Below are 50,657 nucleotides of genomic sequence, written 5' to 3'. Positions count from 1 at the left end.
CGCCCCCCCCGGCTGGTTTGCTACGCTTACTGGGTGACCAGGCTAACCTTGTCCACCACGAACGAGGTCTGGGCCGACGAGTCTTCCGTCATCGCGAACGACAGCGTCACCGTCTGGCCTTTGTACGGCAGCAGGTTGAAGGTGCGGGTCTGGTAGCCGGTGGCCTTGTTCAGGTTGGAGTAGGTGGCCAGCGTGCCGAGCACCGCGCCGCTGCTGTTTTTCACCGTGACCGTCAGCTTGTCGTAGACGGTGCTGGTGGTGGTTTCAGCGGTGTCGATGTGCAGCGCGAAGTTCAGCGTGGCCGAGGTGGCTGCCGAAGGGATGGCCACCGCTTGCGTCAGCGTTTCGGTGGCGGTGGTGCCATTGCCGCCCAGCCAGGCGAAGCGGGTGCCCTCGAACGCGGTCTGGCCGCTGTAGGAGCCGATCACGCCGGTGCTGCCGCTCCAGCCGGTGGTGCTGGACTCGAAGCCGCCATTGGTCACGCGCTCGACGCCGCCCACCGTGGACACGGTCAGCGTGGCGTTGCTCGACGTTGCCGTCACGGCCGGCGACGACGAATCGGTCACGGTGGCCTTGAACACGGCGCCGTTGTCGGTGCTTTGCGCGGTAAACGAGTAGGTTGGCGAGGTGGCGCCCGAGATCAGCGCGTTGTTGCGGTACCACTTGTACACGTACGGCGCGGTGCCGCCGCTGGCGCTGACCGAGAACGAGGCGGTGGCGCCCGGTGCCACGGTGATGCTGCCCGGCTGGGTGCCGATGGCGACGCCGCCGCTGGCCACTTCATCCACGTCCAGGCCGACGTTGATGGCCGCGTAGGCGCGCTTGACGGCGGTGGCTTCCTTGCTGCCCACGCCGTACAATTCCTCGGCCGCCGCGATCATCTTGGTGCGCGCGTCGGCGTAGTTGGTGGATGAGGTGAACTTGGTGGTCAGCGCCTTGAACCAGATGCGGTAGGCCTTGTCGTTGCCGATGCCGGTCATGGCCAGCGGCTGCTTGTTCAGGTAGGAGCTGTAGTAGTCGCTGCTCGAGGTGGCGTTCGAGCCTTGCGACAGGAAGTAGAACATGCGGTTGTTCGGGCCGCTGCTGTAGTGCACGTTCAGGTTCTTCAGCGTGCTGCTCCACTGGTTCGGGCTGGAACCGTCCTTGCTCGGCTTGTACATCCAGCGCAGCGGCTGGCCGCTCTTCGAGATTTCCTTGCCCATCATCCAATCGTTGCCGGTGGCCGGGATCACGTTGCCGGTGCCGCCCGCGCGGGCATAGGCCTCGGTCATCTCGCCGGCGATGTCGGCGCCCGATTCATTCAGGCCGCCCGACTCGCCCGAGTAGGTCAGGTTGGAGGTGGCGTCGATCACGCCGTGGCCCATCTCGTGGCCGATCACGTCGATCGAACCGAGGTTGTTGAACGACGAGCCGCCGTCGCCGATGTACATGCATTTGCAGTTCGGGTCGAAGAAGGCGTTGTCGTAGTTGTTGTCGACGTGGACGGCGATGTAGGTGGAGGTGTTGTTGCCGTCCAGCGACTGCCAGCCCAGCGTGTTCTTCATGGTGTCGTAGGTGTTCATCAGACCCCACATCGCGTTCACGGCAGCGGTCTGGCCGTTGGCGTTGGTGGTGCTGCCGCCGCTGATGTACTGCTGGCCGTCGCCCCAGGTGTTGCTGCTGTTGGTGTAGACGGTGCCCGGGGTGGGGTTCGATTCCGGCGCGTGGTTGGCGTTGGTGATGGCCATGCCGCCGAAGGTGCCGCCCACGCCGCGCGACGGGTCTTTCATCTGGTAGGTGCTGCCCGACAGCGTGGTGTTGATCGGCACGGCGCCGTTGTACTGGCTGTTGCCGGTGCCGACCACCGTTTGCAGTGCTTCCCACTGGGCGATCACGGCGCCGGTCTTGGCGTTGACCACGGTGTCGTGGTACAGCACGCGCTTGCGGCTGTCGGCCATGCGGGTTTTCACCAGGTAGGCCAGCTCGTAACGGTCCACCACCTCTTCCAGGTCGGTCGCGTTCAGGGCCGATTCGGCCTTGTTCAGGGCCGAGGCCACGCGCACCGATTTCATCACCGGATAGATCAGCAGTTCGGCCTGCGGCGCCCAGCGGTGCACGCCGTTCGGCGCCACGCTCTTGACCACGGCGGCGACGGCGTCGGCGCTGCTCAGCGACGGCGTCAGTTCGGGCGCGCCGGTGCGGCTGCCGTTGGCGGCCACGCCGCGCGGCGCGTTCAGGCCTGCGCGGCGGTCGGACACGGACTCGCTGACGATGTTGTCGGTGGCGTCGGTGACGATCACGGATTCGGAACCGAACACGCGCAGGCCGTTATAGGTGTGCTGGGCGCGGGTGATCTTGGTGCCGGCCACGCCGGGGTGCTGGCCGCCGATGGCAAAGCCGTGCTGCATGCCGAGGCCGGCCGAGCTGGGACGCTTGGCCAGTTTGGCCGCCAGGCCGGCGCTCTCTTGTGGAGAGGCCTGGGCGACCGGCGCCGCCATCATTTGGGGACCGGCCGCGTGGGCCTGGGCGGCGAGCATCATCGGCAGGGCGGCGATGGCTGCGGCAAGCATGTTCTTACGTAGGTTCATCTTCTCTCCAAGGGTTTCGTTAGTGTTCTGGCAGTGCTTTTGGCGGGCCAGCGCAGCGACACTATTCCTTGCCGATGCGGCAAGTCAAAAAACTTGGGAAATGAGTCGTGAACGGGGAAACTGTTAAAAATGGGACAAACTTGCCTCCGGCCCATGTCGGGATTGCCTACAAAAACGCTAGCAATGGCGCACGATTGGTGGGTTTTATGCCGATACTGTGTGTTACACGCAACGGAATAGACGTAACACTCTATTTTCGTGACGTACGCGACACATTGCCCAATTCTTCAGCACGCTCGGGTTGCAATTTCTTAATGTTGCGATCTACACTAGAAGCACAAAGCGCAGGGCCAGACCCAACAAAAACGACGCGCACCGGGAACTACAGGGAACAGAGAACATGACCACACGCACAGCGCAACCCCAGCCCTCATAGGGCCACGCCGGGCCTCGCCGCCGCCCCCAGCACATCCGTACGCCGCCCGCCGCAACCCGGCTTCCGCGGTGCCATCGCGCGCCTTCGCCCACCCGTGGCCAGGTTCGCAGGGACAGCTTTTTTCTTTGTTTACTATGCTCTCTATATCTACCAAAGTTGAGCGGATCGTCATGGAATCGCCCTTCCTGACCGAGGGACTGGGGCGCGGACTGATCAACCTGTCGGAACTGGCGCGGCAGCTGCAGCCGCAGCTTGAAACGGACCTGTGGAAGCCGGTGGGACAGGCGGCCGTGGTGATGGCGCTGCGGCGCGTGGCCGAACGCCTGCCGCAGCACGAGGCGGCCGCGCACGGCGAGCTGTCGCTGGCGCGCAAGACCGGCGAGCTGACCACCCGCACTGACCTGACGATGTATACCTTCCGCTATTCGGAGAATACCTATGAATGCCACCGCCGGCTGCTGGCCGTGGCCGCGCCGCAGCAGGGCGCGTTCGTCTCGGTCACGCGCGGCATCCACGAGGTGATGGTGGTGTGCAGCCGCCCGCTCACCAGCGCGATCGACGAGGTGTTCGTCACCGAGCGCCAGCTGGCGCGGCTGGAGTGCCTGAACGCGGTGACCTTGCACCTGGACCCGGAGACGTTCAACATGCCGGGGATTTACCACGGCATCCTGAAGAAGCTGGCGTGGGACAAGATCAACCTGGTGAACATGATCTGCACCCACACCGAGCTGACGATATTGCTGGAGCAGCGCCAGACCGGCGCCGCCATTGCGGTGCTGTCGCGCCTGGTGGCGCAGTGATGGCGGCTCGCGGCGGCGCTTGGCGGGTGACGCACGGTGTGCTAACCCGCCCTACGCTACCAGCGGGGCCTGCCTAGGGCGGGCCAGGCGCAGCCGTAACCCGCCGCGACGGGCGCTCAGCCCGCCAGTTGTCCGCGCACGCGGGCGATGGCTTTGCGCACCTGGTTCGGCGCGGTGCCGCCCACGTGGTCGCGCGCGGCCACCGAGCCTTCCAGCGTCAGCACCTGGAAGATGTCCTGCTCGATCAGCGTGGAGAAGGCCTGCAGCTGCTCCAGCGACATTTCCGACAGGTCGATGCCCAGGTCCACGCAAGCGCGTACCGCGTGCGCCACGGCTTCGTGCGCGTCGCGGAACGGCAGGCCTTTCTTCACCAGGTAGTCGGCCAGGTCGGTGGCGGTGGCGTAACCCTGCAGGGCTGCCGCACGCATCGCTTCCGGCTTGACGGTGATGCCGCCGGCCATGTCGGCGAAGATGCGCAGCGTGTCCATCAGCGTGTCGACGGTGTCGAACAGCGGTTCCTTGTCTTCCTGGTTGTCCTTGTTGTAGGCCAGCGGCTGGCCTTTCATCAGGGTCAGCAGGCCCATCAGGTGGCCGTACACGCGGCCGGTCTTGCCGCGCGCCAGTTCCGGCACGTCCGGGTTTTTCTTCTGCGGCATGATGGACGAGCCGGTGCAGAACCGGTCGGCAATGTCGATGAAGCCCACGCGCGGGCTCATCCAGATGATCAGCTCTTCCGACATGCGCGACACGTGGGTCATGATCAGCGAAGCGGCGGCCGTGAATTCGATGGCGAAGTCGCGGTCCGACACGGCGTCCAGCGAGTTGTGGCACACGTCGTCGAAGCCCAGCGCCTTGGCCACTTGCAGGCGGTCGATCGGGAAGGTGGTGCCGGCCAGCGCGGCGGCGCCCAGCGGCAGGCGGTTCACGCGCTTGCGGCAGTCGGCCATGCGCTCGGCGTCGCGGCCGAACATCTCGACGTAGGCCAGCATGTGGTGGCCGAAGGTGATCGGCTGCGCCACTTGCATGTGGGTGAAGCCCGGCAGGATGGTGTCGGCGTGTTGTTCGGCCAGGTCGGTCAGCGCGCCGCGCAGCTGGTTCAGCAGGGCGGTCACGTCGTCGATGGCCGAGCGCACGTACAGGCGGATGTCCGTGGCCACCTGGTCGTTGCGCGAACGGCCGGTGTGCAGGCGCTTGCCGGCGTCGCCCACCAGCTCGGTCAGGCGTTTTTCAATGTTCAGGTGCACGTCTTCCAGGTCCAGCAGCCACTCGAACTTGCCCGCTTCGATTTCCTGGCTGATCTGCGCCATGCCGCGCTGGATGTCGGCCAGGTCGGCCGCCGTGATGATCTGCTGCGCGGCCAGCATGCCGGCGTGCGCCAGCGAGCCTTCGATGTCGGCCCTGGCCAGGCGGTTGTCAAAAAATACAGAAGCCGTGTAGCGTTTGACGAGGTCGGAAACCGGTTCGGAGAAGCGAGCGGACCAGGCTTCGCCCTTCTTGGAGAATTGATCAGTCATGATTTTTATAAGAGGGTGGGCGTGCGGATTAGCGACGATTATAAACAAGGTTGGCCTTCCTCACCGATTCCGGGGCGCCACGGGCGTGACAGCCGGGCTGAAATCGCCGATCATGGCACCATGAAGACACGCGTCGCGCACCCGGAGAACAGAGCATGAAACAGCCAGCCATAGCCAGCCTGTTGTACGTTTTGATGGCAGGTGCGCTGTGCGGCACGGCCACCGCCGGTGGCGTGCACGCCGCACCGGCCGCCCCGCTGGCCGCCACCGCAGCCGCCCCCGCCGGGCCTGCGGCCGGCGCCACGCCTGCCGCGCCAGCCTCCGGCGCCGCCGAGGGCGACGCAGGCCAGGCGCCTGCCATTGCGCCCGAATTGACCACGCTGGACGGCATCCTGTCCGCGCTGTACGGCACCATCTCCGGCGCGGCTGGCGCGCCGCGCGACTGGGAGCGCCTGCGCAGCCTGTTCACGCATGAAGGCCGCATGGCAGTGCATGGCCCGAACAAGACCGGCGACATGACCACCCGCGTGCTGACCATTTCCGACTACATTTCGCGGGTGACGCCGGTATTTGCCAAGGAAGGCTTCTACGAAACCGAACTGGCGCGCAGCACGGAGAGCTTCGGCCAGATCGCCCACGTGTTCAGCACCTATGAATCGCGCCGCTCGCCGGACGAGGCCACGCCCTTCCAGCGCGGCATGAACAGCATCCAGCTGGTGAACGACGGCCAGCGCTGGTGGATCCAGTCGCTGGTGTGGCAGGCGGAAAGCGAAAAAAACCCGCTGCCGGCGCGCTACCTGAAAGGCAAGCATTGAAAGGCAAGCATTGAACATCAGCACCGACAAGGCGGCACTCGACATACCGCTTATTCACCGTTTTCTGAGCGAGCGCTCCACCTGGGCGGTGGGCATGCCGCTGGCGCTGCTGGAGAAGGCCATTGCCAATTCGCTGTGCTTCGGCGGCTATCAGGAGGATGGCGGGCAGATTGCGTTTGCCCGCGTGATCACGGACGGCGCCACCTTCGCCAACCTGGTCGATGTGTTCGTGCTGCCGGAGCACCGTGGCCTGGGCCACAGCAAGCGCCTGGTGGCGGCCATCATGGCCCATCCCGAGCTGCAAGGGCTGCGCCGCTTCACGCTGGCCACCGGCGACGCGCACGGCCTGTACGCGCAGTTCGGGTTTGCGCCCCCGCAGCGTCCGCAGACCCTGATGGAGCGCTACTTCCCCGACCTTTACGTCAAATGAACTGCGTGAAATGAACTACTGCCACTGCATCAGCGCCGGCGGAATCAGCAGCAGCAGCGCCATCACCGCGTAGATCAGCTGCAGCGGTATCATCCACTTGGCCCAGGTAATCCAGGGAATGCGCGCCAGGGCCAGCACGCCCACGGTGATGCCCGAGGTGGGGATCATGGGCGTGGTCAGCTCGCCGAACTGGAAGGCCAGCACGGCCGTCTGGCGTGTGACGCCCACCAGGTCCGCCAGCGGCGCCATGATGGGCATGGTCAGCGAGGCCTGGCCGGTGCCGGAGTGGATGAAGAAGTTGATCACGGTCTGGATGGCGAACATCTTCTGCGCCGCGAACACCGGACTGGACGACTGCACCAGCGGCAGCAGGCCGTGCAGCATGGTGTCGATGATGTTGGCGTCGCGCGCCAGTATCATGGTGCCGCGCGCCAGGGCGATCACCAGCGCCGTGCCCACCAGGTCTTTCGCGCCCTGGATGAAGGCGCCCACCAGCTCGTCCGAATCGAGCCCGCCGATGATGCCGATCAGGATGCCCATGGTCATGAACAGCGCGGCGATCTGCTCGATGTACCAGTCGAACTTCACCACGCCCACCACCATGCCCAGCAGCGAGGCGGCGAAGATCCACAGCACCACCTTGTGCTTGAGCGTCATGCCCGCGAAGTCGTTCAGGTCAAGCTGGCTTTCCTGGCGCTTGACCTGGTCCAGCAAATACGTCGGGCTCAGTTCCGGGTTGCGCTTGATGCGCGCCGCGTACCACATCATGAAGCCGGCCGTGAGGGCGGTGGCGACCACCCAGCAGATCAGGCGGTAGCTCATGCCGGAAAACACCGGGATGCCGGCGATGCCCTGCGCGATGCCGACGTTGAACGGGTTCAGGAAGGCGGCCCCGAAGCCCACCTGCGAGCCAAGGAAGGGGATGGAGACGCCGGTGATGGTGTCGTAGCCCAGCGCGAGCGCCAGCGGCACGAAGATGAGGATGAAGGGGATCGCCTCCTCGTTCATGCCGAAGGTGGCGCCGCCCAGCGAGAACAGGGTGATGAACACCGGGATCAGCGCGGCCCGCACAAAGGGTGAATGCGTGTGCGCCTTGGCGATGGACTTGATCATGGCGTCGATCGCTTCGGTCCTGTGCAGCACCTGGAAGGTGCCGCCCACGATGAGGATGAAGCCGATGATCAGGCCCGCTTCGGCGAAGCCCTTGATGGGCGCCATCATCAGCGCCGCCAGGCCTTGCGGCTTGCTCTCGACGTAGTGGAAGGTATCCGGGTTGATCAGCTGCTTGCCGTTGACCAGGTGGGTGTCGTACTTGCCGCCGGGGATAAGCCAGGTCGCCAGCGCGATCAGCGCTAAAATGGCGAAGACCAGCACGTAGGTGTTCGGGATGCGGAGTTTCATAACGTCCTTGTATTTATTGGCTGAGCAGGTCGCCGGAGCGGAACGCCTCGGCCCCTGCGATTTTGCCGATGTTCCAGCCGCGCAGCACGTGGCGGTGGGCGGTGCGCGCAAACAGCACGCCGTCCACGCTGCAGCATACAGTGCTGGCGGCGCCGCCGACCGGATCGATCACGTCGGCCACCGCGTCGCCCGCCTTCAGTCTTTCGCCCATCTCGCGCTTATAGACCAGCACTCCGGCGTGCGGCGCCAGGATCGGTTCCACGCCCTCCAGCGGCGTGGCCGCGCACAGCGGCGCCGGCAGTTCGCCCACTTCCGCATCGAGCACGCCGGCCTGCGCCAGGAAGCGCACCAGCGCGTCCGCATCTTTTTGCGCCAGCTCGTAGCTCACGTCCATCTCGCCGCGCAGCTCCACCGTGGTGGACAGGCAGGCCGGCGGGATCGGATAGGCGTCGCCGAAATGCTCCTGCAAGTCCCACCACAGGCGGCTGCAGGCCTCGTCGAACGGCTCGCCGCCCGCCGCCAGTGCCAGCAGCACCGCGTGGGCGCCCATCAGGCGCGCCAGCGGGGCGATGCCTTCCGCCAGCGGCGTGCCGGCGTAGATGTGCAGCACGGCCTCGTTGTCGCAGTGCAGATCGAGCACGATGTCGGCGTCGATGGCCATTTCCAGCAGCAGTTTCTTGTGCGCCTCGCCATCCGATTTGGGCTGCCATGCGGCCACCGAGGCCAGCGCGTGTTCACGGATGGTGCGTACGTTGGCGTCCGCGTCCGGTCCCAGCTTGCCCGCCAGCGTGGTTTTCAGCTCGCCGGCCACGTGCTTGTAGGCGCGGTTGAAGTTCACGCCGGTGGTCAGGTCGAAGCGGCCGAAAGGGGCGCCGTGGATGGCTTGCGACAGGCCGATGGGGTTGGCCGCCGGCACCAGGATGATTTCGCCCTTGACCTTGCCCGCCGCGTCCAGCGCCTCCAGCTGCTTGCGCAGGAACTGCGCCACCAGCATGCCCGGCACTTCGTCCGCGTGCAGCGCGGCCTGGATATAGACCTTCTTGCCGCTGCCGGGCGCGCCGTAGCGGTAGCTGGTCAGTTCGAACTGGGCGCTGCTCTGGGGCGCCGAGATGGGGTGTTTTATGGTTCGCATGGAGGTGGCCTGATGGTGTGGTATCGAAGGATTATGCGCATTTGATGTATATTTGCAAGCAGTAGGCACCGTTCCGGGCGCCTCCCCCCGCAATTTCTCTGCAAAACGGACTGGATATGGGTGTACTCAAGACTTTGATTCATAGCGTAGGCCGCTTTTCCCTGCTTTGGTACGCCATAGTCGGCGCCCACACCCATGCGCATGCCGCCGAGCCGGCGCAGCCGAAAGGTTCGCTGGTCATCATCGGCGGCGGCCTGCGCGGCGACAATGCCGACATCTGGCAGCGCATCGTCCAGCTGGCGGGCGGCAAGGGCGCCCGCATCGCCGTTTTCCCTTCGGCCGCCGGAACCCCGGAACGCTCCGGCCAGGCCATCATCGGCTATCTGAAGCGCTATGGCGCCGACCCTTTCCTGGTGCCGATCGCCGTCAAGCTGGCCAATAGCGACTACCGCAAGGCGGCCGACGACATGACCCTGGCCGACCGCGTGCGGCGCGCCGACGGCGTGTATTTCGCCGGCGGCGACCAGGGCCGCATCACGCAAGCGCTGGTGCGCGCGGACGGCACCCGCACCGCGGCGCTGGACGCGATCTGGGACATCTACCGGCGCGGCGGCGTGATCGCCGGCACCAGCGCCGGCGCGGCCATCATGAGCAGCACCATGTTCTACGACGCGCGCCGCGTGCTGGCCACGCTGCAGGAGGGCGTGGCCGACGGCAAGGACATCGCGCCCGGCCTGGGCTTCATCGGCGACGACATCTTCGTCGACCAGCACCTGCTGATACGCGGCCGCTTCGCGCGCATGATCCCGGCCATGCTCAAGAAGGGCTACCAGCTCGGCCTGGGCATCGACGAGAACAGCGCCATGGTGGTCAACGCCAAGCGCGAGGTGGAGATCATCGGCTACCGCGGCGCCATGCTGCTGGACCTGTCGCGCGCCACCATGGATTCCGAATCGAGCGCCTTCAACGTCAGCAATATCCTGATCAGCTACCTGGACCGGGGCGACAAGTTCAACATCGCCACCCAGACCTTCACGCCGGCGCCGGACAAGGCCGACGGACGGCTGGACAACACGCGGCCGGTGCGGCGCGGCGCGGTCTACAGCAACGACATCCTGGGCAACAGCGCGGTGGTGGACCTGATGGAAAAGCTGATCGACAGCGACCAGCAGGACGCCATCGGCATCGCCAGCGGCGACCCGCGCGGCACGGCGCCGGAGATCGGCTTCGAGTTCCGCTTCTCCAAAACGCCCGAGAGCACCGGCTACCTGTCGTCGGTGGTGGAGGCGTACTCGATCCTGAACCTGCGGCTCGATATCCGTCCCATAGAAGTGCAACGTCCGCTGTACAAATACAAGAACTAATGCGGCGCGGGCTGTCTTAGAATACCGGGCACACAACCCCGGTACAAGGACCCGCCATGACCCTCACCACCAAGGCCCGCGCCGCATTGCTCGGCGCGGCGCTTGCCCTGTCTTTCCCCGCCTTCGCCGCACCCTACGCCGTGCCCGCCCCGGCAAAGGCTGCCGTTCCCGCCACCGTGCGCCTGGACTATCTGCACACCGGCAACGCCCTCAACGAGCAGTACTCGATCGACCGCGTGGTGATCGAGCCGCTGCCGTGGGCCGGCAAGCTGTCGCGCAGCCTGGACGACACCGACCGCGGCGTGAACCGGGTGGAAGTGGTGGACGCCAGGAGCGGCGACCTGCTGTACTCGCGCGGCTTCTCCACCATTTTCGGCGAATGGCGCAGCACCGAGGAAGCGCAGAAGATGAGCCGGGGCTTCCAGGAGTCGGTGCGCTTTCCCAAGCCGGACCGCCCGGTGAAGGTGCGCATCCTCAAGCGCGACGAGCGCAACGCCTTCTCGGTGGTGTGGAGCGTGGAGATCGACACCGACGCGCCGGACGTGGTGCGCAAGCAGGAGCCGGCGCCGGCCAAGCCGATCCCGATCCGCGTCAGCGGCCCCTCGCCGGACAAGGTGGACCTGCTGATCATGGGCGACGGCTACACCAAGGCCGACATGCCCAGGTTCGAGGCCACCGCGCGCCGCCTGGCGGACTACCTGTTCAGCGTGTCGCCGTTCAAGGAGCGCGCCAAGGACTTCAACGTGTGGGGCCTGGCCGTGCCGACCCAGGAGTCCGGCGTGTCGCGCCCGTCCACCGGCGTGCACCACGCCTCGCCGCTGGGCACCCGCTACGACATCTTCGGCAGCGAGCGCTATGTGCTGGCGCTGGACAACCGCGCGCTGCGCGACATCGCCCAGCATGCGCCGTACGAGTTCATCGAGATCCTGGTCAACAACGACACCTATGGCGGCGGCGGCATCTATGGGCAGTTCAGCACCGCCGCGGCCAACAGCGACTGGGCCAACTACCTGTTCGTGCACGAATTCGGCCACCATTTCGCCGGCCTGGCGGACGAGTACTACACCTCGCCGGTGGCCTACCAGTCCACCGGCGAGCGGGTGGAACCGTGGGAGCCCAACGCCACCGCGCTGCGCGACCCGTCCAAGCTGAAGTGGAAGCACCTGGCCAACGCCGCCACGCCGCTGCCCACGCCGTGGCCGAAAGCCGAGTACGAGGCGCACTCGCGCGAGTACCAGAAGACGCGCGCCGCACTGCGCAAGGCCAACCGTCCCGAGTCCGAAATGAGCGCGCTGTTCAAGGAAGACCTGGCGTGGACCAACAAGCTGTTCTCGGCCGCGCCGCACAAGCATGAAGTGGGCGCCTTCGAAGGCGCCAACTACGAAGCCACCGGCTACTACCGCCCGGCGCAGCAATGCCTGATGTTCGACCGCAGCGAGAAGTTCTGTGCCGTGTGCAGCGAGGCGGTGGGACAAACCATCGACCTGTATTCGCGCGATCCCGGTGAACCTCGTTAACGTTTGGTAACGTTTGATACGTGTACTTAGTGCGCCACCGTACAGATGGCAAAGGTAGCTCAGCATATTCTGGACCCGTGACAAGAAACAAGCACATCCCAGAAAACTACTGAAAGGTCCATACCATGAATAAGCTGATTGCTACCCTGATCGCAGGTCTGTTTGCCAGCGCCGCCATGGCGCAAACCCCGGCGCCAGCCGCCGACGTTGCCAAGGCCCAGGCCAAGGCCGAAAAATCGGTAGCCAAAGCCGAAGCCAAGGAAATGAAAAAGGACGCCGCTGCCGATGAAGACGTAGCGAAAGCCCAGGCCAAGGCCGACGAAAAAGTCGCCAAGGCCCATGCCAAGGCCGAAAAGACCCATATGAAGGGCGAAGAAAAGATCGCCAAGGCCGACCCTGAAGACAAGGTGAAAGCCGAAGCCAAGGCCGACAAGAAAATGGCCGACGCCAACATGAAGGTCGACAAGACCACCGCCAAGGCCGACGCCAAGGTAGCCAAGGAAAAGGCTGAAGCGATGGAAGACAAAGCCATTGCCGCCGCCAAGACCAACGAGGTGAAAGCGAAAGCCGCTGCCGACGTGAAAGCAGCCACCGTCAAGTAAGGGCTAGCGCGGCGGGGGGGCGGCGCGCGCGCCTGACCCGCCGTATCGCTCAGGAAGGGGCCGGAGACGGCCCCTTTTCTTATGCCGATTCCACCCGGTTGCGGCCCGATTGCTTGGCCTTGTACAAGGCGGCGTCGGCGCGCGACAGCATGGTTTCCACCGGCGTGCCGCTGTCCGCCGCGCAGTGCACGCCGATGCTCACCGTGGCGTTGAGCAGCTTGCCATCCCCTACGGCCACCGTGTGCCGCGCGAACGCGTCGCAGATGCGCTGGGCGATCAGGCGCGCGTCTTCTTCGCTGCAGCCGGGCAGCAGCACCGCGAATTCTTCCCCTCCCAGCCTGCCCAGCAGGTCGCCGCCGCGCAAACAGCCTTCGGCAATGCGCGCGAAATTGATCAGCACTGTGTCCCCGGCCGCATGGCCATGGCTGTCGTTGACCTTCTTGAAGAAATCGATGTCCATCATCAGGACGGCCAGCGGGCGCCGCATCAGTTGCGGCGTGGCCAGCAGCTCGCCGGTGCGCAGCATGAAGCCGCCCCGGTTCAGCACGTGCGTGAGCGGGTCGTGCGAGGCGGCGTATTTCAGGCGCTCGAGCAGCTCGTTGCGCGCCACCATCACGCTGGCCACCGTCAGCGGCGCCAGCGCCGTCAGCGTCACGCCCACCCGCAGCGACATGATGGCCTGCTGGGTGTCGAAGTTGGCGCCGATGACCAGCGTGCCGCTGGAGATGGCCAGCAGGGTCCACATGGAAAAGAACAGCGTGATGCCGGCCGTGGCGAACAGGCTGTAGGTCAGCGCGCACCACAGCATGGCGGGGATGGGGTAGGGGATCACGCCCGGTCCGCCCAGCTGGGTGCCCAGCCACAGGCTGCCGGCGAAGGCGGCCAGGGGCGCCACTTGCTCCAGGCGCCAGCTGGGCCAGTCGGCCCGCCGCCGGTGCGCCTTCATCCAGACGCGCAGGTCCGGGAAAGTCAGCATCACCGGCAAAATGGCGATGTAGTTCACCAGCTCGGTGGAGAACCAGAATGCGAAGCCGTAGGCGGGGCTGCCGCCGAACAGCACCGGGTGAATGAAAATGCCCGCCACGCCGGCCGCCGCTGCCGCGCTCACGACCACCAGCACGAAGCGCAGCATGGAGCGCGGGTGGCGCAGGCGCTGGTGGTCGGCGCTCATGCGCGCCAGCAGCGCGTAGCCGGTGAGCACGCCCATCAGGTTGGTGCAGGTGAGCATGGCGCTTTTGGGCCAGCCGTGCTGCATATAGAGGTCGGCCAGCATGTAGCCGGCGGCGGCGGCCAGCCAGTGCAGAAGATTGGGGGGATGCTGGCGCCGCAGCAGCAGGCCGACCAGCACCGCGTTGGTGGGCCAGAACGCGGCCAGCACGCCGGGCGGCGCGGTGTAGATGCCGAAGATGGAGCAGGCGAAGACCACTGCGCCGACCAGCAGCGCATCCTTGAAGTCAAAGCCGGAACGGCCGTTGCTCATGACATCCCTCCACCCGAATCAGCCCATTGTGAGCATGTCGATAGCCCAAGTCAATTGGGTGGAGGACCGGGATTGCCTTACTTCGGCGCCAGCGTGGACGCTTTGATACGCTGCACCAGCTCCTTGCCCTTGCGGGCCCGCTTGCCGAAGTGCGGCGCCAGCACGTTGCCGGACATTTCCAGCTCGCGCGGCTTGGCCGCCATGGTGCCGTGCACGATCACGCCTTTCTGTGTGATAGCCGCAGCCGACAGCAGCGTTTCCCTGGCGTCGAGCTCCATCAGGATCACGCCGCGGCCGCCGTTGGTCAGCGTCTTCATTTCGGCCATGCCGAACACCAGCAGGCGGCCCTTTTCGGACAGCGTGGCCACGGCGCTGGCGTCTTCCGCCACCACCGACGGCGGCAGCGGCAGGTCGCCTTCATCCAGCGTGATGAAGGCCTTGCCGCCCTTCAGGCGGCTGACCATTTCGCCAGCCTTGGCGATGAAGCCGAAGCCCGCGCTGGAGGACAGCAGCAGCTGGGTCGATGCCGGACCGGCGAAGTAGTGCTTGATGCGCACGCCGCCGGACAGGTCCACCAGCGTGGTGATCGGCACGCCGTCGCCGCGCGCGTTCGGCAGCGCGGCCACCGGCACCGAGTACACCTTGCCGTTGTCGCCGAAGCCGAGCAGGGTGTCCACCGAGCGGCACTCGAAGGCGTCGTGCAGCGCGTCGCCCACCTTGAAGGTGAACTGGGTCTTGTCGTGGCCGATGCCGGTGCGGGCGCGTATCCAGCCCTTTTCCGAGATGATGACGGTGACCGGTTCGTCCACCACTTTCTGTTCTGCCACGGCCCGCTGCGCTTCCTCGATCAGCGTGCGGCGCGCGTCGCCGTAGGCTTTCGAATCGCTTTCGATTTCCTTGATGATCAGGCGTTTCATCGCCGACGGATTTTCCAGCAGGTCCATCAGGCCCTGTTTTTCCTTGCGCAGCTCGGCCAGTTCCTGCTGGATCTTGATCGCTTCCAGGCGCGCCAGCTGGCGCAGGCGGATTTCCAGGATGTCCTCGGCCTGGCGGTCGGACAGCTTGAAGCGTTCGATCAGCGCCGCTTTCGGGTCGTCCGAATTGCGGATGATGTGGATCACTTCATCGATGTTCAGCAGGATGGTTTCGCGGCCTTCCAGGATGTGGATGCGGTCGTCCACTTTCTTCAGGCGGAACTGGGTGCGGCGGGTGACGGTCTCGAAACGGAAGCCGATCCACTCGCCGATGATGTCGCCGATGCCTTTCTGGCGCGGACGGCCGTCGCTGCCTATCATGACCAGGTTGATCGAGGCCGACGATTCGAGCGAGGTATGCGCCAGCAGCATCAGCATGAATTCGGTCTGGTCCTGGTTCTTCGATTTCGGCTCGAACACCAGGCGCACCGGCGCGGCGCGGCCCGATTCGTCGCGGATGGTGTCGAGCGAGCCGAGGATCAGCTGCTTGAGCGCCAGCTGGTCCGGCGACAGCGCCTTCTTGCCCATCTTGACCTTGGGGTTGGTCAGCTCTTCGATCTCCTCCAGCACCTTCTGCGAGGAAGTGCCCGGCGGCAGTTCGGTGACCACGGCCTGCCACTGGCCGCGCGCCAGTTCTTCGATTTTCCAGCGCGCGCGCACTTTCATCGAACCGCGGCCGGACGCGTACATGTCCTGGATCTGCGACGGCGGGGTGATGATCTGGCCGCCGCCCGGGAAGTCCGGGCCGGGGATGATGGCCATCAGTTCGGCGTGGCTGATCTTCGGATTGCGGATCATGGCCACGGCGGCCTGCGCCACCTCGGTCAGGTTGTGCGACGGGATTTCGGTGGCCAGGCCCACGGCAATGCCGGAGGCGCCGTTCAGCAGCACCATCGGCAGGCGCGCCGGCAGCAGGCTCGGTTCTTCGGACGAGCCGTCGTAGTTGGGCTGGAAATCGACCGTGTCCTGGTCGATTTCGTCGAGCAGCAGGCGCGAAATCGGCGTCAGCCGGGCTTCGGTGTACCGCATCGCCGCCGCACCGTCGCCGTCGCGCGAGCCGAAGTTGCCCTGGCCGTCGATCAGCGGGTAGCGCAGCGAGAAGTCCTGCGCCATGCGCACCAGCGCGTCGTACACCGACTGGTCGCCGTGCGGGTGCAATTTACCCAGCACGTCGCCCACCACGGTGGCGGACTTGCGCGGCTTGGCGGTGTGGCCCAGGCCCAGTTCATTCATCGAGTACAGGATGCGGCGCTGTACCGGCTTCTGGCCGTCGCATACGTCAGGCAGGGCGCGGCCCTTGACCACGGAGATCGCGTAGTCGAGGTAGGCGCGTTCGGCGAAGGTGGACAGCACCAGCGTTTCGCCGCCGTCGCCACCGTCGCCGTCATCGCCGTCGCCGCCATCATCGCCGCCGTCGCCGCCGTCGCCGCCGTCGCCGCCATTGCCTTCGGCTGCGGCCGCGGCGTCGTCCAGCGGCTGCAGTTCGTCCATGGTCTCAGCCACGGGATTGACGCCGGGGCCGGCTTTTTCTGCACCGGTAGCTGCTTCCTGCGCCGGTTCGTCAAAGAGATTTGCTTGATGAGTCATATCAGATAACGTGTGCTGTATTAAATGTCGGCTTCGACTTCGTTGCCGTGTTCCTCGATCCATGCGCGGCGGGCGGCGGCTTCGCCTTTACCCATCAGCATGTTGAAGCGCGCGGAGGAGCTGGTGTGGCCGGGGCGGCCCACTTTCACCGGCAGCAGGCGGCGCGTGTCCGGGTTCATGGTGGTTTCCCACAGCTGCTCGGCGTTCATCTCGCCCAGGCCCTTGAAGCGGGAGATCGACCAGCTGCCGTCCTTCAGGCCGTCCTTGCGCAGCTTGTCCTCGATGGCCACCAGCTCGCCGTCGTCCAGCGCATACAGCTTCTGGATCGGCTTCTTGCCGCGCGCCGGCGCGTCCACGCGGTACAGCGGCGGACGGGCGATGCAGATATGGCCCTTCTGGATCAGCGCCGGGAAGTGGCGGAAGAACAGCGTGAGCAGCAGCACCTGGATGTGGGAGCCGTCCACGTCCGCATCGGAGAGGATGCAGATTTTGCCGTAGCGCAGGCCGGACAGGTCGGGCGAGTCGCCGTTGGCGTGCGGATCGACGCCGATGGCCACCGAGATGTCGTGGATCTCGTTGTTGGCGAACAGGCGGTCCTTGTCGGTTTCCCAAGAGTTGAGCACCTTGCCGCGCAGCGGCAGGATGGCCTGGAATTCCTTGTCGCGGCCCATCTTGGCCGAGCCGCCCGCCGAATCGCCCTCGACCAGGAAGATCTCGGTGCGGGTCACGTCGGTCGATTCGCAGTCGGTCAGCTTGCCCGGCAAAACGGCCACGCCGGACGATTTTTTCTTTTCCACTTTCTGCAGCGAGCGCAGGCGCGACTGCGCCTGCTTGATCACCAGCTCGGCCAGTTTCTTGCCGTAGTCGATGTGCTGGTTCAGCCACAGCTCCAGCGGCGGCTTGGCAAAGGTGGACACCAGGCGCACCGCGTCGCGCGAGTTCAGGCGCTCCTTGATCTGGCCCTGGAACTGCGGGTCCAGCACTTTCGCCGACAGCACGAAGGAAACGCGCGCGAACACGTCTTCCGGCAGCAGCTTCACGCCTTTGGGCAGCAGCGAGTGCATCTCGGCGAAATTCTTCACCGCGCCGAACAGGCCGTCGCGCAGGCCCGATTCGTGGGTGCCGCCGTTCGGCGTGGGAATCAGGTTGACGTAGGATTCGCGCACCACGGCGCCCGATTCGGTCCAGGCCACCACCCAGGCCGCGCCTTCGCCCTCGGCAAAGCCTTCCGCGTCCGGGCCGGCGAACTGCGCGCCCTCGAACAGCGGGATCAGGGTTTCGCCGTCGGACGCCTGCGCCAGCGCCTCGGTCAGGTAGCCGCGCAGGCCTTCGTCGTATTTCCAGGTCTGCGAGTCGCCGGTCTTGGCATTGTTCAGCGTGACGGTCACGCCCGGCAGCAGCACGGCCTTGGAGCGCAGCAGGCGCTGCAGCTCAACCTGCGAGATCAGCGAGGAATCGAAGTACTTGGCGTCCGGCCAGGCGGTCACGCGCGTGCCGGACTTCTTGCCGTCCTTCGGCGCCGGCATGGAGCTCAGCGGTTCCACCACTTCGCCGTGCTCGAACACCAGGTGGTGGTAGCCGTTGCCCTTGTCGTCCTTGCGCCATACGGAGATCTCCAGGCGCTTGGACAGCGCGTTGGTGACCGATACGCCCACGCCGTGCAGGCCGCCCGAGAAGGCGTAGGCGCCGCCCGAGCCCTTGTCGAACTTGCCGCCCGCGTGCAGGCGGGTGAAGACGATTTCCACCGTCGGCACGTTCTCTTCCGGGTGCAGGCCGACCGGGATGCCCCGGCCGTCGTCTTCCACCGTGATGCTGCCGTCGGCATTCTGCGTGACGATGATATTTTTGCAATGGCCGCCCAATGCCTCGTCGGAGGCATTGTCGATCACCTCCTGGATGATGTGCAGCGGGTTCTCCGTGCGGGTGTACATGCCCGGACGCTGCTTGACGGGCTCCAGGCCCTTGAGGACGCGGATGGATGATTCGCTATAGTCGGAAACTGGTTTTTTAGTGGCCATACGTGATCAAGCTAGGTTGTGCGGTTCTTATTGGTGCGGCAGCTCATCTGCTCAGTGCGATGCAAAATGCTGTGATTATATACAGTTATTTCGCTCCGGAAGTGCTTTCTGCGCAACGCCGGCAGGCGCGCTTGCTTGCGCATTCTATCCGCAACCGGCGGCAACGGCGGGATTCACGGCGCTGGAAATGGCGGGCAGTTGTGGTTAAATGGGGAAAAGCGCTGTCAATATCACCACGGTTCACCACGTTTGACCTCGTTGAAGCACGCCGCGTCCATGAATGCAGACACCTTTCCGTTCGCAGTGCGCCTGATCGGCTTTGCCGGGGCGCAGGCCGATGCCCTGGCGGCGGCGCTCGGCCGCACGCCACCGGGCGGGCCGGCGTATTTTTGCGTGTCGGCCGACAGTTTGCAAGAGCCGGACCTGTTGCTGGTCAACGGCGCGGACCTGAAGGCGCTGGCCGCGCTGGCCACGCTCAGCCCGGGCGACGTGCGCCCGGCGCTGCTGCTGGGCACCGCGGCGCCCGCATTGGCGCCGGCCTATCCGTCGCTGCCGCTGCCATGCGACGACGACAGCCTGCACGCCGAGCTGGCGCGCCTGGTGGAACGCCGCGCCGACGCGCTGGCCAGGCTGGCCGGCACCGGCCGGCCGCCGCCGGCCGAGCGGCGCACCCGCGCGCGGCTGGACCTGGACCTGACCGATCCCTCCGACTACGCTGTCCAGCGCAGCCCGGCCGAAGACAGGCGCGGCGCCGTGCTGGTGGTGGACCGCAACGCGCGCTTCAGCCAGCACATCGGCAAACTGCTCAAGCCCTGGGATGTAGCGACCCTGTGGGCGTCGGACGAGCCGTCGGCGCTGGCCGCCTGCGCGGACGCGCCGCAGATGCTGGCGCCGGTGGCGGTGGTGCTGGTCAATACGTCGCTGGCCGGGATCGACCCCTACGCGCTGTGCGCCGCGCTGCGCGCGCAGGGCGGGGTGGCCGGCGGCGTGGCGGTGCGCGCCCCGGACGTCATCTTCACGGTGTCGCGCGGCTATCCCTATGACAGCGCGCGCGCCCGCGCCGCAGGCGCCGCCGGCCTGCTCGACAAACCCGTCTCCGACCCCACGCTGCGCGCGGTGCTCATGAAGCTGATGCGCCTGGCCTGATCTATACGCCGCGTATACGCCCGCCACACCTCTTTTTAGGCCGTTTTTACGGGCCGGCCGATAAGCTGCCGGACAGGCGGACCGGGCCAGACAGCACCAGCTGATCGCCCGCTTGCACTCGGCCCGCATCCGATCCGGGCTTGCGCGTGACGTCGGCTGCCCTGGCTTGCACCGTCGTCCACAAGGACAAGGCGGCCGATGGCATGCCCGGCTTGTACCGCGACGTGTTCGCCGCCTGACCAATCCACCCACCTGAGAAAGATTGCACCATGAAGAAATCGCTGCTTCCCGCCGCCATCGCGGCCGTACTTTCCGCTATGCTGGCCGTGCCGGCGCACGCCGGAGAACAGGCGCCGGACCGCGGCCTGGTCTACAATGCGGCCGCCACGTCGGACTATCGCTACCGGGGCATTTCCCAGACCCGGCTGCAGCCCGCGCTGCAAGGCGGCGCTGACTATGTGCATGCCCCGAGCGGCTTCTACGCCGGCGCCTGGGGCTCCAGCATCAAATGGACAGGCGACGCCGGCGGCGACGGCAGCGTGGAGCTGGACCTGTACGCAGGCAAGCGCGGCGTGCTGGGCGCGGGCGTGTCCTACGACGTCGGCGTGCTGACCTATGTTTATCCGTCCAACGGGCTGAAACGCGTGGCCGGCTTCGCCAACGCCGACACCACCGAAGTCTACGGCCAGCTGGGCTACGGTCCGGCCTATGTCAAGTATTCGCACGCGGTGACCAATCTGTTCGGCTTTGTCGACAGCAAGAACAGCGGCTACCTGGACGCAGGCGTCAATCTCGAGGCGGGCGGCGGCTACACCGTCAACCTGCACGCCGGCCACCAGAAGGTGAAAAATGCCGGCCAGGCCGACTACACCGACTGGAAAATCGGCGCCACCAAGGACTTCGGCGTGGTCACCGGCGCGCTGGCCGTGGTCGGCACCAACGCCGGAAAAGCCGCCTACGCCTCGCCCGCCAATGGCAAGTTCCTGGGCAAGACCGCGCTGGTGCTGACCGTCAGCAAAGTGTTCTAGGCTGCACGCGACTCAGTCGCCCAGCGAAGCCGCCAGCGTCAGGCCAATGGCGAGATAGCGCTCGGCGCCGCGGCGTCCGGCGCGGTCGCCGTAGCCGATGTCGATATCGGCCCGGCCGGGGACCAGGCTGTAGCGCGCGCCCAGCTGCACATAGCTGCCGGCGCGCTGCCGTCCGTAGGCCTCCAGCGTGAGGGCGGCGCGTTCGCCGGCCGCCAGCTCCAGCCCCAGCGCCCAGCTGCGCTGCACGCCTGGGCTGGGCTGGTCCTGCCGGCCGCGCTGGCGCAGCCAGCCCAGGTTCGCGTGCAGCATGGCGCGCTGGCCCGCCAGTTCCACACTGAGCGGCAAGTTCAGCGACAGGTCGCCGCGCCCGCCAGATCCGGCGCGGAACTGGTCGGCCAGCACCAGGCCCAGTCCCCAGCCATCGTCCTGCGGGGCGCGCAGCATCGTTTTCGCCTGCAGCAGCGCCAGTGACATGGCGGCGCTATCCTGCAGGTCGCGCGTGCGTCCGGCGCCCGCCGCCAACTCCCATCCACCACCGAAGTTACACGCCGGGACCGCCCAGTACTCGTCCTGCGCGCGGCTGTGTTGCGTCCACGTCTCCAGCTGGCATTGGCGCGGATCGAGGATGGCGGCGTCGTCCGCTGCCATGGGACGGCCGGCCTGCGCGGCTGGCGCGCACAGGGACAAGAGCAGGGCGTTGCGCCAAGCGGATCGGATTTTTTGCATGGGGACTCCTGGAACGGCGTCAGCATAGGGCGGCGCGGCGGCGATGTCCGTCATCACAGGCAATTTTTACGGCTTGTTTACACCCGCCCCGCCAGTCTTTACACCGATTTTAGACCCCTGCCGATAAGCTGGAAACATCAAAACAAGACCTGCGAGGGCTTCAAATGGATGTGGTGTTTATCGGCGCAATAGTCGTCCTTCTGGCCGCGAGCTGCGGCTTGGCCGCCGGCTGCGGCGTGCTGGGAGAGCGGAAATGACTGGCTTCTATGTACTCGGTGCGGCGGCGGCGGCGGGCCTGCTGGTCTATCTGGTGGCAGCCTTGCTGAAAGCGGAGGACCTGTGATGACGATGCAATCCTCGATGGAGTCCTTCATGCTGCTGGCGGCCTTCCTTGGCGTGCTGCTGGCACTGGCCTGGCCGCTTGGCATTCTGCTGGCCCGCGTCGGCGATGGCGCAGGGGGCGCGCTGCCCGGCTTCGGCTGGCTGCTGCGCGTTGAGCAGCTGCTGTACCGCGCGGCCGGGGTGCCGCTCAAGGCGGAACAGCGCGGCATGGGCTGGGAAAGCTATGCCATCGCCCTGCTGATCTTTAACGGCCTGGGCGCGCTGGTGGTGTACGGCCTGCAGCGGGTGCAAGCCTGGCTGCCGCTCAATCCGCAAGGGCTGGGCAATGTCAGCCCGGATTCGTCCTTCAACACCGCTGTCAGCTTCGTGGCCAACACCAATTGGCAAGGCTACAGCGGCGAACAGACCATGAGCTACCTGGTGCAGATGCTGGCGCTGACCTGCCAGAACTTCTTCTCGGCCGCCACCGGCATGGCCGTGGCCTATGCGCTGATACGCGGCTTCAGCGCGCGCTCGGCCAGGTCGATCGGCAATTTCTGGGTCGACGCCACGCGCTCCACGCTGTACGTGCTGCTGCCGCTGTCGCTGCTGCTGGCCGTGTTCCTGATGGGCCAGGGAGTGATCCAGAATTTCTCGGCCTACAAGCAAGTGGCGCTGCTGGACCAGGTCAGCTACAGCGTGCCGACAACCGGCGCCGACGGCCAGCCCGTGCCGGACGCGCTGGGCCAGCCGGCCATCGAGGCCGTGACGGCCGCCACCCAAACCATCGCCATGGGCCCGGTCGCCTCGCAGGAAGCGATCAAGATGCTGGGCACCAATGGCGGGGGCTTCTTCAACGCCAACTCGGCCCACCCGTACGAGAACCCGACGGCGCTCACCAATTTCATGCAGATGCTGGCCATCTTCATCATCCCGGCCGGCTTGTGCTTCGCCTTCGGCCGCATGGTGGGCGACCGCCGCCAGGGCTGGGCCGTGCTGGGCGCGATGACCGTGCTGTTCGTCGCCTGCGCGTCGGTGGTGCTGGTGGCCGAGCAGCAGGCACATCCCGCGCTGCAGGCATTGGGTGTGGACCAGGGCATGAGCGCGCTGCAGTCGGGCGGCAATATGGAAGGCAAGGAAACCCGCTTCGGCATCAGCGCCTCGGCCCTGTTCGCGGCCGTGACCACGGCCGCCTCCTGCGGCGCGGTGAACGCCATGCATGACTCGTTCACGCCGATCGGCGGCATGGTGCCCATGCTGCTGATGCAGTTCGGCGAAGTGATTTTTGGCGGCGTGGGCTCCGGCCTGTACGGCATGCTGGTGTTCGCCATCATGGCGGTGTTCATCGCCGGCCTGATGATAGGCCGTACGCCGGAATACCTGGGCAAGAAGATCCAGGCCTATGAAATGAAGATGGCCTCGATCGCCATCCTGGTCACGCCCCTCCTGGTGCTGGGCGGCACCGCCGTCGCCGTGATGACGGACGCCGGCAAGGCCGGCATCGCCAATCCCGGCGCGCACGGCTTCTCGGAAATCCTGTACGCATTCACTTCTGCCGCCAACAACAACGGCAGCGCGTTTGCCGGCCTGTCCGCCAATACGCCGTTCTACAACACCATGCTGGCCATCGCCATGTGGTTCGGCCGCTTCGCCGTGATCGTACCCATCCTGGCCATCGCCGGTTCGCTGGCCGGCAAGCAGCGCCTGGAGGCGAACGCCGGCACCATGCCGACCCACGGCGCCATGTTCATCGGCCTGCTGGTGGGCGTGGTGGCGCTGGTCGGTGTGCTGAACTACGTGCCTGCGCTGGCGCTCGGCCCGGTGGTCGAACACCTGCAGCTATTTAACAAATAAGGAGCACTGCATGTCGCAAGCTAATCCATCCGCCAAGGACATGACGCAGCACGCAGCGGCGCCGGCCCGGCGCCTGAAAATGTTCGATTCCGAATTGCTGCTGCCGGCCATCGCCGATTCGTTGCGCAAGCTGAGCCCGCGCACCCAGTTGCGCAGCCCGGTCATGTTCGTGGTCTACTTCGGCAGCATCATCACCACGCTGCTGTATCTGCAGGCGCTGTTCGGCCAGGGCGAGACCGCTCCTGGCTTTATCCTGGCCACCACCGTGTGGCTGTGGTTTACCGTGCTGTTCGCGAATTTCGCCGAAGCCATGGCCGAGGGCCGCAGCAAGGCGCAGGCGGCTTCGCTGCGCAGCCTGAAAAAGAGCGTGACGGCCAAGAAGCTGGCTTCGCCGCGCCACGGCACCACCTGGCTGCCTTGCGACGGACCGGACCTGCGCAAGGGTAACTTCATCCTGGTCGAGGCGGGCGACGTGATCCCGATCGACGGCGAGGTGATCGAAGGCGTGGCTTCGGTGGACGAAAGCGCCATCACCGGCGAATCGGCGCCCGTGATCCGCGAATCGGGCGGCGACTTCTCGGCCGTCACCGGCGGCACCCGCGTGCTGTCGGACTGGCTGGTGGTGAAGGTCAGCGCCAATCCGGGCGAAACCTTTTTGGACCGCATGATCTCCATGGTGGAAGGCGCCAAACGCCAGAAGACCCCGAACGAGATCGCCCTGACCATCCTGCTGGTGGCGCTGACCATCGTATTCCTGGTGGTGACGGTCACGCTGCTGCCGTTCTCGCTGTTCTCGGTTGCCGCCGCCGGCAGCGGCACGCCGATCACCATCACGGTGCTGATCGCGCTGCTGGTGTGCCTGATCCCGACCACCATCGGCGGCCTGCTGTCGGCCATCGGCGTGGCCGGCATGAGCCGCATGATGCAGGCCAACGTGATCGCCACCTCCGGCCGCGCGGTGGAGGCGGCGGGCGACGTGGACGTGCTGATGCTGGACAAAACCGGCACCATCACGCTGGGCAACCGCCAGGCGTCGGCCTTCGTGCCGGCGCCCGGCGTGAGCGAGCAGCAGCTGGCCGACGTGGCGCAACTGGCTTCGCTGGCCGATGAAACGCCGGAAGGCCGCAGCATCGTGGTGCTGGCCAAGCAGAAGTTCAACATCCGCGAACGCGACATGGCGTCGCTGCAGGCGGTGTTCGTGCCCTTCACCGCGCAGACCCGCATGAGCGGCGTGGATTTGCCGGGCCGGGACGTGCGCAAGGGCGCGGCCGATTCGGTGAAGAGATACGTCGAGTCGCTGGGCCTGCCATACCCGGACGAGGTGGCGCGCGCGGTGGAGGACGTGTCGCGCAGGGGCAGCACGCCGCTGGTGGTGGCCGACGGCGGCCGCGTAATGGGCGTGGTGGAACTGAAGGACATCGTCAAGGGCGGCATCAAGGAGCGCTTCGCCGCACTGCGCCGCATGGGCATCAAGACGGTGATGATCACCGGCGATAACAGGCTGACCGCCGCCGCCATAGCAGCGGAAGCGGGCGTGGACGACTTCCTGGCCGAAGCCACGCCGGAGGACAAGCTCAAGCTGATCCGCAGCTACCAGTCCGAAGGCCGCCTGGTGGCCATGACCGGCGACGGCACCAACGACGCTCCCGCGCTGGCCCAGGCCGACGTGGCGGTGGCCATGAATTCGGGCACCCAGGCTGCCAAGGAGGCCGGCAACATGGTGGACCTGGATTCCAATCCCACCAAGCTGCTGGAGATTGTTGAAATCGGCAAGCAGATGCTGATGACGCGCGGCTCGCTGACCACCTTCTCGATTTCGAACGACATCGCCAAGTACTTTGCCATCATTCCGGCGGCCTTTGTCGGCACCTTCCCGCAGCTCAAAGCGCTCGACATCATGCATCTGGCCAGCCCCTCCTCGGCCATCATGTCGGCGGTGATCTTCAATGCCCTCATCATCGTTGCGCTGATCCCGCTGGCACTGAAGGGCGTGCAGTACCGCGCCATCGGCGCCACCGCGCTGCTGCGCCGCAACCTGCTGGTGTACGGCCTGGGCGGCATCATCCTGCCTTTCATCGGCATCAAGCTGGTCGACATGCTGCTGGCCGCGTTCAACCTCGTTTAAACAGGAACCATCATGACATCCCATCTTCGTCCCGCGCTGGTGGTCTTCGGCACTCTGACCCTGATTTGCGGCGTGCTGTATCCGCTGGCCGTCACCGGCATCGGCGCCGCCGCCTTCCCGTCGCAGGCGGCGGGCAGCATCGTTGAAGTGAACGGCAAGGCGGTCGGCTCGGAACTGATCGGCCAGTCCTTCACCTCGCCCAAGTACTTCTGGGGCCGCCCGTCGGCCACCGCGCCCATGGCCAACAATGCCGCCGGTTCGGGCGGCGCCAACCAGGGGCCGCTGAACCCGGCCCTGCTGGAAGCGGTGAAAAGCCGCATCGAGGCGCTCAAGGCAGCCGATCCCGGCAACACGGCGCCGGTGCCGGTGGACCTGGTGACCGCTTCGGCCAGCGGGCTCGATCCCGAGATCAGCCTGGCCGCCGCCCAGTACCAGGTGCACCGCATTGCCGCCGCGCGCGGCCTCGACGCCCAGCAGGTGCGTGTGCTGATCGAGCGCCAGATGCGCGGCCGCGTGTTCGGCTTCTTCGGCGAGCCGCGCGTGAACGTGCTGGCGCTGAATCTGGCGCTGGACGGCAAATCCGCGCATACTCGCTGAATCGTTTTGCAGAGTAGAGATCCATGTTTCCAAGCGAGGGCCAACGGCCCGATCCCGACGCGCTGCTGGCGCAGGTCCAGGCGCAGGAGCGCAAGGCTGCGCACGGCCGGCTGCGCATCTATTTCGGCGCCTCGGCTGGCGTCGGCAAGACCTACGCCATGCTGTCGGCAGCGCGCAAGCTGCAGGCGGCAGGCCAGGAGGTGCTGGTGGGCGTGGTGGAAACCCACGGCCGCAATGAGACCGCGATCCTGCTGGACGGGCTGGACGTGTTGCCGCTCAAGGAGGTGGCCTATCGTGGCAAGGTGCTCAAGGAGTTCGACATCGACGCCGCGCTGGCGCGCCGGCCGGCGCTGATCCTGATGGACGAGCTGGCGCACTCCAACGTGCCCGGCTCGCGCCACCCCAAGCGCTGGCAGGACGTCGAGGAGCTGCTCGATGCCGGCATCGACGTGCTCACCACCGTCAACGTGCAGCACCTCGACAGCCTGAACGACGTGGTGGGCGGCATTACCGGCATCCGCGTCAACGAAACCGTGCCGGACACCGTGTTCGACGCGGCCGACGAGGTGGTGCTGGTCGATATCCCTGCCGACGAATTGCTGGCGCGCCTGAAAAGCGGCCGCGTGTACCAGCGGCCGCAGGCCGAGCGCGCGTCAAAGAATTTTTTTCGCAAGGGAAACCTGATTGCGCTGCGCGAGCTGGCGCTGCGCCGCACCGCCGACCGCGTGGAGGACGACGTGCGCGCCTACCGCGTCGAACAATCCATCGGCACGATCTGGAAGACCGGCGCTTCGCTGTTGTGCTGCGTGGGCCCGCGTCCGGGCTGCGAGCACGTGGTACGCAGCGCCGCCCGGCTGGCCGGCCAGCTCGGCACCGAGTGGCACGCGGTGTACATCGAAACACCGGCCTTGCAACGCCTGCCGGAGGCGGAGCGCGAGCGCATCCTGAGGACGCTCAAGCTGGCCCAGGAGCTGGGTGCAGTCACGGCCGTGCTGGCCGGCGGCGACATTGCCGCGACGGCGGTCGAGTATGCGCGCAGCCACAATCTGTCCAGGATCGCGCTGGGACGCGGCCATCCAGGCTGGCCTTGGCGCGCGGCCCACATCAAGCGCATGGCCGGCCTGGCGCCGGATGTGGACCTGATCGAGATCGGCGCCGCCAGCCGCGACAGCGTGCCAGCGGCGGGCGCCGGCGCGGCCTCAGCCCCCGGCTCCGCAGACGGCGACGACGCGCCCGGCGCCGCCGGCAAGCGGCGCGGGCTGGCTTACCTGGGCGCGGCGGCCGCCAGTATCGCCACCGCGCTGGCCACCGCGCCACTATTGCCGCATGTGGACCTGGCCAATATCGCCATGCTGTTCCTGCTGGTGGTGGTGCTGGTGGCGGTGCGCCTGGGGCGCGGCCCGTCCGTGCTGGCCACCTGCGTCAGCGTGCTGTGCTTCGACTTCTTTTTCGTGTCGCCCCGCTTCAGTTTCGCCGTGTCGGATTTCCAGTACGTGATCACCTTCGGCGTGATGCTGGCGGTGGGCCTGATCACCGGCCACCTGACGGCCGGGCTGCGTTTCCAGGCGCGTGTCGCCTCGCACCGGGAGGCGCGCTCGCGCGCCCTGTACGAGTTCGCGCGCGAGCTGTCCGGCGTGCTTCAGACCGAGCAGATTTTCGACAGTACCCGCAGCGCGGTGCGGGCCGCATTCCGCGCCAGGGCCACGCTGCTGCTGCCGGACGACGACGGCCGCCTGCAGCCGGCCGCGCCGCAGCCAAGCGGTGCGGCCGGCGCCGTCAACCTGTCGGTGCTGGACCTCGGCATCGCCCAGTGGGCTTACGACCGTGCCGAAAGCGCCGGCCTGGGTACGGACACACTGCCGGCCAGCCGCATCTTCTACTTGCCGCTGGTGGCGCCGATGCGCACGCGCGGCGTGCTGGCCATCGAGCCGGAAAACCGGCGCTGGATGCTGATCCCCGAACAGCGGCAGCAGCTCGATACCTTCGCCGCCCTGGCCGCCATCGCGCTCGAACGCGTGCACTACATCGAGGTGGCGCAGGCCGCGCTGGTCAGCATGGAATCGGAACGGCTGCGCAACTCGCTGCTGGCTGCCCTTTCGCATGACTTGCGCACGCCGCTCACGTCGCTGGTCGGGCTGTCCGAATCGCTGGCCGCTTCGAAGCCGCCGCTGGCGCCGCAGCAGCTGGACCTGGCGCAGTCGCTGCACGCCGAATCGCTGCGCATGAGTACCCTGGTCGCCAACCTGCTGGACATGGCGCGCATCCAGAGCGGCGAGGTGAAGTTCAACCTGGAGTGGCAGGCGCTGGAGGAAGTGGTGGGCAGCGCCTTGCGCGCCAGCGCACCGCAGCTCAGGCGGCACGCCGTCAGCACCGGGCTGCCGCACGGCCTGCCGCTGCTGCGCTACGACGCGGTGCTGATGGAACGCGTGCTGTGCAACCTGCTGGAGAACGCCGCCAAGTACACGCCGCCCGGCTCGCAGATCGTCGTCAGCGCCGCGCTGCACGGCGCCTGGATGAATGTGATGGTGTACGATGACGGACCCGGCCTTCCGGCGGGCCGCGAGGAAGCCGTGTTCGAGAAATTCACGCGCGGCGAACGCGAGTCGGCCAAGCCGGGCGTGGGCCTGGGACTGGCGATCTGCCGCGCCATCGTGGAAGCGCACGGCGGCGCCATCCATGCCGCCCCGTCGCCGCTGGGCGGCGCCGCCTTCGTCATCGCGCTGCCGCTCGGCATGCCGCCTGCACCGCCTGAAGAATTGATGGAATGATGAATACCCGACCGATGGAAAAACCGGGCGAAACGCCGCCCGTCGCCCTGCTGGTGGAAGACGAACCGCAAATCCGCCGCTTCGTGCGCGCCGCGCTGGAAGAGGAGGGCTGGCACGTGCACGAATGTCCGACCATGCAGCGCGGCCTGATTGATGCGGGCACCCGCAAGCCGGACCTGGTGGTGCTCGATCTGGGCCTGCCGGACGGCGACGGCGTGGCCTTCCTGAACGATTTGCGCAAGTGGTCCACGGTGCCGGTGATCGTGCTGTCGGCGCGGGTCAACGAGGCCGACAAGATCAAGGCGCTGGACGCCGGCGCCGACGACTACCTGACCAAACCCTTCGGCGTGGGCGAGCTGCTGGCCCGGGTGCGCGCCACCCTGCGCCGCCAGCGGCAGCCGCAAGCCGACACGGCGGGCATCGTGCGCTTCGGCGAAGTGGCGGTGGATTTGCAGAACCGCCGCGTCACCAAGGGCGGCCAGGGCGTGCACCTGACGCCCACCGAATACCGGCTGCTGGCGGTGCTGGTGGGGAATGCCGGCCGCGTGATGAGCAATCCGCAGCTGCTGCGCGCCGTATGGGGGCCGTCGCAAAGCGAAAACGGCCACTACCTGCGCATCTATATGGGCCACCTGCGCCACAAGCTGGAGGACGATCCTGCCCAGCCGAAATACCTGCTGACCGAAACGGCGGTCGGCTACCGGCTGCAGCTGCCCGGCTAGAAACAAATTGTAATTCTTCTCATGCGCGTCAAAACAGCGGCCTAAGATTAGCCATCGATTGCGCGAGGAGAGCATGATGGGTTACATACTGCACGGCACCGACTGGGACGACAACATCGACGGCACCGCCGGCGACGACGACCTGTACGGCTACGCCGGCTACGACTCCCTGTTCGGCGGCCGGGGCGACGATTACCTGAACGGCGGCGCCGGCCTCGACGAGGCCTTCTACAACGGCTACCGCGACGAATATTCGGTGCTGGCCGACGGCGGACAGTTCTGGGTCAACGACGAGGTCGGCGATGAGGGCCTGGACCTGCTGATGAATGTGGAGCGCCTGAACTTCAAGGACGGGGCGGTGGCGCTGGACATCGACGGCAACGGCGGCGAGGCCTACCGGCTGTACCAGGCCGCTTTCAACCGCGAACCGGACGAAGTGGGGCTGGGCTTCTGGATGGCGCATATGGACCAGGGCTACAGCCTGCGCGCCATCGCGCAGAACTTCGTCACCTCGAACGAGTTCCGCGACACCTACGGCGCCAATGCCAGCAACGCCGAAATCGTGCTGCGCTTCTACTTCAACGTGCTGCACCGCGCGCCCGACCAGGAGGGCTTGAATTTCTGGGTGACCGCGCTGAACACCGGCCAGGCCACCGTGGCCGACGTGCTGACCGGCTTCAGCGAGAGCGCGGAAAACTACGCCCAGCTGATCGGCAAGATGCAGGACGGTATCGACTACCAGCCCTGGGGCTAGGCGCTTCGTCGCGCGCTATTTGCTCAGCATGCGCATGGCCCGCTCCAGCCCTTCGATGGTGAGCGGGAACATGCGGTTGTTCATCAGCTGGCGGATGACGGCGATCGACTGGCGGTACTGCCACAGTCCTTCCGGTTCCGGATTGAGCCAGATGAATTTGGGGAAGGCGTGCGTGAAGCGGCCCAGCCATTCGGCGCCGGCCTCCTCGTTGTTGTATTCGACCGAACCGCCCGGCTGCAGGATTTCGTAGGGGCTCATGGTGGCGTCGCCGACGAAGATCACCTTGGTGTCCGGCGTATATTTGCGCAGCACGTCCCAGGTGGGAAAGCGTTCGGCGTTGCGGCGGCGGTTGTTCTTCCACAGGTAGTCGTACACGCAGTTGTGGAAGTAGAAGAATTCCATGTTCTTGAACTCGGTCTTGGCGGCCGAGAACAGCTCTTCCGTGCGTTCGATGTGGTCGTCCATGGTGCCGCCCACGTCGAGCAGCATCAGCACCTTGATGTTGTTCTTGCGCTCGGGCTGCATCTTGATGTCGAGGAAGCCGGCGTTGTTGGCGGTGGCGCGGATGGTCTGGTCCAGCGCCAGTTCGTCCTCGTGGCCTTCGCGGGCGAACTTGCGCAGGCGGCGCAGGGCCACCTTGATGTTGCGCGTGCCCAGCTCCCGTTCTGAGTCGTAGTCCTTGTAGGCGCGCGCTTCCCACACTTTGACGGCGGTGCGGTTGCCGCCCTTGCCGCCGATGCGCACCCCTTCCGGGTTGGTGCCGCCGTTGCCGAACGGCGAGGTGCCGCCAGTGCCTATCCACTTGCTGCCGCCCTCGTGGCGTTCCTTCTGCTCTTTGAGCAGCTCGTTCAGGCGGTCCATCAGCTTGTCGTAGCCGAATTTTTCCAGCGCGGCCTTCTGCTCCTCGCTCAGCTCGCGCTCCATGCGCTTGATCAGCCAGTCGAGCGGAATCGCGCTGTTGGTTTCAAAGGCGCCGTTGATGCCCTTGAAGTATTGCGCGAAGGCGCGGTCGAACTTGTCGTAGTGGGCTTCGTCCTTCACCAGGGTCAGGCGCGACAGATAGTAGAAATCGTCCATCGAGGCGTCGATGACGTTCTTCTGCATCGCTTCCAGCAAGGTCAAAAACTCCTTGATGGAGACGGGGATCTTCGCGTCTTTCAGCGTGAAGAAAAAATCGATCAGCATGTCACTCTCTATCCAGCTTGTAGCGCAGGTGCGCCTTGATTTCCGGCCATTCGCCGCGCACGATGCTGTACATGACGGTGTCGCGCACGGTGCCGTCGCGGCGCAGCGCGTGGTGACGCAGCACGCCGTCCTTTTTCGCGCCCAGGCGCTCGATGGCGGCCTGCGAGGCGTGGTTGAAGTTATCGGTGCGGAAGCCGACCACGGCGCAGCCCAGCGTTTCGAAGGCGTGTGTCAGCAGCATCAGCTTGCAGCTGGTGTTGACGTAGCTGCGCTGGCGGCTGCGGGCATACCAGGTGTAGCCGATTTCGGCGCGGTCCAGCGCCGGCACGATGTCGTGGTAGCTGGTGGTGCCCACCACTTCCCCGGTCACGCTGTCGACGACGGCGAAGGCGAAGCGGCCCGGGCGCATTTCCAGCGCCGTGGCGATGTAGCCGTCCACCTGGTCCGGCGCCGGCACGGAGGTGATGCGCAGCTTCCACAGCTCGCCGTCGTGGGCGGCCGCCAGCAGGCCGGCGGCGTGCTGCGGGCCGAGCGGCTCCAGGCGCACGCCGTTCAGTTCCAGCGTGACGGAGGCGAAATTGGCCAGGGCGCTGTTCATCAGCGGTTGGTCCGGTTCATGAACACCAGGCGCTCGAACAGGTGCACGTCCTGCTCGTTCTTCAGCAGCGCGCCGTGCAGCGGCGGCACCACGGCCTTGGCGTCCTTGCTGCGCAGCGCTTCGGGCGGGATGTCCTCGGCCAGCAGCAGCTTGAGCCAGTCCAGGAACTCGGAAGTGGACGGCTTTTTCTTCAGGCCGGGCACGTCGCGCACTTCATAGAAGGTCTGCAGCGCGGTGGCCAGCAATTCCTGCTTCAAGGTCGGGTAGTGCACCTTGACGATTTGCTCCATCGTGTCCTTGTCCGGGAACTTGATGTAGTGGAAGAAGCAGCGGCGCAGGAAGGCGTCCGGCAGTTCCTTTTCGTTGTTGGAAGTGATGATGACCAGCGGGCGGTGCTTGGCCTGCACCATTTCGCGCGTCTCGTAGACGTAGAATTCCATGCGGTCCAGCTCGCGCAGCAGGTCGTTCGGGAACTCGATGTCGGCCTTGTCGATCTCGTCGATCAGCAGCACCACCGGTTCCGGCGCGGTGAACGCCTGCCACAGCACGCCCTTGACGATGTAGTTGTGGATGTCGCGCACGCGCTCGTCGCCCAGCTGCGAATCGCGCAGGCGCGACACGGCGTCGTATTCGTACAGGCCCTGCTGGGCCTTGGTGGTGGACTTGATGTGCCACTGCATCAGCGGCATGTCCAGCGCGGCGGCCACTTCCTCGGCCAGCATGGTCTTGCCGGTGCCCGGTTCGCCCTTGATGAGCAGCGGGCGCTGCAGCGTCAGGGCCGCGTTCACGGCCAGTTTCAGGTCGTTGGTGGCGACGTAGTTGTCGGAACCCTGGAAGCGTTGGCCTTGGCCCTTGTTTGCTTGCATAGAATGGCATCTCTTAGTGGAAAATGAATCCCCTGAGTATATGCCAGAACGCTATACCACACTGCGGGCGGATGATGTGGACTCGCAACTTGTTATTGGGTTAGAATCGTTGGCTGGTAGTGTAAAAGTCAACTTTTGCGACTACTGTTTCACGCAGTATCAATCACATTACTGACGCTAACCTAGCCATCCACCATGAAAAAAATCTACGCAGTTCTCGTGCTTGCAGGCATCGCCAACGTTGCCGCAGCAGCGGACATCGTTGGAAACGCCAAGGCGGCTCCAGCCAAGATCGAAATGTGTATCGGTTGCCACGGCATCCCCGGCTACAAAGCCACCTTCCCGGAAGTGTTTCAGGTGCCCATGATTGGTGGCCAATCGGCTAAATACATCGAGAACGCGTTGCAAGGCTACAAGAAGGGCGAGCGCAAGCACCCTTCGATGAAGGGCATCGCCGTCAGCCTGTCGGACCAGGATATCGCCGACATCGCTGCCTTCTATTCGCAGCAGACCGCTAAAACCGCGCAGAAATGAGGCCTTACGACATGAAAAAACTGATCATCGCCCTGTTCTGCGCTTCCGCTTCCTTCGCCGCCACCGCCGGCGGCAACATCAACGCCGGCAAGGCACTGGCAGAGAAGTACAGCTGCGCCGCCTGCCACGGCAAGGACTACAATTCGCCGATCGACCCGTCGTATCCGAAGCTGGCCGGCCAGCACAAGGATTACCTGCAGCACGCGCTGACCGCCTACAAGCGCGGCGACGCGCCGAACGGCCGCAGCAACGCCATCATGACCGGCCAGGTCAAGCCGCTGAGCAACCAGGACATCAAAGACCTGGCGGCGTACCTGCACAGCCTGCCAGGCAATATGGTGACGCACCGCTGATTCCGCGCTGCAGCATCAATCGGCCAAAGCCACGCAGCGCGTGGCTTTTTTTATTCCGCCTGCACCGTGAGCCGCTTGATGGCGGCGTTCTTGCCGTAGGTGGCGGAGGCCAGCAGCGGGGCGGGGCAGCGCACGCGGTACAGATAGCTGCGCTCCTCGCCGTCGGTGCTGCGGCGCAGCAGTTCCAGTTGCAGCGGGGCCGGGCAGGGGCGCAGCAGCGCCGCTTCCGCCGTGCCCGCGCCAGCGCCCCTGCGCGCCAGGGCGGCGGCCACTTCCCTGGTCACTTCCGGCTCGGCATCCTCGATGGGCGCAGCGGCGGCCGCGGCCGCTGTGCGCTGCGCCTGGGCGGCCGGCATGGCGCAGCCGGCGGCCAGCGCGCAGGTCAATGTCAGGGATAGCACTCGTCGCATGGGCTTCGCTCCTTGTAAAGTTGGCCCATCTTAGCCCGAGTTCGGGCGCCCTCCAAATTGTCTCAAATTGAACAAAGCGCGGCGTTCTGTCTAAAAAGGCCTGCTTTTACAACGGCGCAAAACGCGTGGCTATACTCGGCTGGCAGCCATATGCACCAGCATATGCCCCCTTATTTGCACACCACCGAACTGATAGGAGTCGTTGCCGCATGCGCCACTTTGCCCGTCCCATCCTCGCATCCCTGATCGTCCTCGCCTACGCCGGCGCCGCCCACGCGGACAGCCGCTCGGTGGACAACCTGACCTTGTTCTCCAACACCAAGGCCGGCTCGGCCGAGGACGCGCTGCGCCAGAACGCGGCCCGCTTCGGCCTGCCCGCTTCGCTCAAGAACCTGGAACTGGTGAAAGTGCAAGAGTCGCTGACCGGCAAGCACTACCACTACCAGCAAATGCTGCGCGGCCTGCCGGTGGACCGGGCCGTCATCATCGTGTCGATCGGCAAGGGCGGCCAGTTGCAGAAGATCTTCAACGAAACCCGCCACATCTCGGACGAGGTGGACGCCAAGGCCGTCAACCAGCTGTACAACCAGTCGCACATCTCGGAAGAGCAGGCGCTGGACAAGGGCTGGAACAACATGAAGGTGCAGCACCCGCTGGTGGACGTGCCGCGCACCGAGCTGGTGTGGGTGCCGAGCAAGGACGGCGTGCAGCTGGCGCGCAAGGTCAGCATCGAAGCGCAGATGCCGACCGGCGGTTTCGTGCAGTACCTGAACGCGCACGACGGCAGCGTCATCGATTCCTACTCCACCTCCATCCCGCGCAAGGGCGAGCGCTCGCTGGCGGCGCGCGCCACAGTGGGCGGTCCGGTGCTGGACCGCCGCAGCGCCATGAAGGCGGCCAGCGACACCCAGGCGGCCCGCACTTCGCTGCGCGCTTCGGCGCCGGTCGCCGCGCTGGCGCCGTCCGGCATCAACGGTTCCGGCTACGCCTTCGATCCCGATCCGCGCACCGCGCTGGCCACCGAGGCGCTGACCGACACGTCGGCCGCGTCCGCCTTCGACGCCGGCTACTCGAACAAATCGCTGCGCGACCTGACCGTGGTGGGCAGCAACTACACGCTGACCGGCCCCTACGTGAACATCAAGAACATCGAAGCGCCCAACACCGCGCCGTCGACCACCATCAACGGCGTGTGGACGGCCAAGCGCGGCAGCAACGCCTTTGACGACACCAACGTCTATTTCCATCTGGACCAGAACCAGCGCTACATCCAGTCGCTGGGCTTCACCGGCACCAAGTCCATCATCAACCGTCCGTTCGACGTCGACACGGACGGCCTGAACGGCGACGACAACTCGCACTACAGCTATAGCGGCAGCACCGACTACCTGGCCTTCGGCCACGGCTGCGTGAACGACAGCGAGGACGCGGACGTGATCCTGCACGAGTACGGCCACGGCATCCACCGCAACATCAACTCCGGCTGGAGCGGCGGCGACACCGGCGCCATGGGCGAAGGCTTCGGCGACTACTGGGCCGCGTCCTACTCGTACAGCACTCCCAACGGCAAGACCTTCCACCCGGAATGGGCCTTCAGCTGGGACGGCCACGGCGCCTGCTGGGCCGGCCGCATGCTGAACCGCACCGATGCCAAGTACAACAGCAGCAAGACTTACGGCGCGCACCAGTCGGTGACCGAAGGCGGCGTCTCGTTCTCGTCCGACGAACTGTGGTCGGCGCCGCTGTACCAGTCCATGGTGGCGCTGATCGCGGCCGGCAAGCCGCGCGGCAATATCGACCAGATCATCCTGGAAGCGCACTTCGGCCTGGGCAGCAACATCAAGATGCCGGCCATGGCCACGGCCATCGTCAACGCGGCCAAGACGCTGTACCCGGCCGACCTGACTTATGCCAACACCTTCCAGGCCAAGTTCGAGGCGCAGAACATCCTGTCGTCCACGCCGAGCGGCCCGAGCGTGGCCGAAACCGAGAGCAACAACACCACCGCCACCGCGCAAGTGATCGCCACGGCCGGCACCACGGTGAACGGCACCATCAGCGCCAACTCGGATGTGGATTACTACAAGGTGACCTTGCCAGCAGGCAAGACGCTGACGCTGACCCTGACCCCGAACGCCGCCTCGGATTACGATCTGGAACTGTACAACAGCGCCGGCACCAAGCTGACCTCCAGCACCAAGGGCACCGGCCAGGTGGACACCGTGACCAGCACGGCGTCCGGCGTGCTGTACGCCAAGGTGATCCGCTACAGCGGCGGCACCGGTTCGACCAACGGCAAGTACACGCTGTCGGCCGGCTGGTAATGTTGGGGTAGCAAAGAAACAACCCGCCGCGGCGGGTTGTTTCGCGTCAGCGCGCCGCGCGGCGCTGCACCGCTTCGATGTAGGCCAGCCCGTCCAGCGGCTGGCCGCTGCGCTGGGCGTTCCAGATCATCTCGCCCAGGCATTCCATGATCTGGTGCTGGGCCTCGTGCGCCGAGTCCAGTTTCAGGGTCAGCGCCGTGGCGGCCGCGCGGATGCCGGGTGGCTGGTCGATCGAGATCTGCTCGTCGATCGACAAGTGCATGGACAGGTGCAGGAAGGGATTGGTCTGGCCGGTATCGACGGAGTAGTCGCGCGCCAGGGCCGCTTCCACGTCGCTCAGGATGTCTTCGTATTCGGGATGGTGGCGGATCCAGTCGCCCGCCATGGTTTCCAGCGGCGTCAGGATGTCGTTGGCGCGCTGCTTCTGGAACACGGCGCAGAAGAAGCGCCGCACGTCGTCGGAGGAGGGATTAAACATGGGCGGTATTGTACCCCGGCATAAAAAAACGGACGCGCGAGCGTCCGTTTTTGCCTAGTCCTGGCCCGGCAGCACGATGCGGGGCGTGTCGGCCGCGCAATCGCAGGGATCGCCGCCCACCAGCTCCGGCGCGCCCACCGCGGCCGCCGCGTTGGCGGCGTTGGCCGCCACGGCAGCGCTGGCGATGCTTGCCTTGCTGGCATTGCTGCCAACATTGCCAGCGTTGCCATTATTTCCGCTATTGCCGCCGCCATTCCTGGGAGCATGCGGCTGGCGCAGGTAGCGCGACGTGTGGTGGCGGTTACCGTTGCCGTTGCCATGCGCCGGCCACGTCAGGAAACGCGACAATTCCTGCAGCGCGCGCTGGTAGACGTCGCGCTTGAACTCGATCACCACATCCAGCGGCACCCAGTACTCATGCCAGCGCCACGCGTCGAACTCGGGATGGTCGGTCAGGCGCAGGTTCACGTCGTTGTCGCGCGCACACATGCGCAGCAGGAACCAGATCTGCTTCTGGCCACGGTAATGGCCGCGAATTTCGCGCTTGATGAAGTGGTCGGGCACCTCGTAGCGCAGCCAGTCGCGGGTGCGGCCGACAATCTTGACGTGTTCCGCCCGTAAGCCTATTTCTTCCTCCAGCTCCCTGTACATTGCCTGTTCAGGCGTTTCGCCGTACTTGATCCCGCCTTGCGGGAACTGCCATGAGTGCTCGCGCACCCGCTTGCCCCACCACACCTCGTTATGGGCGTTCAGCAGGATGATGCCGACGTTGGGCCGAAACCCTTCACGGTCGAGCATGTTGCACCTCAAACTTTCTGCTTGCAGTACGTCCTTCTTATATTTTTGCCCACAAACCTGCGCGCCAGCCCGGTTTTCGGGGTACGAAAACCGTCGGCGGGCCATCTAATGAACGCATTTGTATAAAGTATGGACGCATCAGCCAGCTAATCCTTTAAAATTAGGTTGATTATAACTCTCTCTTTTTAAAAAGAATTCACCGTATGCGTGCCTCCCGATTTTTTATTTCAACTCTCAAAGAAGCGCCTGCCGACGCCGAGATCGTCAGCCACAAATTGATGATGCGCGCAGGCATGATCAAGCGCCTGGGCTCCGGTATCTACACCTATATGCCGATGGGCCTGAAGGTGATCCGCAAGGTCGAAGCCATCGTGCGCGAAGAGATGAACAATGCCGCCGCCATTGAGCTGCTGATGCCGCTGGTGCAGCCGGCCGAGCTGTGGCAGGAGACGGGCCGCTGGGACAAGATGGGCGCCGAACTGATGCGCGTGAAGGACCGTCACGGCCGCGAGTTCGCCATCCAGCCGACTTCCGAGGAAGTGATCACCGATGTTGTTCGCTCGGAAATTAAATCCTACAAGCAGCTTCCGTTGAATTTTTACCACATCCAGACCAAGTTCCGCGACGAGCGCCGTCCGCGTTTCGGCCTGATGCGCGGCCGCGAGTTCACCATGAAGGATGCCTATTCCTTCGACCGCGACCTGGCCGGCATGCAGCAGTCGTACCAGGTCATGTTCGACGCCTACACCCGCATCTTCACCCGCTTCGGTCTGAAGTTCCGCGCGGTGGCGGCCGACAACGGCGCCATCGGCGGCACCGGTTCGCATGAATTCCACGTGATTGCCTCCACCGGCGAGGACGCGCTGGTGTACTGCCCGACCTCGGACTACGCGGCCAATATGGAAGCGGCCGAGGCGCTGGCGGCCGGCACCCGCCCGGCGCCCGGCGCCGAGCTGGTGAAAACCGCCACGCCGAAGGCAGCCAAGTGCGAAGACGTGGCCAAGCTGCTGGGCACCGAGCTGAGCAAAACGCTGAAGACGCTGGCGCTGACGGTCGAGCAGGAAGGCAAGGACGGCAAGGCCGGCAGCAAGCAGTACTTCATGCTGCTGCTGCGCGGCGACCATGAGCTGAACGAAATCAAGGTGGCCAAGGTGCCTGGCCTGGCCGGCCACCGCTTCTCCACCGAAGCGGAAATCCTGGAAGTGTACGGCTGCGTGCCGGGCTACCTGGGCCCGATCGGCACCAAGGCGCCGGTCACCGTGGTGGCCGACCGCAGCGTGGCCAACATGGCCGACTTCATCACCGGCGCCAACGAGGAAGACTTCCACTACACCGGCGCCAACTGGGGCCGCGACGTGGCCGAGCCCGCCATCGTGGCCGACTTGCGCAACGTGGTCGAGGGCGATCCTTCGCCGGACGGCAAGGGCGTGCTGGCGGTCGAGCGCGGCATCGAAGTGGGCCACGTGTTCCAGCTGGGCACGGCGTACTCGGAATCGATGAAAGCCACCTTCCTGGACGAGAACGGCAAGGCCGCGCCGCTGCAGATGGGCTGCTACGGCATCGGCGTGACCCGCATCCTGGGCGCCGCCATCGAGCAGAACTTCGACGACAAGGGCATCATCTGGCCGACCTCGCTGGCCCCGTTCGAGCTGGTGCTGTGCCCGATGGGCTATGACCGCAGCGAACTGGTCAAGGAAGAGACCGACAAGCTGTACGCCGCCGCCCAGGCAGCCGGCATCGACGTCATCGTGGACGACCGCGGCCTGCGCCCGGGCGCCATGTTCGCCGACTGGGAACTGATCGGCGTGCCGCACCGCGTGGTGATCGGCGAGCGCGGCCTGAAGGAAGGCAACCTGGAATACCAGGGCCGCCGCGACGCCGAAGCGACCGCCGTGCCGCTGGCCGAGGTGGTGGAATTCATCAAAGGCAAAGTGCAGCAGTGAGCACCATCAGCCAACAGCGCAAGGGCGCGGAACGGCGCCGGTTCTGGGCCCGCCCGCTGCGCTGGTGGCACGTGCTGGCGTTCTCGACCGGCGTGCTGAGCGCGCCGTTCGGCTTTGCCGGCAACCAGCAGGAAGAAGCGCTGGCCGACTCGGTGCGGCTGGCGCTGTCGAACGCCATCCTGGACGCCCGTCCGCCCAAGCCCTCTTTTTCCAACGCGGCCGACCGCCAGCGCTATGAACTGTGGCTGGCGCAGATGTCGGCGCGCCTGAAGCGCAAGCTGCCCGACGAACAGCTGCGCACCGAGTTCCTGGAAACGGCGTGGTACGAGGCGCGCCGCGCCGGGCTGGAGCCGGGGCTGGTGCTGGGGCTGATCCAGGTGGAGTCGGCCTACCGCAAATACGCGGTGTCGGTGGTGGGCGCGCGCGGCTACATGCAGGTGATGCCGTTCTGGACCAATGTGATCGGCGACCGCGACCGCCGCAAGCTGTTCAACATGCAGACCAATCTGCGCTACGGCTGCGCCATCCTGCGCATGTACATCGACATGGAGCGCGGCAACCTGTTCCTGGCGCTGGGCCGCTACAACGGTTCGCGCGGCCGGCCCGACTATCCGAACGCCGTGCTGGCGGCCTGGAACAACTGGAAAGTCACTCCGCCTATCTGATTCTCCACAGCACCGTTTTCAGATAAGATGGCTGCCTTTGCAACTTGAAGGTGGGCCATGGAAAATCGGATTCAGCGTGCGGCGGCAGGGCTTGCCATTACCGCGATTGCAGTTTCACTGTCCGGCTGCGCCGGCACCGGCACCGGCTCGCGGCAGCCAGGCCCGCAGGCCGAGGCGCCCGTGCCGCCCGCCATGCCGGCTGCATCCACGGCGCTCAAGCACATCATCTTCCTGGTCGGCGACGGCATGGGCTTCAACACGCTCACGGCCGCGCGCAACTACGCGGTGGGCGAGTCGGGCGACCTGGCCATCGACACGCTGCCCGAGTCGGCTTACGTAAAGACCTATTCCAGCGATATGCAGGTGACCGACACGGCCGCCGCCATGTCGGCCTACATGACGGGCGTGAAGACCAACAACGGCCAACTGGCCGTGACCGGTTGCGCGCCGGCCGGCGGCGCCGCGCCGCGCGCGCCAGCCACGCTGCTGGAGCTGGCGCGCAAGCGCGGCTGGGCGGCCGGCGTGGTCAACGCGGCCAGCGTCACCGATCCGCTGACGGCGGCCGGTTACGCGCACACCTGCCAGGCCGCGCGCAGCGAGGACATCGCCGCCGCGCTGGTGCCGGGCGGCGCAGGCTACAACGAACAGCTGGTGGGCGGCCTGGACCTGGTGCTGGGCGGCGGCGCCCAGCACTTCCACAAGCGTGCCGACGGCCGCGACCTGCTGGCCGAACTGCGCGGCCAGGGCTACACGCAAGTGGCCGACTCGGCCGCGCTGGCGGCGCTCGCAGCGTCGGCGCCCGCCGCATCGCCCGCGCCTGCGATCGCCGGCCAGCGCGTGATCGGCCTGTTCAATGGCGCGCTGCACGCGCCGTCCGCCACCGCTTCCGCCGCCGTGCCGGCGAACGGCAAGGAGCCTTCGCTGCCGGCCATGACCTCGGCCGCAATCGACCTGCTGGCCAAGAGCGGCAAGGGTTTCTTCCTGGTGGTGGGCAACGGCCAGATCGGCCAGGCGCAGCGCGCATCGACCGCGCGCCGCGCGCTCGATGAAACCGTGGCGCTGGACGCCGCGCTGAAAACGGCCATCGACAAGATGCAGGCCATCGACCCCGGCCTGAAGCGCACCCTGATCGTCATGACCGCCAGCAGCGACAGCACCTTGATCCTGAACGGCTATTCGATCCGCACCGGCAAGACCACCGCCACCGAACCGGGTGTGCTGGGCCTGGTGCGCAAGTACACGGACGGCAAATACTACAAGGACCTGGACGACGTGCCCTACACCATCATCGGCTACGGCAACGGCGTGAACCGGGTCAAGGGCAGCCGCGCCGGCGGCTCGCTGCTGAGCGACGCCATCGTGACGGAGCCGAACTACCGCCAGGAAGCGACGGTGCGCATGGCGCCGGGCGCCACCACCAATGGCGGCACCGACGTCTACCTGGGCGCCATCGGCGCGCGCGCGGCCGACTTCCGCGGCACGATCGAGAACACCCAGGTGCACACGCTGATCAAGAACGCAGCCGGCTGGTAAAGGATAACAACAATATGAAACGCAATCTGATCATCTCCGCGCTGCTGGCCGCCGCTGCCGCATCCGCCCACGTGCACGCCGGCGAAGCGAAGAACGTCATCTTCTTCCTCGGCGACGGCATGGGCCCGACCGCCATCACCGCCGCGCGCATCTACCAGTACAAGGAAGAAGGCCTGCTCAAGTTCGAGCGCCTGGAGCGCGTGGCGCGCATCAAGACCTATTCGCAGGACGCGCAAACCACCGACAGCGCGCCCTCCATGGGCTCCTACATGACCGGCGTGAAGATCCAGAACGAAGTGATCTCCATGTCGTCCGACACCAAGGCCATGGCGCCGAAGAAGGACGCGCACGGCAATCCCACCATCGACACCTGCGCCGCCGGCAACGGCCGGGCCGCTGTGACGATACTGGAACTGGCCAAGGCGCACGGCAAGGCCGTGGGCGCGGTCACCACCACCGAAGCGACGCACGCCACGCCGGCCTCCACCTACGCGCACAGCTGCCACCGCAGCAGCGGCTACGCCATCGCGGTGCAGGCGGTGCCGGGCGGCGCGGGCTACAATCCGGCGCTGGGCGACGGGCTGGACGTGCTGATGGGCGGCGGCCGCCACCACTTCACGCCCTACAGCGCCGACAACACCAAGGGCCGCGCCGATGGCCGCGACCTGCTGGCCGAACTGGCCGCGCGCGGCTACGCGGTGGCCACCGACCGCACCCAGATGGAAGCGGCCAAGCCGGGCCGGAAGTTCATCGGCCTGTATGCCAAGGAGGACCACCTGGCCTATGAGCTCGAGCGCGGCGCGCGCAATCCGAAAGGCGAGGCGGCCACGCAGCCGTCGCTGTCGGAGATGACCTCCAAGGCCATCACGCTGCTGTCGGCCAAGCCGGAAGGCTTCTTCCTGATGGTCGAAGGCGGCAAGATCGACCACGGCCTGCACGATTCGAACGCCAAGCACGCGCTGGTGGACCTGGTGGCGTTCGACGACGCCATCCAGACCGCGATCGACCGCATGCAGCTGCTCGATCCGGGCTTGCGCAACACGCTGATCGTCATCACGGCGGACCACGACCACACGCTGGCCTTCAACGGCACCGCGCGGCGCGGCAACCCCATCCTGGACATCGTGCGCAACGCGGACGGCACGCCGGCGCGGGATGCCGACGGCCGCACCTACACCGCGCTGGCCTTCGGCAATGGTCCGAACCGGCCCAACGAGCGCGCCGACGTGGCCAGCGAGACCGCGCTGGGCGACCACTACCACCAGGAGACGGGCATCCGTATCAAGGGTGAAACGCACGGCGGCGGCGACGTCAAGCTGTACGCCACCGGCGCCGGCGCGCAGGCGTTCAAGGGCACCATGGAGAACACCAGGGTGTTCGATCTGATGAAGGCCGCGTTCGGCTTCAAATAGGACGGGGCAAAAGCGGGAGGCGAAAAAAAAGGCCCCGGCCGCGCGTGCGACGGGGGCTTTAGTGTGCGCTGCGCACGCGCAGGCTCTTATTTCAAGTGATCGGAGATCAGCTTGGTCATTTCGAACATGGACACTTGGGCTTTGCCGCCGAAGACGGCTTTGAGCTTGTCGTCTGCATTGATCATGCGGCGGTTGGCCGCGTCTTGCAGATTCAGCTTCTTGATGTAGTCCCACACTTTCTTGGTGACTTCGGTGCGCGGCAGCGGGGAGGCGCCTACCACGGCGGCCAGCGAAGCCGATGGGGTCAGTTCCTTCATGAAGGCGGCGTTGGGCTTGCGAGGTGCTGCGGCTTTCTTGGCGGCGGCAGGTTTGGCGGCGGCGGTTTTAGCCGGAGCTGCTTTTTTGGCCGCAGGCTTTGCTGCTGCTGCTTTCTTTGCTGGTGCTGCTGGGGTTTTCTTGGCTGTTGCCATATTCGAGCCTCCTTAACGAACACAGGGAAAAGTTGCGCAATTCAATCGCACGGCTAATATTGGTGGGGATTTGCCGACTATGCAAGTGTTTTTCGTGTTTTTTCTCGGAAACGCCACGCAAGGGCAAAGGAAGCGCAAAGGGGCCAGGGTTAATTAAATAACCCTGGCCCCTTTTTGCCGCGATGCACCGGATTAGCGCAGGCCCGGCATCATGCCCTTCATCGAGCGCATCATCTTCATCATGCCGCCGCCCGAGAGCTTTTTCATCATGGTCTGCATCTGCTCGAACTGGTTCAGCATGCGGTTGACTTCCTGCACCTGCACGCCGGCGCCGGCGGCGATGCGGCGCTTGCGGGTGGCTTTGATCAGCTCCGGCTTGGCGCGTTCGGCCGGCGTCATCGAGTCGATGATGCCCACCATGCGGCGCACCTGCTTGTCGGCCTGGTCCATGTTGGCGCCGCCGGCGGCCTGCTGGAACTGGGCCGGCAGCTTGTCGACCAGGCTGGCCATGCCGCCCATTTTCTTCATCTGGCCCAGCTGCGCCTTGAAGTCGTTCATGTCGAACTTGCCGCCCGACTTGACCTTGGCGGCCAGGTCGGCGGCCGCTTTCGCGTCCACCCCTTTGCGCGCCTCTTCCACCAGCGCCATGATGTCGCCCATGCCCAGCACGCGGCTGGCCATGCGGGCCGCGTCGAACGGTTCCAGGCCGTCCAGCTTTTCGGACACGCCGGCGAACTTGATCGGCTTGCCCGTCACGTGGCGCACCGACAGCGCGGCGCCGCCGCGCGAGTCGCCGTCCAGCTTCGTCAGCACGATGCCGGTCAGCGGCAGCGCGTCGTTGAAGGCCTTGGCGGTGTTGATGGCGTCCTGGCCCAGCATGGCGTCGACCACGAACAGGGTTTCGATCGGTTTCACCGCCGCGTGCACGGCGGCGATTTCCTTCATCATCTCCTCGTCGATGCCGAGGCGGCCGGCGGTGTCGATGATCAGCACGTCGTGGTAGTGCTTCCTGGCCCAGTCCAGCGCGGCCAGCGCGATGTCGACCGGCTTGTCCTGCGCGGTGGAGGGGAAGAAGTCGGCGCCGACCTGGCCGGTCACCGATTGCAGCTGGGCGATCGCGGCGGGACGGTACACGTCGGCCGAGACGGTCAGCACTTTCTTCTTCTTTTCTTCCTTCAGGTACTTGGCCAGCTTGCCGACGGTGGTGGTTTTACCCACACCCTGCAGGCCGGCCATCAGGATGATGGCCGGCGGCTGCTGCGCGAACGACAGCTGCGACGCTTCCGGACCGAGGTCGGCGCCCATCAGGGCGGCCAGCTCGCGCTGCACCACGCCCACCAGGGCCTGGCCCGGCGTGAGCGAGGACAGCACCTCTTCGCCGAGGGCTTTTTCCTTGACCTTGGCGATGAACTCGCGCACGGCCGGCAGGGCGACGTCGGCCTCGAGCAGCGCCATGCGCACTTCGCGCAGCATCTCGGCGGTGTTGGCTTCGGTCAGGCGCGCCTCGCCGCGCATGGTCTTGACGACCTTGGCAAGGCGCTGGGTCAGATTGTCTAGCATGGTCAACCTACTAATTAATATGCATGGTCCGGCGGCAGGCCGGAAAGGCGCCCATTTTACCTTATCCGGGCGCCGCTTCAGCGCGGCGGCAGCACCAGGCGCACAATGGCCGAGCCCGACGCCACGGCGAAACTGTTGGGACCGGTCGGCACGATGCTGCGGATCAGCGACAAATGGCCGGGCAACGCGCCCAGTTCGGTGCCCAGCTGCAGTTGCAGCGCGGGCGTGCCGGCCACCAGGGTCTGGCTGCCGTCGGGCGCCACGCGGAAGATGCCGCCGGCCTGCAGGTCGGTCCGGTAGCGGTTGCCGTCCGGCGCCGCGCCCAGGCCGGCGGGCAGGGCGGCCACGGTGCTGACCACGCCCTGCGGCGTGACCATGCGCACATTGGTGCCGGAGTTGTTCTTGAGCACGCGGTCTTCGAGGTAGACGTTGCCGGCGCTGTCGATGCCGGCCAGCACCGGAAGGCCGAAGCGCGCGGCGATCCCCGTGCCGTCGCGCTGCAGCGGCAGCGCGGTATTGCTGCCCGGGACGCCGGCGATCAGGGTGAAGCTGTTGCCGGCCTCGACGCGGTAGAGACCGCCGCCTTCGGCGCCGTCCAGCGGCGCCACCGTCACCAGCAGCTGGCTGGCCGGATTGACCGCCATGCCTGTCACGCGCACGCTGAGTTCGGCCGAGGCGTAGGTGCTGACCGCACCGGACGGCGTGGTCTTGCGGATCACCGCGGTGCGCGGCGCGCCGTCGGCCTGCTCCACCGAGTAGATGTTGCCGTTCGCGTCGGCCGCCAGCAGGCCGGGGTGCACGTAGCGCGCGGCCGCGCCCTGGCCGTCGACCGCCTGCAGCGTGTCGTCTTCCAGGCCGGCCAGCAGCACGGCCTTGCCGTCGGCGCCGATGCGGCTCACGCTGTGCCGGCCGGCCACCAGCACGGCGCCGTCGGCCAGCACGCGCATGTGCAGCGCGGCCGTCTTATAGCTGCCTTGCGGCGTGCCGACTGTATACAAGGGGGCCAGCGCGCCGCCGCCGAGTTTGCGGATCTGGTAGCTGGTCTGGTCGGCGGCGGCGAACAGCACCAGCACGTTGCCGGCGGCGTCGGCGCCGATCTGCGCGGGGCGCGCGCTGGCGCTGCCCAGCTGCACCGGCTCCAGCCGCGCCAGCGTGCTGACCTCGCCGGCCGGCGTGATGCGGCGCACCGCGGCCGAGGTGAGCGCGTACAGGTTGCCGTCGCGCCCGGCCGCCACCGCACCCAGGCCGGCGAAGCGGGCCGCCGCGCCGCTGCCGTCGACGTCGGCCGGCACGGCGCCGGTACCGTCGCTGCCGCCGGCCAGCAGCGTGGTGCTGCCGTCGGCCTTGAGCACGCTGATGCGGTCGTCGCCCACCAGGTAGAGCGCGCCGCCGCGGCCGGTCAGCGCGCTGGCCCGCGGCGGCATGCCCAGCCGGGTGCCGTAGCTGGCCAAGGTGGACACATGGCCGTCGGCGCCCAGTTTGCGGGTCCATCCGGTCCACGAGTCGACCGAGCTGGACACGAAGTGGCGGCTTGAGTCGTCGAGATAGATGCTGCCGTCGGCGGCCACGCTGAGGCCGGTCAGGTCTTCAAAGCGGGCCTGCGCCAGCGGGCCGTCGCCGAAGCCGCGCACGCCGTTGCTGAGCGTGCTCACGGCGCCGTCCGGCGTGATTTTGCGCAGCCGGCTGCTCTGCAGGCTGTAGTCGGCGAGGTAGACATTGCCGGCCGCGTCCGCGTCGATGCCGGCGATGCCGGAGAAGCGGGCCTCGCTGCCCAGGCCGTCGCGCGGCCAGTTGTTCTCGCCGCCGTTGCCGATGTTGCCGGCCACCAGGGTCAGGCCGGGGCGGGCCGGGTCCGGCGCCAGGCTCAGCGTGAGGGTCTTGTTCAGGCTGCCGCTGGTGGCGACGATGGTCACGGTGGCGGCCGCGTTGACGGCGGCGCTGGCCGGCGGGGTGTAGCTGACGCTGGCGCCGCTGGCCGCGCTCAGGGCGCCCGGGCTGCCGGCGGCCAGCGCCCAGGCCACCGTGCCGGAACCGTTCAGGCTGGCCGTCAGCTGCACCGGCGCGCCGCCGGCAGTGGCGCCGGTGGCCGACGCGCTGACGCTCAGTTCGGTGGCCGGGGCGATCACCGGCGGGGGCACCGGCGATGCGCCGCCGCCGCCGCCGCAGCCAGCCAGCGCGGCGGCCAGCGCAGCGGCCAGCGTGGCGGCAAGCAGCCGGGCGGCCAGGTGCGGGGCGGAGGGAGGGCGCGGCGGCGCGGCTGGCAAGGTATCGGGCGGCATATTGCTTCCTTTAGTCTGTGTATCAATGTCAAGAAACCGTTTTCCCGCAGATTGTCCGCCATTGCGCCCCTGGCAATGTGCGCACAATGTCACAACGGCGCCGGCAGGCAATATATTTGCTGTTTTTCGCAATGTTGCTTGGTATGATCTGTTCACAATGACGCTGGCCGCCGGCCACAATCCCAAGGAGAGACTGCATGAAACTGAATTCGTTCGGCAAGGTGGTGGCGGTGGCAGCATTGGCGGCGGCGTGCGGCGCGGCCCAGGCGCAGGAAGTGGTGCGGCTGGGTAACCTGAAGTTCGCCCACTACGGGGCGGTTTCCTATATCAAGGAGATCGCGCCCAAGTGCGGCATCAAGGTCGAGGAGCACATGTTCGCCAAGGGCCTGGACGTGATGCAGGCCATCATCGCCGGCGAGCTGGACGTGGGCACCACCGCGTCCGAGGCGGCCATCTCGGGCCGCGCCGGCGGCGCGCCCATCGTGGTGGTGGCCGGCTTCGCCAAGGGCGGCGCGCGGCTGGTGGGGCGGGCCGACCTGAAGCTCAAGTCGGTCAAGGATTTGAAAGGCAAGCGGGTGGGCGTGACGCGCGGCGGCATCCAGGAAGTGCTGCTGCTGGCCGAGCTGCAGCAGGCCGGGTTGACCGTGTCCGAGCAGCCCGGCAAGGACGTGCAGCTGGTGCTGCTGGCCTACGCCGATTTGAACCAGGCCCTGCTGGGCAAGAACATCGACGCCATGATGCAGTCCGAGCCGCAGTCCTCGCAGGCGCTCAACAAGGGCTTCGGCACGGAAATCCTGAAGCCCTACGACACGCCGATCGGCGAGCCGATCCGCACCATGGTGATGACGGAGAAATTCTACAAGGAGAAGCGGCCGCTGGCCGAGAAGTTCATGCGCTGCTTCGTCGAGGCCACCAAGACCTTCATCGACCAGCCGGCCGTGGCCGAGAAGTATGTGCGCGACGTGGTGTTCAAGGGCCAGATCAGCAGCGACGACTTCCAGGACGCGATCAGCAATTCGCCGTATTCCTACGACATCACGCCCGAGCACATCCAGATCACCACCGATGTCATGGTGAAAACCGGCGTGGGCAAGATGAGCAAGCCGCCGGTGGCCAGGGACTGGGTCAAGACCGACCTGCTGGACGCGGCCAAGAAAAGCCTGAACGTCAAATAAGGGGGCGCCATGGCACGACGCACGGGCAAATTCCTGGGCACGGTCGCCTGGCGCGAAGTGGGCGTGGGCCTGGTGGTGCCGGCCGCGGTGATCGCGGTGTGGCAGGCGGTGGCCATGCTGGGCTGGGTCAACCCGCAGGTGCTGCCGTCGCCGCTGGCGGTGGTGCAGAAGTGGATCGCCTACCTGCTGCCGCTGCAGCCCTACGCCGAAGCCGAGGGCAGCTGGCTGCGCTGGGCGCTGTCGGGCGAACTGATCCACGATTCGCTGGGCAGCTTGTACCGCGTGGTGGTGGGCTTCGTCATTGGCGCCGGCCTGGCACTGCCGCTCGGCCTGTCGATGGGGGCCAGCCCGCGCGTGTATGCGTGGATGAACCCGCTGGTCCAGCTGCTGCGCCCGATTCCGCCCATCGCCTACATTCCGCTGTCCATCCTGTGGTTCGGGCTGGGCAACCCGCCGGCCGTGTTCCTGATCGCGCTGGGCGCCTTTTTCCCGGTCTTGATGAACACCATCGCCGGCGTGCGCCAGGTCGACAGCATCTATATCCGGGCGGCGCGCAATCTGGGCGCCTCCGGCTCGACCATGTTCCTGCGCGTGATGCTGCCGGCCGCCGTGCCCTACATCCTGTCGGGCGTGCGCATCGGCATCGGCACCGCCTTCATCGTGGTCATCGTGTCGGAAATGATCGCCGTCAACAACGGCCTGGGCTTCCGCATCCTGGAGGCGCGCGAGTATTTCTGGTCCGACAAGATCATTGCCGGCATGATCACCATCGGCATGCTGGGCCTGGCGATCGACGTCGGCATGAACCGCCTCAACAACCACCTGCTGCGCTGGCACCGGGGACTGGAGCACTGATGGCACAGATACAGATTTCCAAGGTGAGCAAGGTGTTCAAGACCGCCGAGCGCGACGTGGTGGCGCTGCAGGACATCGAGCTGGCGATCCCGCAAGGCCAGTTCGTCTGCCTGCTGGGGCCGTCCGGCTGCGGCAAGTCGACCCTGCTCAACGCAGTGGCCGGCTTCGCGCCGCCGTCGTCCGGCCAGATCGTGGTGGATGGCAAGCCGGTCGAGGCGCCGGGGCCGGAGCGCGGCATGGTGTTCCAGGAGTATGCGCTGTTTCCGTGGATGACGGTGGCCGACAACGTCGCCTTCGGCCTGCAGATCAAGGGCTTGCCCAAGGCCGAGATCGACGCCACCGTGGCGCGGCTGCTCAAGATGCTGTCGCTGGGCGACTTCGGCAACCGCTTCCCCAAGGATTTGTCGGGCGGCATGCGCCAGCGCGTGGCCATTGCCCGCGTGCTGGCGCTCGATTCGCCCATCATGCTGATGGACGAGCCGTTCGGCGCACTGGACGCGCTGACGCGGCGCAACCTGCAGGACGAGCTGCTGCGCATCTG

General features: G+C 66.2%; 42 protein-coding genes. 25 read left to right on the top strand and 17 right to left on the bottom strand.

Going from position 1 to position 50,657, the window contains the following annotated elements:
• Window positions 1–26 precede the first annotated feature (26 nt).
• Window positions 27–2,567 (bottom strand): M4 family metallopeptidase, encoded by a 2,541-nt coding sequence (locus AC6H42_RS06170; protein ID WP_497547624.1) that lies wholly within the window; start codon window positions 2,565–2,567, stop codon window positions 27–29.
• Between the two features lie 606 nt (window positions 2,568–3,173).
• Between AC6H42_RS06170 and AC6H42_RS06165 the strand changes: the two genes are divergently transcribed.
• Window positions 3,174–3,803, top strand: a complete 630-nt coding sequence (locus tag AC6H42_RS06165) for a hypothetical protein (protein ID WP_229418028.1) — start codon at window positions 3,174–3,176, stop codon at window positions 3,801–3,803.
• 116 nt (window positions 3,804–3,919) lie between these two features.
• Here the strand turns inward: AC6H42_RS06165 and argH are convergent, their stop codons facing one another.
• A complete protein-coding gene (argH, locus tag AC6H42_RS06160; RefSeq protein WP_057153112.1) occupies window positions 3,920–5,317 on the bottom strand; it encodes an argininosuccinate lyase in 1,398 nt (465 codons plus the stop codon).
• A gap of 155 nt (window positions 5,318–5,472) precedes the next feature.
• Here argH and AC6H42_RS06155 point away from each other — a divergent pair, with 155 nt between their 5' ends.
• Entirely contained in the window at window positions 5,473–6,132 is a 660-nt protein-coding gene (locus AC6H42_RS06155; protein WP_229418029.1) for a hypothetical protein, read from the top strand.
• A 10-nt stretch (window positions 6,133–6,142) separates the two neighbouring features.
• The gene (locus tag AC6H42_RS06150) at window positions 6,143–6,562 is read left to right on the top strand and encodes a GNAT family N-acetyltransferase (protein ID WP_497547623.1); all 420 of its coding nucleotides are present in this window, start codon (window positions 6,143–6,145) and stop codon (window positions 6,560–6,562) included.
• Window positions 6,563–6,577: 15 nt separating this feature from the next.
• Here AC6H42_RS06150 and AC6H42_RS06145 read toward each other — a convergent pair whose 3' ends face one another.
• Both AC6H42_RS06145 and AC6H42_RS06140 read right to left on the bottom strand, forming a co-directional pair.
• Window positions 6,578–7,963 carry a YfcC family protein gene (locus AC6H42_RS06145; RefSeq protein ID WP_057153114.1) on the bottom strand — a complete coding sequence of 462 codons (1,386 nt, stop codon included), beginning with the start codon at window positions 7,961–7,963 and terminating at the stop codon, window positions 6,578–6,580.
• A gap of 13 nt (window positions 7,964–7,976) precedes the next feature.
• A complete protein-coding gene (locus AC6H42_RS06140; protein WP_057153115.1) occupies window positions 7,977–9,095 on the bottom strand; it encodes a succinylglutamate desuccinylase/aspartoacylase family protein in 1,119 nt (372 codons plus the stop codon).
• Window positions 9,096–9,229: 134 nt separating this feature from the next.
• On the opposite strand from AC6H42_RS06140, the gene AC6H42_RS06135 reads away from it, so the two are divergent.
• The 3 genes from AC6H42_RS06135 to AC6H42_RS06125 all read left to right on the top strand — a co-directional run bounded on the left by AC6H42_RS06135 (window position 9,230) and on the right by AC6H42_RS06125 (window position 12,578).
• Window positions 9,230–10,459: a cyanophycinase gene (locus tag AC6H42_RS06135; RefSeq protein WP_497547621.1), complete on the top strand. Its 1,230-nt coding sequence runs from the start codon at window positions 9,230–9,232 to the stop codon at window positions 10,457–10,459.
• Between the two features lie 56 nt (window positions 10,460–10,515).
• Window positions 10,516–11,976: an IgA Peptidase M64 gene (locus AC6H42_RS06130; protein WP_497547620.1), complete on the top strand. Its 1,461-nt coding sequence runs from the start codon at window positions 10,516–10,518 to the stop codon at window positions 11,974–11,976.
• A 125-nt stretch (window positions 11,977–12,101) separates the two neighbouring features.
• On the top strand, window positions 12,102–12,578 hold the full coding sequence (locus AC6H42_RS06125) for a hypothetical protein (RefSeq protein ID WP_057153116.1): 477 nt from the start codon (window positions 12,102–12,104) through the stop codon (window positions 12,576–12,578).
• 79 nt (window positions 12,579–12,657) lie between these two features.
• Here the strand turns inward: AC6H42_RS06125 and AC6H42_RS06120 are convergent, their stop codons facing one another.
• From AC6H42_RS06120 to AC6H42_RS06110, 3 genes are all read right to left on the bottom strand, one after another.
• Window positions 12,658–14,058: a GGDEF domain-containing protein gene (locus tag AC6H42_RS06120; RefSeq protein ID WP_082551494.1), complete on the bottom strand. Its 1,401-nt coding sequence runs from the start codon at window positions 14,056–14,058 to the stop codon at window positions 12,658–12,660.
• Window positions 14,059–14,135: 77 nt separating this feature from the next.
• Window positions 14,136–16,619 (bottom strand): DNA topoisomerase IV subunit A, encoded by a 2,484-nt coding sequence (gene parC / locus AC6H42_RS06115; RefSeq protein ID WP_497547618.1) that lies wholly within the window; start codon window positions 16,617–16,619, stop codon window positions 14,136–14,138.
• Between the two features lie 20 nt (window positions 16,620–16,639).
• Complete coding sequence (locus AC6H42_RS06110; protein WP_497547616.1) at window positions 16,640–18,637, bottom strand: DNA topoisomerase IV subunit B; 1,998 nt, start codon at window positions 18,635–18,637, stop codon at window positions 16,640–16,642.
• A 276-nt stretch (window positions 18,638–18,913) separates the two neighbouring features.
• On the opposite strand from AC6H42_RS06110, the gene AC6H42_RS06105 reads away from it, so the two are divergent.
• Window positions 18,914–19,783, top strand: a complete 870-nt coding sequence (locus AC6H42_RS06105; RefSeq protein WP_497547615.1) for a response regulator — start codon at window positions 18,914–18,916, stop codon at window positions 19,781–19,783.
• Between the two features lie 269 nt (window positions 19,784–20,052).
• Window positions 20,053–20,811 (top strand): TorF family putative porin, encoded by a 759-nt coding sequence (locus AC6H42_RS06100; RefSeq protein ID WP_497547614.1) that lies wholly within the window; start codon window positions 20,053–20,055, stop codon window positions 20,809–20,811.
• A gap of 12 nt (window positions 20,812–20,823) precedes the next feature.
• Here the strand turns inward: AC6H42_RS06100 and AC6H42_RS06095 are convergent, their stop codons facing one another.
• Window positions 20,824–21,537 carry a PA4824 family protein gene (locus tag AC6H42_RS06095; RefSeq protein WP_057153120.1) on the bottom strand — a complete coding sequence of 238 codons (714 nt, stop codon included), beginning with the start codon at window positions 21,535–21,537 and terminating at the stop codon, window positions 20,824–20,826.
• 253 nt (window positions 21,538–21,790) lie between these two features.
• Between AC6H42_RS06095 and AC6H42_RS06090 the strand changes: the two genes are divergently transcribed.
• The 7 genes from AC6H42_RS06090 (at window position 21,791) to AC6H42_RS06060 (ending at window position 30,678) form a co-directional block, all read left to right on the top strand.
• Window positions 21,791–21,880, top strand: coding sequence for a potassium-transporting ATPase subunit F (locus AC6H42_RS06090; RefSeq protein WP_082551496.1), 90 nt, complete (start codon window positions 21,791–21,793; stop codon window positions 21,878–21,880).
• Window positions 21,880–23,712 carry a potassium-transporting ATPase subunit KdpA gene (gene kdpA, locus AC6H42_RS06085; RefSeq protein ID WP_497547613.1) on the top strand — a complete coding sequence of 611 codons (1,833 nt, stop codon included), beginning with the start codon at window positions 21,880–21,882 and terminating at the stop codon, window positions 23,710–23,712. Before AC6H42_RS06090 ends, kdpA begins: the two co-directional genes overlap by 1 nt.
• Before the next feature lie 40 nt (window positions 23,713–23,752).
• Window positions 23,753–25,837, top strand: a complete 2,085-nt coding sequence (kdpB, locus tag AC6H42_RS06080; RefSeq protein WP_497547625.1) for a potassium-transporting ATPase subunit KdpB — start codon at window positions 23,753–23,755, stop codon at window positions 25,835–25,837.
• Between the two features lie 12 nt (window positions 25,838–25,849).
• Window positions 25,850–26,434 carry a potassium-transporting ATPase subunit KdpC gene (gene kdpC, locus AC6H42_RS06075; protein WP_057153122.1) on the top strand — a complete coding sequence of 195 codons (585 nt, stop codon included), beginning with the start codon at window positions 25,850–25,852 and terminating at the stop codon, window positions 26,432–26,434.
• Between the two features lie 23 nt (window positions 26,435–26,457).
• A complete protein-coding gene (kdpD, locus tag AC6H42_RS06070) occupies window positions 26,458–29,202 on the top strand; it encodes a two-component system sensor histidine kinase KdpD (RefSeq protein WP_497547612.1) in 2,745 nt (914 codons plus the stop codon).
• Window positions 29,199–29,924, top strand: coding sequence for a two-component system response regulator KdpE (kdpE, locus tag AC6H42_RS06065; RefSeq protein WP_229418032.1), 726 nt, complete (start codon window positions 29,199–29,201; stop codon window positions 29,922–29,924). Before kdpD ends, kdpE begins: the two co-directional genes overlap by 4 nt.
• A gap of 73 nt (window positions 29,925–29,997) precedes the next feature.
• Window positions 29,998–30,678 carry a DUF4214 domain-containing protein gene (locus AC6H42_RS06060; RefSeq protein ID WP_497547611.1) on the top strand — a complete coding sequence of 227 codons (681 nt, stop codon included), beginning with the start codon at window positions 29,998–30,000 and terminating at the stop codon, window positions 30,676–30,678.
• A gap of 15 nt (window positions 30,679–30,693) precedes the next feature.
• On the opposite strand, the gene AC6H42_RS06055 is transcribed toward AC6H42_RS06060, so the two are convergent.
• Genes AC6H42_RS06055 through AC6H42_RS06045 form a run of 3 tightly spaced genes read right to left on the bottom strand, consistent with a single transcriptional unit; the run spans window position 30,694 to window position 33,327 of the window.
• Window positions 30,694–31,863, bottom strand: coding sequence for a vWA domain-containing protein (locus AC6H42_RS06055; protein WP_057153126.1), 1,170 nt, complete (start codon window positions 31,861–31,863; stop codon window positions 30,694–30,696).
• Window position 31,864: 1 nt separating this feature from the next.
• Window positions 31,865–32,461, bottom strand: a complete 597-nt coding sequence (locus AC6H42_RS06050) for a GNAT family N-acetyltransferase (RefSeq protein WP_057153127.1) — start codon at window positions 32,459–32,461, stop codon at window positions 31,865–31,867.
• A complete protein-coding gene (locus tag AC6H42_RS06045) occupies window positions 32,461–33,327 on the bottom strand; it encodes an AAA family ATPase (protein ID WP_057153128.1) in 867 nt (288 codons plus the stop codon). The genes AC6H42_RS06050 and AC6H42_RS06045 overlap by 1 nt, the downstream gene beginning before the upstream one ends.
• A 195-nt stretch (window positions 33,328–33,522) precedes the next feature.
• On the opposite strand from AC6H42_RS06045, the gene AC6H42_RS06040 reads away from it, so the two are divergent.
• Entirely contained in the window at window positions 33,523–33,861 is a 339-nt protein-coding gene (locus AC6H42_RS06040; RefSeq protein WP_057153129.1) for a c-type cytochrome, read from the top strand.
• Between the two features lie 11 nt (window positions 33,862–33,872).
• Window positions 33,873–34,214, top strand: a complete 342-nt coding sequence (locus AC6H42_RS06035) for a c-type cytochrome (protein ID WP_057153130.1) — start codon at window positions 33,873–33,875, stop codon at window positions 34,212–34,214.
• Window positions 34,215–34,264: 50 nt separating this feature from the next.
• Here AC6H42_RS06035 and AC6H42_RS06030 read toward each other — a convergent pair whose 3' ends face one another.
• Window positions 34,265–34,624, bottom strand: coding sequence for a hypothetical protein (locus tag AC6H42_RS06030; protein WP_057153131.1), 360 nt, complete (start codon window positions 34,622–34,624; stop codon window positions 34,265–34,267).
• Window positions 34,625–34,833: 209 nt separating this feature from the next.
• Here AC6H42_RS06030 and AC6H42_RS06025 point away from each other — a divergent pair, with 209 nt between their 5' ends.
• Complete coding sequence (locus AC6H42_RS06025) at window positions 34,834–36,948, top strand: M36 family metallopeptidase (RefSeq protein WP_497547609.1); 2,115 nt, start codon at window positions 34,834–34,836, stop codon at window positions 36,946–36,948.
• A gap of 46 nt (window positions 36,949–36,994) precedes the next feature.
• On the opposite strand, the gene AC6H42_RS06020 is transcribed toward AC6H42_RS06025, so the two are convergent.
• Both AC6H42_RS06020 and AC6H42_RS06015 read right to left on the bottom strand, forming a co-directional pair.
• Window positions 36,995–37,426, bottom strand: a complete 432-nt coding sequence (locus AC6H42_RS06020; protein WP_057153133.1) for a DUF1841 family protein — start codon at window positions 37,424–37,426, stop codon at window positions 36,995–36,997.
• Between the two features lie 54 nt (window positions 37,427–37,480).
• A complete protein-coding gene (locus AC6H42_RS06015) occupies window positions 37,481–38,224 on the bottom strand; it encodes an RNA pyrophosphohydrolase (protein WP_497547608.1) in 744 nt (247 codons plus the stop codon).
• A gap of 203 nt (window positions 38,225–38,427) precedes the next feature.
• Here AC6H42_RS06015 and AC6H42_RS06010 point away from each other — a divergent pair, with 203 nt between their 5' ends.
• From AC6H42_RS06010 to AC6H42_RS05995, 4 genes are read left to right on the top strand one after another with little or no spacing between them, the layout of a single operon-like run.
• Complete coding sequence (locus AC6H42_RS06010; RefSeq protein WP_057153134.1) at window positions 38,428–40,167, top strand: proline--tRNA ligase; 1,740 nt, start codon at window positions 38,428–38,430, stop codon at window positions 40,165–40,167.
• Window positions 40,168–40,223: 56 nt separating this feature from the next.
• Window positions 40,224–40,832 (top strand): lytic transglycosylase domain-containing protein, encoded by a 609-nt coding sequence (locus tag AC6H42_RS06005; protein ID WP_057153659.1) that lies wholly within the window; start codon window positions 40,224–40,226, stop codon window positions 40,830–40,832.
• Window positions 40,833–40,889: 57 nt separating this feature from the next.
• Complete coding sequence (locus tag AC6H42_RS06000; protein ID WP_497547607.1) at window positions 40,890–42,365, top strand: alkaline phosphatase; 1,476 nt, start codon at window positions 40,890–40,892, stop codon at window positions 42,363–42,365.
• A 14-nt stretch (window positions 42,366–42,379) separates the two neighbouring features.
• Window positions 42,380–43,777, top strand: coding sequence for an alkaline phosphatase (locus AC6H42_RS05995; protein ID WP_497547606.1), 1,398 nt, complete (start codon window positions 42,380–42,382; stop codon window positions 43,775–43,777).
• A gap of 86 nt (window positions 43,778–43,863) precedes the next feature.
• On the opposite strand, the gene AC6H42_RS05990 is transcribed toward AC6H42_RS05995, so the two are convergent.
• The 3 genes from AC6H42_RS05990 to AC6H42_RS05980 form a co-directional block, all read right to left on the bottom strand.
• On the bottom strand, window positions 43,864–44,247 hold the full coding sequence (locus AC6H42_RS05990) for an SWIB/MDM2 domain-containing protein (protein ID WP_082551499.1): 384 nt from the start codon (window positions 44,245–44,247) through the stop codon (window positions 43,864–43,866).
• Window positions 44,248–44,439: 192 nt separating this feature from the next.
• Entirely contained in the window at window positions 44,440–45,807 is a 1,368-nt protein-coding gene (gene ffh, locus AC6H42_RS05985) for a signal recognition particle protein (protein ID WP_057153663.1), read from the bottom strand.
• Between the two features lie 77 nt (window positions 45,808–45,884).
• Window positions 45,885–48,086 carry an NHL repeat-containing protein gene (locus tag AC6H42_RS05980; protein WP_497547605.1) on the bottom strand — a complete coding sequence of 734 codons (2,202 nt, stop codon included), beginning with the start codon at window positions 48,084–48,086 and terminating at the stop codon, window positions 45,885–45,887.
• 197 nt (window positions 48,087–48,283) lie between these two features.
• Between AC6H42_RS05980 and AC6H42_RS05975 the strand changes: the two genes are divergently transcribed.
• From AC6H42_RS05975 to AC6H42_RS05965, 3 genes are all read left to right on the top strand, one after another.
• Window positions 48,284–49,261 (top strand): ABC transporter substrate-binding protein, encoded by a 978-nt coding sequence (locus AC6H42_RS05975; protein WP_057153138.1) that lies wholly within the window; start codon window positions 48,284–48,286, stop codon window positions 49,259–49,261.
• A gap of 9 nt (window positions 49,262–49,270) precedes the next feature.
• Window positions 49,271–50,116, top strand: coding sequence for an ABC transporter permease (locus AC6H42_RS05970; RefSeq protein ID WP_497547604.1), 846 nt, complete (start codon window positions 49,271–49,273; stop codon window positions 50,114–50,116).
• Window positions 50,116–50,657, top strand: a 542-nt coding sequence (locus AC6H42_RS05965) for an ABC transporter ATP-binding protein (RefSeq protein ID WP_497547603.1), incomplete at its 3' end; no start/stop codon positions are given. The genes AC6H42_RS05970 and AC6H42_RS05965, both read left to right, overlap by 1 nt.

Source organism: Massilia sp. NBRC 108631 (assembly GCF_059704565.1).
The sequence above is the reverse complement of the archived record's forward strand: the minus strand, read 5'-3'. Positions and strand labels throughout refer to the sequence as shown.

Bases quoted from the DNA above. Each gene is read 5' to 3' on its own strand.
- AC6H42_RS06170 (WP_497547624.1), bottom strand. From the start codon at position 2,567: ATGAACCTACGTAAGAACATGCTTGCCGCAGCCATCGCCGCCCTGCCG.
- AC6H42_RS06165 (WP_229418028.1), top strand. From the start codon at position 3,174: ATGGAATCGCCCTTCCTGACCGAGGGACTGGGGCGCGGACTGATCAAC.
- argH (WP_057153112.1), bottom strand. From the start codon at position 5,317: ATGACTGATCAATTCTCCAAGAAGGGCGAAGCCTGGTCCGCTCGCTTC.
- AC6H42_RS06155 (WP_229418029.1), top strand. From the start codon at position 5,473: ATGAAACAGCCAGCCATAGCCAGCCTGTTGTACGTTTTGATGGCAGGT.
- AC6H42_RS06145 (WP_057153114.1), bottom strand. From the start codon at position 7,963: ATGAAACTCCGCATCCCGAACACCTACGTGCTGGTCTTCGCCATTTTA.
- AC6H42_RS06140 (WP_057153115.1), bottom strand. From the start codon at position 9,095: ATGCGAACCATAAAACACCCCATCTCGGCGCCCCAGAGCAGCGCCCAG.
- AC6H42_RS06130 (WP_497547620.1), top strand. From the start codon at position 10,516: ATGACCCTCACCACCAAGGCCCGCGCCGCATTGCTCGGCGCGGCGCTT.
- AC6H42_RS06125 (WP_057153116.1), top strand. From the start codon at position 12,102: ATGAATAAGCTGATTGCTACCCTGATCGCAGGTCTGTTTGCCAGCGCC.
- AC6H42_RS06120 (WP_082551494.1), bottom strand. From the start codon at position 14,058: ATGAGCAACGGCCGTTCCGGCTTTGACTTCAAGGATGCGCTGCTGGTC.
- parC (WP_497547618.1), bottom strand. From the start codon at position 16,619: ATGACTCATCAAGCAAATCTCTTTGACGAACCGGCGCAGGAAGCAGCT.
- AC6H42_RS06110 (WP_497547616.1), bottom strand. From the start codon at position 18,637: ATGGCCACTAAAAAACCAGTTTCCGACTATAGCGAATCATCCATCCGC.
- AC6H42_RS06105 (WP_497547615.1), top strand. From the start codon at position 18,914: ATGAATGCAGACACCTTTCCGTTCGCAGTGCGCCTGATCGGCTTTGCC.
- AC6H42_RS06100 (WP_497547614.1), top strand. From the start codon at position 20,053: ATGAAGAAATCGCTGCTTCCCGCCGCCATCGCGGCCGTACTTTCCGCT.
- AC6H42_RS06095 (WP_057153120.1), bottom strand. From the start codon at position 21,537: ATGCAAAAAATCCGATCCGCTTGGCGCAACGCCCTGCTCTTGTCCCTG.
- AC6H42_RS06090 (WP_082551496.1), top strand. From the start codon at position 21,791: ATGACTGGCTTCTATGTACTCGGTGCGGCGGCGGCGGCGGGCCTGCTG.
- kdpA (WP_497547613.1), top strand. From the start codon at position 21,880: ATGACGATGCAATCCTCGATGGAGTCCTTCATGCTGCTGGCGGCCTTC.
- kdpB (WP_497547625.1), top strand. From the start codon at position 23,753: ATGACGCAGCACGCAGCGGCGCCGGCCCGGCGCCTGAAAATGTTCGAT.
- kdpC (WP_057153122.1), top strand. From the start codon at position 25,850: ATGACATCCCATCTTCGTCCCGCGCTGGTGGTCTTCGGCACTCTGACC.
- kdpD (WP_497547612.1), top strand. From the start codon at position 26,458: ATGTTTCCAAGCGAGGGCCAACGGCCCGATCCCGACGCGCTGCTGGCG.
- kdpE (WP_229418032.1), top strand. From the start codon at position 29,199: ATGATGAATACCCGACCGATGGAAAAACCGGGCGAAACGCCGCCCGTC.
- AC6H42_RS06060 (WP_497547611.1), top strand. From the start codon at position 29,998: ATGATGGGTTACATACTGCACGGCACCGACTGGGACGACAACATCGAC.
- AC6H42_RS06055 (WP_057153126.1), bottom strand. From the start codon at position 31,863: ATGCTGATCGATTTTTTCTTCACGCTGAAAGACGCGAAGATCCCCGTC.
- AC6H42_RS06050 (WP_057153127.1), bottom strand. From the start codon at position 32,461: ATGAACAGCGCCCTGGCCAATTTCGCCTCCGTCACGCTGGAACTGAAC.
- AC6H42_RS06045 (WP_057153128.1), bottom strand. From the start codon at position 33,327: ATGCAAGCAAACAAGGGCCAAGGCCAACGCTTCCAGGGTTCCGACAAC.
- AC6H42_RS06040 (WP_057153129.1), top strand. From the start codon at position 33,523: ATGAAAAAAATCTACGCAGTTCTCGTGCTTGCAGGCATCGCCAACGTT.
- AC6H42_RS06035 (WP_057153130.1), top strand. From the start codon at position 33,873: ATGAAAAAACTGATCATCGCCCTGTTCTGCGCTTCCGCTTCCTTCGCC.
- AC6H42_RS06030 (WP_057153131.1), bottom strand. From the start codon at position 34,624: ATGCGACGAGTGCTATCCCTGACATTGACCTGCGCGCTGGCCGCCGGC.
- AC6H42_RS06025 (WP_497547609.1), top strand. From the start codon at position 34,834: ATGCGCCACTTTGCCCGTCCCATCCTCGCATCCCTGATCGTCCTCGCC.
- AC6H42_RS06020 (WP_057153133.1), bottom strand. From the start codon at position 37,426: ATGTTTAATCCCTCCTCCGACGACGTGCGGCGCTTCTTCTGCGCCGTG.
- AC6H42_RS06015 (WP_497547608.1), bottom strand. From the start codon at position 38,224: ATGCTCGACCGTGAAGGGTTTCGGCCCAACGTCGGCATCATCCTGCTG.
- AC6H42_RS06010 (WP_057153134.1), top strand. From the start codon at position 38,428: ATGCGTGCCTCCCGATTTTTTATTTCAACTCTCAAAGAAGCGCCTGCC.
- AC6H42_RS06000 (WP_497547607.1), top strand. From the start codon at position 40,890: ATGGAAAATCGGATTCAGCGTGCGGCGGCAGGGCTTGCCATTACCGCG.
- AC6H42_RS05995 (WP_497547606.1), top strand. From the start codon at position 42,380: ATGAAACGCAATCTGATCATCTCCGCGCTGCTGGCCGCCGCTGCCGCA.
- AC6H42_RS05990 (WP_082551499.1), bottom strand. From the start codon at position 44,247: ATGGCAACAGCCAAGAAAACCCCAGCAGCACCAGCAAAGAAAGCAGCA.
- ffh (WP_057153663.1), bottom strand. From the start codon at position 45,807: ATGCTAGACAATCTGACCCAGCGCCTTGCCAAGGTCGTCAAGACCATG.
- AC6H42_RS05980 (WP_497547605.1), bottom strand. From the start codon at position 48,086: ATGCCGCCCGATACCTTGCCAGCCGCGCCGCCGCGCCCTCCCTCCGCC.
- AC6H42_RS05975 (WP_057153138.1), top strand. From the start codon at position 48,284: ATGAAACTGAATTCGTTCGGCAAGGTGGTGGCGGTGGCAGCATTGGCG.
- AC6H42_RS05970 (WP_497547604.1), top strand. From the start codon at position 49,271: ATGGCACGACGCACGGGCAAATTCCTGGGCACGGTCGCCTGGCGCGAA.